The organism is Microcoleus sp. AR_TQ3_B6, from assembly GCF_036702785.1.
In the GTDB taxonomy this organism is placed as follows: Bacteria; Cyanobacteriota; Cyanobacteriia; order Cyanobacteriales; family Microcoleaceae; genus Microcoleus.
On record NZ_JAUBVJ010000016.1, the window covers coordinates 57,672 to 115,342 of the forward strand.

Below are 57,671 nucleotides of genomic sequence, written 5' to 3' on the forward strand. Positions count from 1 at the left end.
CAGCTTCTAGCAGTGGTGCAATCTCTGAGCGCTTCTCCTGATATCGAAACGCGCCGCTAGGTTGTCCCTTGTCTTGATGTTGAGCATCCCACTTTTCTATCTGGATGCGATCGCGGTTGGCAACGCGAATGCGATAGGTGTAGTATGTTTTCGCCATAAGTTTCCGTCTTTGCCTTTGAGCCTACTTTAACACTAAAATTTCTTAGTCATCACCCTTTCGGCAGATTTAGCTCCCATTTTTCAGCATCGCCACGAGAAAAATGGCTAGCTGCGTCATTTTTCTGCTTCAGTAGTTGTTTCAAATTTTCGGACAAATTGGCAAAAACATCTCGAATATCAGCCGTCAGCCAATTAAGATCGGGTTCAGCCCATACTGTGCCCTGCAAAGTAATTGATTCAGTACCTTTGGGAACTTTAAAAACAATTCCGAATTTCACTGTGCCAATTTTCTGTAGTTCTTGATCCTGAATTCGCCAGTAGCAAGTAGAATTTCCTTCACCGTTTGTCAGAATTTCGGAATGACCGAGATTATATTGATAGGCAGGCATGGCTGAAAATGCCTTAAAGTTATTCTTGCTGGTGACATTGGCTTTGATATCTTCTGGTATCAAGTCCAATAGTTCTGCTAACTTGGAGGAATCCACGCCTACATCCCAGTTTAAGTTACCATTTAATCCCACATCCATGCCCAGTCCAAAGTTCATTACTGAGCGCCACTTTTGAGCAGGAAACAAGCTGGTAATAATTGACTCGCTGCTACCTTTGGGACTAAAATCTAATTCACAGGTTAACCGCCAGAATCGAGCGCCACGTTCAGGACTTAGAGCGACTGTCAGGGTCATATAATAGAAGTCAAACTGTTGTTGCATCTGTTGTTTATAGATGCTATCTAGTTCAGTACCGCTATCTGTAAAGATATTCTCGGTCAGCCGGATTAGTCGATCTCTAGGATTGCCAAAGTTGACTTTAGTTTGAAATAAGCTATCAACTTTGTCTGCATTTATCCCTAGTTTTGTCCCGCCAGCTAAAGGTCCCTCCCATTTCTGAACTTCTTTGAGCAAGTCAGATAACAGGGCATCGTTTTCATCGAAGTTTGGTTTGGACATTTCATCAGTCATACATATATCGCTTTTATAACACCAAATTTTATTGTATTCCATTAGATAGAGGATCGCAGATCAGGTTGAGAAGGAGTTCAAAGTGAGATCGCATCCGCGATCTCACTAAAGTGGGGTGTGGCTTTTGGGGTTTACCGCTCTCGCTCGCAATAATGGTAGTCCTTCTACAAAGTTGATAGCTGCTTTCAAACCCGCGATCGCGTACAAAGAAGCTGCATCCGCTCGTTCGGATGGGCTAGCATTAGCTTCTTCTAACAACTTTATTAGATATTCAGGAACCTGTATAAGAGCGCCATCAATACAAGCAAGGGGGACAAATTTAGTATCGGGAGCTAGGATTTTTGGCTTCAAAAATGGCAGTTCGCGTTGGAAAGGTTTTGGAGTACGACGACAGTTTGTTACAGGCGATCGTTTTGGTTTGCGCCTACGCCACCGCTTGGCTCGGTAAAAACTCCCTTTCAATAATGGGGGCTGGCTTACCATCAGTACAGCTTCGTGAAAGGGGAGATTCATCTGTTCTCCTTCCTGAATTTTCACCTCTTCTAAGTTAGATTTTGTCAACCAGTCAGGCGCCAGCGGACAGTGAGGGTAAGACACGACTTTAGAGTGGTAGGTTAAGTCGGAAAGCAATTTGCCCGTTCTGGATAGTCTGGCGTTAAGATAATGCCACTTTAATCCAGGTAGATAGGCTCCTGAATATTTTACTTCAACGGCTCCCATGTAGATCCATTCTGTACGTTCTAAAGTTAGCGAAATGTCCCCTCTTCCTAATTTGATGGTGCTGCGTTTTAAAATTTTATAGTCCGGGTGTCTCTTCAAAAGCTCTGACAGCCACTCTTTTTGTTTCTTGTTCACGGTAAAAAAATCTTTCAATAATTTTGCTTCCTATCCTGTTGACTGCGTTAGCAGGGATAATATCAAGTGCTGGTTGTTTTCTACCGAAAGTTAGAACTGTTGGCTGTAATTGCTCGTTCCCAAGACTGAACTAACACTGAGTAATTTTGATTTAAGCTTACTTGTCTGCAAACACTAAGTTGTAGCTACAACTGAGGTCATAGTTAATTGAGCGATAGACAAAATATTGAATTCAGATAGATACTTATGAATTTTGAGATTAAATTTTTGATAGCACAGGCTAACTCTACTCCAGTTCTCGCTCAAGCCCAGAGGAGAACCCAGCAACCCACACCCCTATCATCAATTGACTTAGGCGGTCTCTTCCAACAATACAATAACCCGGATGGATATCTAACAATAGGAGCGCTGATATTCCTCCTCTTACTGTCTCGGTTTCTGGGAAATGGAAAGGGCAAAATTACTACTGGCAAAGTGTGCGGAACTTCCGAAAAAATGGCAGCCACTCAGCTTGCGTTGAAACAAATTAAGGAGCGCAAGCATAATAAAGTCACGCTCTGGTGTGGCAGTCCTCGCTATTGGTGGAAGGGGAAAAAACTTAGAGGTTTTGTTACCACTATTCAGACAGCTTTTGGTTCTCCTCCCACTGTTTGGCTCCCTCATGCAGAACGGTCAACTTTAGTAATTGGAGCACCTGGCTCGGGTAAAACTTTTTCTACAATTGATAGGGCACTAGAAAGTGCAATGGTGCAAGGATTTCCGATTATTCTCTACGATAAGAAAGGCGATCAGCTCAAACTCCACGCACCTCTGGCAGCGCGGTATGGCTACCAAGTGTCGGTATTTGCACCGGGAGAACCTTATTCAGGCATCATTAATCCCCTCGACTTTATGAAGTCCCCTCAAGATTCGGTCATGGCTGGGGAAATCGGTCAGGTTATTAATAGAAATGCGAGTGCAGGCAATGGAAAAAGTGATGAGTTTTTCTCTAAAGCTGGAGACTTATTGGCTAAAGCACTCCTTCAATTAGTCAAGGGTTCTAGGTATCCAGATATGGCAATGCTCTATGCAATTTTGAGGTTGCCAAATTTGGTAAAGCGGATTGACTATGCGGTTCAATCCCGTCGAATCGATGAGTGGGTTGCCACCAGCTTCAACCAATTTTTGAGTGCCAAAGAAGCAGAAAAAACTATTTCAGGAATTCTGACGACAGCGGCCGGAACGTTCAGCAGTTTTATCCAAGCTGACCTGTTGCGAGCATTTTTGGGAAAGTCGGACATCCCAACGAAAATAGAAGGCCGACAGATGATTATTTTCAAATTAGATGACGAGCGGCGCTCCGTCGTGGGGCCTCTGCTAGCAGCCGCGATTCACCTCCTCGTTGTGTCCAACTTAAGTCGCCCTCGGAAAGACCCACTGGTTATTTCACTCGATGAATTTCCCTCCATTCGATTGGATCGGATGCCGCAGTGGATTAACGAATATCGCTCGAATGGAGCTTGTTTCATTCTAGGAATTCAGAGTTTGGAGCAACTGTACGAAGGGTACGGAGAGAAAATGGGGGCGGCGATCGCCTCTGCTTGCAGCACTCATATTTTATTCAATCCGGGTAACACTGATACTGCAAAAAAATACTCCGAACGCTACGGAGAAAAAGAAGTTTTGCTCAAAAGCAAGTCCACCAGCCGTTCAATGGGCGGCCAATCTCAAAGCAATCAATCTATTAGTTGGAACGAGTCGCTTCAAAAAATGCCGCTATTTTCGGTGGACGAAATTTTGCGGTTCCCCCAGGGCCGGTGTGTAATTACGAACCCCGGCTACAGTTCCGGCGGCGAGGGGTCAATTCCTTACGCGCTGACCATACCCATTCCCAAAGCCGATTTGCAGCGCCAAAGCGAGAGCGAGGCTCTCTGGGATGCAGAGGTCAGGTTCCGGCTGGAGAGTCGGGTGCAACTTGCAAGTCTTGACCAGCTTACAGCCGCTTTGTACGATCGCATTGAGGAAGCAGAACGGATGCTGCCTCTGCCAGACGCCGGAGGTAACGTTCCATCCCAATCGCCGACGCCGCCAGCTTCAGGCAAGAAATTTGGCTCTGACCCGCTAGACTCAGTTGTCAGTAAAACTGGGCGTTCTAGGCGGGTTTTTGCCACTGGCAGCATTGGCAAGCGCTAGCGGGAGTGTGGCAGCCAATGGAAAATTTTCCATTGACCTTGACCTGGAAGTTGGGATCGATTCGGATAGCAAAAGCCGCGATCGGATTCTGAGCGGCTGCGATAATAGTCTAAATCTCTACCTCTGGAATTCCCTCAATGTCGAAATGAGTGAGGGGCGCGCAAGCAGGCGGTGATGTTCTTCGAGCAGCAACAGGCCATCTCGCCTGTCCTGCCAGCGCGGACGCGAGCCAGTCTTTCGCCTGCGCGTGTTGCCGGCTGTCCCAACTGATTTCATGCCTCGTCCCCGGATGGGCGGGGTGCAGTGCTAACACGGTCAGCTTGATATTTTCTGGCGACAGCGAGAGAGATTCGGCTGCTGTCCACAATTTTACTCGGTCAGACCAATTTAATGCAGGATGGCGGATTGCCCATTCAATTAAATGGACGGATTGACGTTCAAGAAAAGCTGCATTGGCGTTGATTTGTACGCATACATCTTTATTAAGCCTAGCGCTAAACTGAGTATCGACTAAGAATGTAGGAGGTTCCCATTCAAATACCTCTGGAAATAGCAAACTAACTTCCATAATCCACTTATCCACTTTGGGATTCGCAAGTAGCAGGGGTTCAGTGGGGAGTTTCAAGAAAGTTTGTTTCATTATTAGTTGAAATTCCTCTTGTTTCAATTCAATGGGAACTGTTAGTTGTGTCGGATTGGCTAAAAAATTTAAATCAGTGAGGGTGATTAATTGCATAGGTGGGTAAGACAGTTACAGCTTACCCAGAGGGCGCGACGCTAGTCGCCTGGATGCTATTTATTGATAATGAACATTTTGGTTATCAAATATTTATAAATAAGAGTTGAGCGACTTCAAGAAAAATGCTCACGGGCGATCGCCACTTGAGAGGGTTTCGAGTACAGGGAACTTCAGTTTAAGGGTGATGTCTCAATGCCTGCGACTACGCCATTGCTGCCCAGGAACATTGTTAATAACCCTCTCAAGCAGTCATCATGCTTGTCGAGGTTAAGGAGCCTCAACGATTGACCTATCAAGGTTTCAGAGGCGTTGTCACCCGCGTCAGACCCGGAAGCGAAAAAACGAGCCAAACAGTTATAGGTTGCACTGCTCGGCTATGGTAGCGACGAGTTAAACTGCGACGCAGCAGCACTCAATGCTGTGCGATCGCACATTCAAACTCATTGGCAAACAGATCATCGGTTAGTTTCAGTAAAAAGGAACCTTACTACAAAGCCTGCTCGATCGCCCGCCGCGCCAATTCCACCTGTTCCACAGCATCCAGATAAGCTAGCGCTGCTGCATCCCAAACCACTTTTCTCTGCATTCTGTTCAAGACGATTTTCCCAAACTCGTACACCGTGCCGAAGCTTTGCAGCCTGAGAATTCGCTCAGCTATTGAGCAAAAACTCGGCGTTGGGTTCAATATCGCCACCACATCTGATTGAAGGAGCGACACCACCTCTGAACCCATATCGACTTTCAAAGTCGCTCCAACCTCCACAATCCGGCCCCAAAATCCATTCCACTTCCTTTCCGCTATTTTTTCAGTAGGAATAAAAGGAATTTTGACCATGACCCATGCCCCCGCGCTGTCTGGACCAAAGCGCGTTTTGACTCCCTCACCCGTAATTGGTTCGCAAGGAGTGCAAGTTTTACATTCTCCACCGCAATCGCTTTCTTGAACCGGCTCGCTACTACTGCTGCCCTCGGTTTCCTTCGAGGCGGAAGATTTTCTCAAAGCAGCCTTAATCAGAGCTTTAGCTTGTTTCGGGGTTTTCGCTGCTCCCGACGAGATCGCAGCCAACGCCACTACTCGCTTGTCCTCCTGCATTTTCGCAAGTTGATACCCTACATCTATGCTGTGGTCATTAATAATGTCCAACCACTTTGCAGCCAATTCGGGGCGGTCTTTCTTGAGCTCGTCGGCAGCTTTGACGGCAATGCGCCCTTTCCTGTAGTTCCTGCCGCACCCCAAGCCGACTATAGCTGCCACAATATTTTCCGTTAGTTCCATTTCTCTTGGAGTCAGACCTAAGTCGATCGGGTTCAATGGAAAATTTTCCATCAGCGGTTGCTGGTTGTCCGACGGCGGCTCTGCTGAGTCAGCAGCTTCGTGGCGAGCTTTCTTGGCAGCATGTCTGTTCCTCAGCTCTCTAGCTATAGGCTCCACAACAATTCCTTCCCGAATTCTCTGTACTGGACTTTGGTGGCGGTGGCGGTTTTCTGCCACCAAGACGAAGAGCTCGTCATCTTCAGTCTGGAAGTGGCGGACAATAACTGGGACAAACTTCCAGCCCAGCGCGGATAGCGCCCTCCACCGCCGATGGCCGCTGACGATCGTGCCATCTGTTTTGACGGTCAGGGGTTGGACGTAGCCTTTGAGTTGGATCAACTCTACCAGGTCAGCAATACGAGCGGTGCACCCGTAAATTTCCTCATTGCGAGGGTGAGGCTTGAGTTGGTCAAGGCCAATATGCTGAATCGCGTCGCTGACTGAGAGCGACACAGTTTCATTTTTATTCATTTGGATAGCCCTGGTTGTTTATTTGGGGATTGGGGCTTTGTACCGAAGGCCTGCTAAACCCAATAAGGTTTCCTAACAGAAAGCTGGGGTTATTCTCTGTCGGGGCGGCGCGGGCTGTATCGGCAGGTCGCCTTCACTGTCAAAAGGTTCGCTGCTTTTACCTTCTTAGAATAGCATATTTCTTGAACTAGCAATGCGCTGCTTAATGCTATAAGAAAAGACTACTTTATTTAAAGCTTTTTAAATTGTTATTGATTATAATGATATCGTTATAGAGCGGCTCATGAAAATGATTTTGTTAATGGCTATCGCCTACAGTTAGGCTGTACTTCAAGGTACTGAAATCTAGAAAAAGCAGGGAAGTAAATATGTTTATTATCGCAAATAACCTAGCACCAAATACCGCAAACAAAGTACATTTCCCGTTTTTTAGATGGATAGCCGTGGGTTAATTATCTCGATCGGTACTCATTAGAAGTCAAAAAATTAATGAATTTAACTCAAAATAAACATCGCTTTTATCAACAGAAAGAAATTAACAGCCAGCCAGGAAAACCAGAATATAGTTTTTAAATAATGTTTTTGGGTAAAAATATCCCCGATTTACAGCGGCTCCTGCTGTTATAAGGTACAAAAGATAAAGAGAAGTAGAGGCGTAAAGAAGTAATTGCAGCCCGACTTGGGCAAGAGGTCTACAGTAATTTTTATTTCAGGCAAGAGCTGACAGCAAAAATTATACTAATGAGGGAAAGAAATCCCCAAACTAAGCAAACAACATCAGTCTCTTTTTCATAAGTTAAACCCATTTTTTCACCTTCTTCAAAGTTTTCAGGGGATATAATAGAAAATATTGTACATCCCATACCAAAAAGAGTAATAAACCAATACCCAGCACCATAATGTGCTAGACATTGATGGCACTTAAAGGTATGTGATAGCCCAAAAAGACACCTCATTTCTTGAGTTGCAAGAGTAGAAAGTAGTCCAAAAATAATCCCAATAATTGTGAGTCTGGTTCCTCTAGACATCATAGGCAATTTTAAATCTGTTTAACTCAACTACTAATACAAATTGCGATCCCCCTCATGCCTAAGAAACTAAAGGGCGATCGCGAATTACAAAATATCCCATTAATGGGATGCACCTACAAATAAAGGAGATGCACTTACTATGATAACAACAGAACAGACAAAAGCTTAGCTTTTAAATCCACTTGCTCGATTGATGACCAAGGAAGCGATCGCGCAATTGCTGAAAGTCTAGCTGGAAAGGATTCGGGAGGTACGCTGCTGGCGCTATGTGATTCACTTTACTTTCTTAGGAGGAAACTGTTGGGCGATCGCCAGAATTGCAGGCAACATGGAATCCCCTTTACGCCCAAGCTTCAGCGAACCCTCTAAGTCAAGCAGCAGGGACACCGCAGACGAAAGGGATGTTAGAGAAGCAGCAGCTACTTCTTTTCTCAGAAAGTACACTCGCTTCGGGTTAGCAATTTGACAAATCCGGGCAATTTCAGCGTCTTGCTTAACTCCTCCAACTATCGCCGCTTTCACCCACAACCAAGTTCTAAATTGAGCAATCAGCGTCGCACAAATCGCCAGCGGGAAAGTTTCTATTGCCAAAAGTTCAAGCAGCAAACAGACTGCTCCCTTAGAGTTATTTTCCCTCAGCGCTTCGGCAAGCTGAAGGCTATTTTTAGTGGTTGAAGGAACCAGCGATCGCACTTGGTTTAAAGTAAGGTTCGCGCCGCTGCTCAGGGTCGCCAGTTTGTGCAGTTCTGATTCGGCGCGAGCAGGATTGTTCCCGATCGCAATCGCCAAGTAATCAATAGCATTTGAGTTCAGCGACAGCCCTATTGCCAAAGCTTGAGTTCGGATCGATCGGGCAATGAGATCCGTTCGCCAGGGGGGAATAAGGTCAAACTCGAACAGCTTAGCTTGAGAAAGCAAGAATTTTGCCACCTTCAGGCGTTTGTCAATGGAAGGCGCTACAAAAACCAGGTGCGTCTTTTCCGGCACCTGCGGGAGCAACTGGAGAACCTCCAGCGCCTCTTCAGTAAACTGTTTGAAATTACACCCTTCTATCACCACTAATTTCGCTTTTTCCGTTCCCAAAGCAGGAGTTAAGGCGCAGTCAACCGCCTCGTCCAATGCTGAAGCATCAAAGCGATGATAATTGAAGCCAATCCAAGCGGGGTCGAGGTTCTTTTTAAAGGCAGAAAGCTTTTTGTGAATCGCGTGGAGGTCATCCCCTATCAGCAAGCTAATCATGGATTTTTCTCCTCAAACGACACTTGATAGCGGACGCCCGTTGCAGCCAGAAATATTTTCTGCACCTTAGCTGCGTTCCGGTTGAACTTGTCCAGGTATTGGGCGGGCACGGCCAGCACCGCTTTCTTTTCGGTCAGTGCTACCAGGGAAGCGGCACAGAGTAAAGCGCGGTTCTTTTCAGAAGTTTCTGAGAGTACCTTTTCCCAAATGGCTCGCTCTTTGGAACGAGGTGATCGCAACTTGGAGGTACTGGGCAGCTTCTGGGTGCGATCGGGCTGCCAAGAGTTGCCACTCGCGTTCTCTGCGGCGTGGGGTTTTAATTGTGGCACCCTTGCCAATCCCAGCAAGCAGAGTTCCAGCCACAGCGTTGGGTGAGCGCTCTTGCTGAGCTGCCATTCCGAAGCCTGCAACTGTTCGAGGCCAGCAGCGATCGCATTGCAGTCCCAAGCAGAGGCAATTTCCATCAGGGCCGAGTGCGAAATGCCGCTAACTAGCATCAGCGAACAGTCCGGCACGCTCGTTGCAAGCAACAAGTCCCGGTAGCAGGCTAGCAGCGACGCCAGCAGCATTTTAGGGCTTTTCCCGCTGTCAATGAGTTCGCGGGACAGTTGCAGCAGCTTCAGCGCGTCACCGGTGCGGGCCGATTTCAAAATTGCAACTAAATCCGACTCCGGTATCCGCCCCGACAGTTCCAATACGTGAGAGTTAGTAATTTCCTCTCCTAATAAGCTCAACTGGTCGAGCAACTGCAAGGCGTCCCTCATCCCGCCATTCGCGGCGCGGGCGATCGCAATTTTAGCTTCTTCGGCAATTGCAACTGACTCTTTCTCAGCTATCATTGTTAGCTGTTTGACAATGGCTGGGATTGGCAGCGATCGAAACAGGAACGTTTGGCAGCGGCTGTTAATTGTTGGCAGCACTTTGTGTTGCTCTGTTGTACACAAGATGAACACTACATGATGCGGAGGTTCTTCCAAACATTTTAGAAGAGCGTTAAAAGCTTGGGAACTCAGGCAGTGAACTTCATCTAAAATAAACACTCGGTAGCGGCTGATAACTGGTGCGAAGTGCGATCGCTCGATCAGGCCGCGAGCGTCATCCACGCCGTTGTGGGAAGCCGCGTCAATTTCAGCAACGTCTAAGCTGCTGCCTTTTTCAATCGAGCGGCAGGACTGGCACTTGCCGCACGGCTTTACTGTGGGTTTGTCTGCACTGGTGCAGTTGAGAGATTTAGCTAAAATGCGGGCCGTTGAAGTTTTGCCCGTTCCCCGTTCGCCGGCGAACAAGTAAGCCGGAGCAATTTTATTAGTTTTGACCGCATTGGAAAGTGTCCTTTGGATGTACTCCTGTCCGGCCAGTTCAGACAAGCTACGAGGGCGGTATTTTTGAGGCAATGCTGCGTACATGATTGAATCGTTAGGTAATTGTTTGCTGAGAATTAGAGTCATATTTGCGGAGTTTGCACCCAGAATAGAGAAGTAAAAAACTAAATATTTTTACTTCTGCCAAGCGAGCCTTTTCTGCAAAAGACATCATTCTTTGAAAATCGGCATTAACAAGTATTTGGCATCCATTAGGATGTTGGGCTTGGAGCGGTTGCCAGCAGGAACTAAGATGGCGGGGCCGTCGCGCTGAGTGAGGTGCATTTGGAGTTGGGAACTAGCGATCGCTTTTGCACCTTCCAACAGGTATTTTATGTTGAATGAAATTGAAAAATTGCCGTCTGAGTTAACGTGCGCAGCCATCTGTTCCAAGCCGTTTCCAAATTCTCTGAAAAGCGACAGTGACACTTGCTGTGCTTCGCTATTAATGCGGATGCTGAGCGTTTTTTCTTTCTTGTCTGCCAGCACAGCAATTCTCTCTATAGCTTTGATGAAAGGTGCTTTTTCCAGCGTTACCTGATGTTGGAAATCCTGCTGCAATAAATCGGGATAAGCTGGGTATGTGCCTTCTAAACAGCGCGTTACTAAGCGCTGCGCTCCCCACCGGAATTCTATCAAAGCGTCGAGAGTGCTGTAAGAAAGCTCTACTGGGTCAGCGGATGTCCTGCTCGATAAAATTCGCTCCAGTTCAGCGAGCGATTTAGCTGGGACTGTAAGCTCTAGAGGCTGTGCAATTTCCGCTTGTTTCTTCTTAGAAAAACCTTGAATTGAAGTATTGAGGACAACCAAACGGTGGCCGTCTGTGGCAGCAAATTCGAGGCTATCTTGGCAGATTTTGAAGTAAACACCTGTCAGGATGTGCTTGCCTTCATCGGTAGCGGTGGCAAACAGTGACCCTTTCAGCCCTTCTTTCAACGTTTCAGCGGGGATGCAAATTGTTTGCGCTGTTTTTACTTCAGGAATAGCAGGGAATTCTTCACTCGAAAGCCCTCGAACTTGATAGCGACCGCAAGCAGCAATTAGGGTAGCAACTGGACTGTTGCTAACAGCCTCTGGCAAGGTAGCGCTATTCCCGCTATCTTCGCTATCTTCACCTTCGCGATTCAAGGCTTCGCGACTGACCAAAGTGATATCTCCGGGCGAGAATTTCCCGACAATATCGCTAAGTAGCCCGACAGGAATGGTCATGTCGCCGGGAGATATCACTTTGGCATCAAAGGATGTTTGAATGGCCAAGCTCATGTCGAAAACGCTGAGTTGGACTCGCTGCGTTTTTTTGCAAGCGACTAAGAGGACATTTCCTAACACGGGGTGGGTGGGTTTTGCTGGGACAGCTTTGCTGACAAGTTCGAGATGGTTGGCTAAATTGTCTTGCGTGCAGACGAGCTTAATTTCTGCTGGCAAAAGCTGGGGAGAATCGCCTGCGCTATTGGAGGAATTGCGAGCGGATTTTTCTTCAAGTTTTGGTTCATCTTCGACCAAAGGTTCGGTTTGTTCTAAGGGAACACTTGCCTTGCGTTTGATTTTGGAAAATCCGCTTTCTTTTTTTCGGCTTTTAGCTGTCGCGGTGTGGGATTTGGTTTGCATCTTTGTGCGTTAAAATAGCTGCTAAGCGGGGGCAGCGCTAGCTGCCCAGAGAATAGCTTGCATTAGCAGCTTGTCACTCAACTTTAGATATAAGATTTGAGTACGATTTTTAGATAAAATCTGAATTCAAATGCAATCTCTAAATATTGCAAATGTTTCCCGCCATAGTAAAAAAAGTAGGGTGAGTCAGATAATCAACCAGAAATTTCAACCCCTTACCGTTCAATCTGACGCACCCTACAAGTTAGACTAAAATCTCGCTAAAAAAATGACTCAAACCATCTCACTCACAGAAAACATCTCCCTGAAGCTGCAAATGTCACCTGCCATAGACATGACAGACGAGCAATTTTTTGCCTTCTGCCAGCAAAACCGGGATTATCGAATTGAACGCAACGCCACCGGAGAAATTACCATTATGCCACCCACAGGTTCCGAAACAGGAAATCGCAACTTTGATTTAATTGTACAACTGGGAATCTGGACAAGGCAAAACGGAACAGGAATCGGTTTTGATTCTTCTGCGGGTTTCACCCTCCCCAACGGCGCGATGAAATCCTCTGATGCTGCTTGGATAAAACTGGAAAAATGGCACACTCTCACTCCCGAACAGCAGCAAAAATTCGCTCCTATTTGTCCTGATTTTATCATCGAGTTGCGTTCTCCCAGCGACAACCTGCAACCCTTGAAAGACAAACTGCAAGAATATATCGATAACGGTGTTTCTCTCGGTTGGTTAATTGACCGGAAAAACCGTAAAGTTTACATTTATCGTCCTAACTCAGAAGTAGAATGTTTAGATAACCCCGCTACTCTCAGCGGCGAATCTATTTTACCCGAATTTGTGCTACAATTATCAACTCTTTGGTAAATAATATGGCAATTAAAAGCAATTAAAAGCGATAAATTTACAGGTCAATATCTAAATACCTGTTTTAATTCTACGCCAAAACGCCGTACAAGTCAACCCCCCAGCCGGGGATGGGCGATCGCGCTTGCGCTGACTCGATGGCGGAGGCGTAGCCAGCCACAGGCATCGCCCTTAAACTCTAAAAGTGCCATTCACCCAATATAAAATGGGTTTACTTACTAACAAAAACCCGGTGCTTCGCACGACTACAACTCACGTACATAAGCTGATTGTGCGCTCGAATACTGTCGCGGTATTCTTTGACAAATTGAGTTTTTTGACTAGGGAAAACTTGAGCAAGATACAGCAATTTACTAGCGACTTTCCTGCCGATGTCACTGCTATCAATTCCCACCTCCGTGAAAGTAGAGCCTTGAGAATTGTGTACAGTAATTGCCCAACAATTTCTCATATCTGCAAAGATTTCACAATGGTCGTACCATGCCTTCCATAAGCTCGGATTGCTTTTAGCATTTTGCAGCAACCTAGCATTGTCCTGTTGGAATCGGCAAGCGTCACTTTCGTGGAGGATGTAAATTTGGCGTTGGTCGCCTGCATCGGTTTTAACCTGGAGATTCCAGGCTTTATAGCCAGAGTACCTATCCTCTTGAAATTCGGCAATTTCCACTTCTGCTGATGTGGGCAGGATGACGGTTTTGCCGTCGGGAGCAATAACGGGAGCTTTAGCAATCAACCTCTCTCCAATAATAAATCTGGGAGCATTTTTTCCGTAGATTTTGGCTCTGATTTTGCTATTCCAGTAGGCGACGCGCTCGTTAGTGTAGCAGAGGATGCGAAAGCAATCAGGGTCTTGAGGGAAAGTAGAAGAGAACTTTTTTAAGGCGTATTTCAGCAGCGTTTTTTCTCTGACTAAGAAGGCTCCGTTTTTTTTATCAAGGCTGAATTTGGAGAAGGGTTTGAACGCCTTTTTGCTCTTGACAGCCGTGCGGCAAGCTGTTACGAATTCTAGCAGGGGGCTGCCCGCACCTTGCCTGACGACCTCTGTTAAAACGGCTTTTTCAGGCACGCTGAAGGATTGAGATTTTTTCTCTTCTATTTCGCCATTATTAACAGGAGGCAATTGTGCGGGGTCGCCCATAACAATAAGCTGCCGATTGCTGCCGATGAGTAAAGCGCTAGCAATTCTTTCTTGAATAATATTCCACAGTTCTGCTGTAACCATACTGCACTCATCGAGAAAAATGGTGTCGTACAGGTGAAGGAAAGAAGGAGAAACTTGTTTGAGGATTTTATTTTGCCCCTGTTTGACTGGAGCTAATCCCAATAGCTGGTGGATGGTCATAAAGTCTACTCCTCTCAGTCCTTTTTCAGCAGCCATCCGTCGCAATACGCCTACAGCTTTATTGGTGGGAGCGGTGAAAGCGACTCTCTTTCCGGCCCTGACTAATTGTTCTGCTACCAGGTTGACAAGGGTTGATTTTCCCGTACCTGCATATCCAAATAGCCCGAATACCCGTTTAGAACTTGCTACAAATTGTTCGAGGAGTTGGAGGGCGTTGTTTTGTTGAGAAGTTAATTGAAAATTCGGTTTTACCAGTGTTTGAATCATAGGGTTGGTTTCTTCCACTATCTTTCAAACACTAATCAGCGCTAGCTGAAGTTTACACAATCATTAATTGATGGAGACGATAATAATAACTCTAACAGGAATTACGCATAACCTCTATATGTAGGGTGAGCCATAAGCACCTTACCGCTACCAATAGTGTATTTAAACACTTGGGGCGTAAGTCTTGTATAATTTGTTCTGTTGATTTGACTGCTACTCAAATTTTCCATAGTTAGGACTTATGCACCCATCAAAAACTCTCCCAGTTATCAGTTGGATTGATAACTAGGAGAAATTGTGGAGAAGCGGAGTTATTAATCTAATGCAGGTACTTTGACTAATTCGATTTCAAAATAAGCTTGGCCCATCAATCTTGAGGCAAAACTGGCTGTTCTTGACTATCAAAAATAATCACAAATGTGCGATGTTTAACCAACCGGTGCAAAACCCGCAGATGCTCATCTGCATCGTTTCTCTTGCGAAATCGCGCCACAACAATACGCTGGCAATTAGGAAGTAAGCGAATTAAGCACCACGGGTGCAACTTCTCAAAATAGGTCATTTTAACCTCCTGATAACAGTAACAAATTGTGTTTGTGTTTGATTACCTGCCATTACCTTAATTGAAACAATATTGTCAAAGACAGGTCACGGTGATATTGACAATTGACTATATTTGTGCTGAAACCAGCTCAAATTATTTTTTGATGCTGAAAAGGCTTGATGTATATAAAATCAAAAACAATAGTGGCGCGTCTATTTGGAAATGAGGCATTAGAAATCTCCTCAGAAACTCGCAGGGGAGAAGGGGAGAAGGGGAGAAGGGGAGAGGGGGAGAAAGAGTTTCTTTGATTCATAACGGGTGATCCGCCTCCGTGAAACGCTTTGAAGTTTATCAATTTGAGAAAACACGGGCAATTGTTCAATGCACTAATTTCAAGCAGACGCGCCACTACTAATGCACGCTATTATCTTCAGAAAGCCGACATAGCAAGGTTGCCAGTGCCTCTGGAATTTCCTCAAAATGTTCCAGCAGAAAGTCCATTACTGCCAGATGACGCAAATCGACAGGAGTAGGAAATCTTCGATTTTTTCCCTTTTTAAACCAACCCCGCACTGTAGAATTAGAACGGGAACAAATAAAAGCGATTTCCTCGTAACTCACCGCCCACTTGCCATAAAACTGCTTCGGCGTCATTCCCAATTGGCATTGGCTGTAAGCTGCAATTAAATTGCGCTCTCTATCTGTCAAAGTCTGCGGCTTTTTCATCCTCAAACCCCTCCAAATCTTCCTCCCGCGCCGTATCAAATTGACACCAATCTGCGCTCTTGGAATTAGCAGCCAGCCAAATTATGTAGCACCACATCCAGCAGCAACGGCGCGGTTCGCAGTTGTAAAATTTGCCAATAACTATCCCCCAATCAGCTTCTTCGCCAACACCCGTCCAGCGCACCATGTCGCCGCACTCAAAGCGCGACGTGTGAATTTTGGCAAAATTAGCAGGCAATTCGATTGAAGGTGGCATCCCCTTCAAATCTCTTAGCAACAGCGCCGAAATCAAATCTCGACTTCCTTTTAAGATTGACATAAGTTCATAGCTGTGAATCGATTGCACCTGACTTTTTTTGACAGGTTTTCAGGCAAATTTCTTGATAAAGAAATTGCAGCGCGATATTCCCCTAAATCAATCAACTGAAATGAAGCTGTGTAAATTCCTTTCTCCGGCATAATTGCCCTGTTTTGAAGTTAAATGCTAACCCGTGACCCGGGCAGGTTCCTAAATTAGGGTGCTTGGTATTTGGCAAAAGTTTATAACCTTTGTGGGGGCAAATATTACCAGGCAGCAAGGAGCAATTCGAGTAAGCTTCCTCCAAGCGTGGCAAGAAGTTGTAGTCGGCTGAAAGGATTGGTATATTGCGGTAGCACAAGCGCACCACTTGTTTTATTTCGATAACTTCACAAGCTAATTGAACTCGTGCTTGCCAATCTTCAGCAGTTTCCCCGTCTGTGAAGAATAAGTTGATAAGTCGGTCATGCCAAAAGCGAAAGTCAAAGTGATAGTGGAGCGGTTCAAACTTGAGAATTTCTGCATCAGAGTGCGGTCGCTCAGGAAGTATAGGAATCCAGAAAGGGATGATTTTCCCTGGAAATCTTGATTCCCAACTGGGAGGACACCAGCTTTTTACGCATTGTACAAGCGCTCTTTCTCCAATGGCTACTACTTGATTCTGTGTTTTATTTTTGTTACGGAAATAGGCAGAGTTTTTGGCCATTAATTAGTGTTGCTAGGAATTGGCACTAATACCAATCTCTCTCATAGTTACAAGGAAAGATTGCGTTCGCTTAATGGTAATGATTCTGTTGTCAAAAATTTTTATGGATGCGTTGCAAAAATCTTGGCAGTACAGAAATCGCTGTCCAATTACCTTTATTAGCAGCTTCGAGATATCGCCGGAGCAAATCTTCAGTTACTTGTTGGTCAAGCCAATGCCCCAATTCCACTAGCTCCTGCTTTTGTTGTTGATTGTGCCCTGCCAAGAACTCAAACATCCCCAACTTCTGGAAAGTGGAAATGTCAAAGTTTGCCAGTTCTTCCTCAATCCAATGCCTGAGCTGTTCAACTTCTTCTGGTGACAGAGTGGGCAGCGGCGGGTGCTGGATGTTGAGAAATTTCTCTACTTCTGGGTAATTTCCGACGTACATCTTTCCTTCCAAGCGATCGCACACAATTGCATGGGTGGGAAATTCATCATCGGAACCGAGGTGGTATGGTTCCAGATCGAGGGCGAGAGCGGGATGTTCAGTAAGTGGCTCGTACACGGCATAATAACTGAAGGTCCCTAACCCTCTACCATCAGTCCAAGTAGCTTTGCTGCCCATATAAAACATGGCGAAGTATCGGGAATCACCAACGATACCCACCATTTCTGGCAGCATGGGCGGTAGTGGTACTGGCAGTAAATTCAAGTTGTTTCCGTTCAAGGCGAGATAGCCTCCCTCTTTGAATTTTGTGTGGTTAATTGAAAGGGAGCCAGTTAACTGAAATAGAAGTCAATCCTAATTCTTAACAGCTAACTGGCTTTTTTGAGGGCGATCGCCCGTGATGAAGGCTTTCCTAGGTGAATGCGTTCGCTATTGTTAAGAATGGATGAAACTTAAATGAGCAGGTCACTCCCAATAGCGGCGATAGCCGCTCTTTGACCAGCCCAGTAGGAGCGTGCGATCCTCTTCGAGAGCTGCGCTAACGACGTATTTACGTCATCCTAGGTGTTCGCGATCGATTAGAAACAAGATTTATTGTCGTGAGCCGTTGAAAAAAATCAGAGCGAGCGCTCCTCTTCTGGGGCTGCGCTAACGTCGTCAACAACCAAATGGAAGGTGTTTGAGAGCCTTCTTCACGCGCGCGTGACAGGGCTGCCGCTCTTTGACAAGGCCAAACCTGTCTTGTACTGATAAATTTGTCAGTTCAATCTTCTGACTATCAATGAATATCCCTAGATTTTTACAAGGGCTTTTCGCCCGAAAATAGCTTAATTATTTGAGCTTTTTTTAGTGATATAGTAGTCGCTACCAACCAAAATTACCCCAAATATCTAACTTTTAAGGGGTAAATATTTGGCAGTTTTTGGGTGTAATGACAATCAGGATTCCGGTGTATTTACTGCTGGTGTCGCACTGATAAGTACCTTCGGTTTGTTGATTGGTGGAGTCATTTTTAATGATTTGGGCATTTCCTAGCATTTGCAGCAGTAAGTATATATCTATCTGCCCTTTGACTGGTTCCGTAAGATAGTTTTTATGGAGTTATGGGGATTACGTCAATTACAACTCAAGAGTCAGGAAAGCTTATTCACACCTCACTCTTGAGCAGGCGGCTCAAACCAGTCAGGATTGTCGCGGATAGCAGTTGCCTTTGTTTTAGCTAAAATACATCCGGCAAGAAATGGGTAGCCATCGCGAGCCTTGCGTCCAAATATCGCCTCAATTCAAAGAAGACTTACGGGAGAGCCCTTCAACTGTTGAAACAATCTGGCGAACCAAAGTCGCGATAGCTTCACTTCAGAATCCCGAGCGCCTTGACAAGCTGTTCCGGCTGCACTTCTAAATAGCGCTGGAGGCTCGACAAATTTTTGTGACCTGATATCTCCATAATTACCCGCAGTGGCACCCCAGCATTGCTCAAGTTCGTCAGTGCTGTCCGCCTCATCGAATGTGTGGAAGCTCCCTTAATTCTTACCCGTTTGCAAGCTTCTTTAAAAATCAAGTCGGCCTGAGAGCGTGTCAAAGGCTTCGTACCCTCTCGCCCAGGAAACAAAAAACCCGCATCTGGATTGTAAGCCAATAAAAACTTAGCCAACATGGGATGTAGCGGCAGCGTTCGCGTTGCTGACTTGCCCTTAGTTGTCGCTTTCCGCAGCGTCACCACACCGCCAACAATGTCCTGAGTTGTTAAAGCTAACGCCTCTGAAATACGACAGGCACAATAAAAAGTCACAGCAAACAAAAGCCTATCCCTTGCTGTAACAAAACCCCGGTCGAACAGCCTAGATATTTCGGCGGGCGTCAAAATCTTAGCACGCCCGTTGCCTTGAACCTTCACGGCGCAGCCCTCCAAAATGGAAGCTCCCTTATTATTGGACGAAAGTGCGGTTTCGTCAAGTCTGCCGAAAAGCTTTTATCGCTTGATGGGCCACTTGCGGGGCGCTGCGCCGAGGATGCCTTCGCCCGCGCCCTTTATTGCAGTTAAATTGGCTTTTATTGCTACTCAACTGACTTAAATTCTCAGGCAAATTGATAATTGGCAAGGTGGCGATCGCATCTATGAGGTCTCGGAAGGTAACAGGTTTAATTGCCGCCATAACAGTACGCTCAAATAGAAGTGGCGCTTGTAATAATTTGATTATACTATTTTTTGATTCACTTTGCAAGTTGTTTTGCTAGTTTTGTTCCCCTTTAATAAAAAATTAGGATTTTATTGAAAAATCGCTTATTCTGGTCAAAAGAACTGCCCAAGCCTTACGAAGGCTTGGGCATTGTTATAAGTTTCGGAGGGTAAACGAGTACGCTGGTTGGTTGAGAAACTTTTCGTTCGCTGCTAGGACACTGAACGCGCACTTTCACCTAGTTCGGAAGTAGCAGATGCTAGGGTATTTGCAATCACCGCTTTGGGAGCAAGCTTGAGGATGATAGGCATCACAATTAGGGGAGAATTTTCCAGCCGATTTTTGATTTGAGCCTGCAACCATTCAATAGAGGAATCAGAGCCGTTAACTTTTTGCTTGAACCCCAGTTCTGGCGCAGCAGCTTTGATGGCGCTAGCAATTTTGCGAGCTTGCCTAAGTGAAATCAGCGAAGTATTAACGGCAGGAAGTGAGGTTGTGCTTGCGCCTGAATGTGCGGCAAAATCAATTGGTTTTGCTGGTTTGTTTGGTGTTTTTTTGCCTGTGGTCTGATGGCGAGTGTGATGGGAGCTGGCTGGTTTCTCAATTTCAATTGTTGCTCCATTTACCTCGCTGTTGGCACTGTCAGATTGCGCTGCGGCTGTTGCCATATTTACTTCAGTTCGATTGTTTGTGAGTTCTTCCGATTGGACTGCTTCAGGCTCGTGCAGGAATGCTGAGGCTAAGCAAAAAAGGGTGGTAAAAAGGAAAGGCGGAAATAGTACATCGTTAATAGTTTCGATAGTCATCTGAACAAAAAACTCCAAATCAAATTTTTCGCGGTAAGCATTGCTAACCTTTTTTAGATTGCAACAGTTGACAACATGGTGCAGCATGGCTACACGGGCTGAAGAACCGGAGAATTAACTTCATCCTTTTGGATGATTAACTGAGGAGAAATCCACCTAATCTGATAATTTATTCAACGGTCCCGGCCTGCTATACAAGGATCTAAGCGGTTTCAGGAAAGCGAAAAGTTGTGTTTTCTTTCTTTGCGATCGCCCACACGGACGGGCGCCAATGCGAGGGGACAGTGGCGGGTGAGCATTCAGTCGTCACAATTAGCACTCTCTGCGGAGAGTGGTTTCAGTAGCTGACTTTTTTAGCTGCTCCGCGACGGTAGGCGCGGAGGTTAATCAAAAATTAATCGGACATTACCGATTTTACGGAGTGGTGCGTCCGTGAGAAAGGCAATGGAAAATTTTCCATCATCGACAAGCTGACAGGAGGCGCGCGATCGCGCGGCCTTCCATCCCACAGAAATGGAGTTCAACTTGGACAGTCACGTTGTCTAACACGATCCGCAAATTGCCTGTAGGCGTCATTATTCCGTTTTTCGGCTTTAGTCGTTACGGGGAACTCGCCTCACTTTCGCCCAGGGTTGGGCGTTCGGTCAGTTCAACAGTGGGGCAAGGTTGGTCAACAGGTGTTGTGGAAGTCTGCGGCTCGGTGGGTAGAATAGCGGGATTGGGCAGAAGATGGGGGCGAGAGCGAGCTGTGGCAGCCTCCTCGTCACTATTGCCTCGGACGCTAGACGCGCCTGGAGGTGCTAGTTCCGTAGTGCCAATGCGGTCGGGCGGTGCAGTCGGTTTTGGCACGCGCTCGCCGTATAGCGGGTCGCTATCCAAGTCTGAATCGTCACCTGGATCTAACTCACCCTTCCATTCGCTGTTGGTATCGTCACTTGGCTCTAACTCACCCTTCCATTCACTATTGGCATCGTCTCCTTCACCGCCTAACTCGTCGGAAATTCCGACTTCGTTCCGACCATTTTCCGACAGATTTTCATCGCCTATAATTGGCTCTGGCTCAACCTCTGAAACCTCATCAATGTCAGAATTCCGACAATTCCGACACATTTGAGCAGGCGGCGAATCCTCTTCTATTTCTGATTCGCTCACCGTCGGCGCTGCGGTAGCAGGTGGCGAATCCTCTTCTATTTCTGATTCGCTCGCTGCCGACGCTGCGGTAACAAGTGGCGAATCCTCTTCTATTTTCAATTCGTTCACTGTCGGCATCGCAGTAGCAGCTTCCGATACCGAGGCGCACATGGATGATGCCGGACTCACCCATTCATCTTGTAAATTGCCGGAGCGCCGCGCTGGAGTGTCGGAATTGCCGGAATAGCGGGGAAAAGGGGGTTCAACGTTAACCCTGGCAAGCGCTTGGGCCATTTCTGGGATGCCGGAACTTTTGCCGGAATCTGTCGGAATTCCGACGCGGGTTTTAGATAATGGAAGCGCTCGAATGCGGAGGTCTTTTCCCTTGCCAGAGAGAAGTGCATACCCGTTTTCTGTGAGAACGGCGAAGTTGGAGCGAATTTCAGCTAATGTGGGTTTGCGCTTGCACCGCTTGAAGACGCTGTTCTGGATTTGAGCGGCTGAAACCTCCTCCCCCTTCCGCAGGGCATAGGTGTAAATTAAGGAGAGATGGGCTCCGGCCGAATCGGAGGCGTGGTTATTCGTTTGCAAGATGCGGAATTGCCCGATGCTGAACTTAGCCGCCGCGATCGCCCGCTCTAAGGTATCGAGGCCGACGCGCAGCGGGTCTGGCTTTTCTTCGTACTTCAATTCCATGCAGTGCAGCAAGAGGGCTAACCTCAAGGTTTGAGACAGCATTTTGCCCAAATAGGCATAAAATGCTGGGTCTTCAAATTCCACTGCTTCTTGGTTGCGCCTGACTTCTTCCCACCACCGCTTCCACCGCAGATGAGCCTCGGCCGTAAACGATAGCAGGACGGGGGGCAATTCTCCATCTTCACTTTCGGCAGACAACCCCGCTAGCCGTCGGAGATCGCCGTGGAGCGATCGCAGGTGGTCGTACAATTCTTGCAATTCCCCGGAGATTGCAACTTGCGAGTCTGACCAAACTGCAAAGTTATCAGGAGTTGACGGCACCGCTATTAAAAAGCGGCTGATTAGCCCGTCGCCGTCATCGGGGTCGCTAAACAATTGTTGGACTTTGGATAATTGAGTAGCCCCTGTTAAATTCAAGCACAAATCTTTAAGTTCAAAGGCATCTTTATCGTCAGCCCGTTCAAATTCAATATCTGCGGGCGAGTTCCACATTTGTAGCAGGATTTGCCGAGTATCTCCCCCCTTGTCTTTATACTGATCCAGCTTCAACAACCGCACCAATTCGTCGAAAACCCAAGCGCTACCAGTCCTGGTAGAGAGTTCGCTCATCCGCCGCAGAACACCTTCGGGACTTCCTGCTTCAATAAGTTGCTTGGGCACGGGGGGAGGCATTGAAGCTTTAAAGACTGCGGGATTTGACGGGCTATTTTTGAGTTTTTCTTTCTCTTGAGTAGATTTTTGTGGCCACGCTTCTTCTAGCTTTTTTAAGTTTTCTTTGAGCCGATTGTATGCGGATTTGGCTCGCTTGTAACGCTGTTTGATACTGCCAAAAACGGCTCGCATTGTCTGGCTTTTGCCAGCCGAAGCTAAAGCAACTACCATTGTCCAGAAGATAGGATACTCTATCCAACTGTCGGCTATTGTTGCTGCTTCTTTGCCAATCATTCCAATATGCCCCCCCATTTGGCTACCGCAAGCGGAGAGGAGGTATTGGTAAATGTAAATGGGGTCGATGCGGTCAGAAGTGGCTTTAGTCAAAATTGCTTGGGCTAGAGGAGCGGGCAGAATTTGAGCGATGTCTAGTTGCTGTTGGCGGTAATTGAGGATTTTTTTGAGTTTTTGAACTTCTTGTGCGTGAGTTGCTCCGTAACTAATATGAGTTTCTACTTCGGTGGCTAAATCTTTGACTCCTTTCAAAGGAAACCTTTCACGGGCGGATAGTTCAATTAAAGCGGCTGTCTGTTGGGGCGGGTTGATTTCACTGTTAATAATGGCAGTGACGCGATTGTACAAGTAGTGATCGCTGTTGGAGCTGTTGACACCGGAGCCGTTAGAAGGTGAACCAGAATTAGGTTCGCTGCCGCCCGTGCGATCGCCCTTTTCAGAGTTTTGGTTAGTAGAATTTAGTTCGCTAGCATTGCTAATGTCCTGGAAGTTTTGAGTTGCTTTCTGCTGTCCATTTTTTTGACTTTCGGCTGCACTGTGTCCCTTAAATGGTGAAGTCCACCCATCCTGTTGAGCCCAGTAAGCTAGCGTGCCGATGCCCACCCCACTGCTTTTGAAACTCCTCCATTTTTTGTCGCATTCTCCCGGCTTGTATTTGGGGGATTGGCGGCTCCACTTGTCCCATTCATAGAGGAGAGAATCATCGATGGAGTTGAGAACCATTCCCACGCCGCACCATTCGTCGTAGTTATCGGCGCGGCCGGGAGACAGAGCAGCTAGGTAGGATAGCGCCCAATCGATATCAGTCCACTCCGGTTCTGGGCGGTGAGTGCGGTGTAGGTGTGGCCGGCGGGGGGCGGGAGCGGTAGAATTGGCAAGAGCTTCTTCTAGAGCTTTTTCTAGAGGGAGGAGTTCAGAATTTTCTGATTCCCCCAGCGGTTCGGTCAGCATTTGTTCAACGATCCACTGCGGGGCTAATGCCACGCTCGTTTCATCGGGAGCGCAGCCTTTGAGCCAGACGTACTCGCCAGTAGTCGGGTGGACGCTGGGAGGCAGGCAAGATTGCAACCCCGCCCAGCGGAGTTCGAGCTGTTCGCCTTTGCCGTCGTCTCCGATAGCGTCTGTGGGGAATTTTTTGGTGCGGATAGCTCCGGCGTATTGTTCTGGGACTAGGAATAGGTATTGGCAGCGCCCAGGACGACCGGAGGTAAAGGCGACCGTTTTGGGTAATTCTTCTGGGCCTGAGAGTTCGAGAATTTTTTCTCTGGCAGAAGCTCCATCCTGGTCTAGCGCCATTAAGTAATAGGTATCGCCATCGATGGTAACTGGCGTACCCGTTATCAGTCCGTAGCCTTTGGGGTAGCAGCGGTATTGAGTGCGATCTGCTTTGTCTACCGTCCAGCCGTTGGTTGTAGCTTCTTTCATTTGGGCGGGACTGAGCGGTTTTTGCTGCCAGCCTATGCCCTGTGGGACTTTTTTGCCGTCTAGCAGGCAGAGCTGCCAGTCAGAAGGAATCCGAGATAAGCCTTGAAAAAGACGAATATTTAGGTCGCTAGAGGATGAGTTGTTAGACATGGAAAGCTCCTACATAAAGGGTTTGCGGGAGCCGGAGTTTCAAACAAAAAGGTCTTAGATGTTAGAGTTACCAGAACATATCTGTTGATTCAGAGCTTCTGATTTGGTATTATTGGAAAACTAACACTAAAATTTTTGGTTCCCAAAGGGGCTAAAAATTTCGGCAGGGACTAACTCTAAAATTTTTTGCTCCCAAAAGGGCTAAATATTCCGGCTCCCAAAAGGGTTAAAAGCTTCAACTCCCAAAAGGGTTAAAAGCTCCGGCTCTGAGAAGGGTTAAAAGCTCCGGCTCCCAAAAGGGCTGAAAGCTCCGGCTCTGAGAAGGGTTAAGAACTCCGGGTATGACTGTGATTAGGATCGGTGGTCATAACTGTCAAAAGACCCCGGTTATTTGATTTGTAAGAAGCGTTCTGGTTAAAGAAAAACGTTCAGAATGGGGATTCTAAGGTTGTTTTTCTGACTAACTGTTCGCTTTGAGTCATCCAACAGCCTCACTTGCGACTCGGCTAGAGTTTAGAGTGAGGCAATATTTTTATCAGAAAGGGTATACTCTCAGAAAAGCCAATTATTGGCTTGTATTAGAGTGATGGTCATAAGGTTGACCATAAACTATCCTATAGCCGACCATAAATTTGATCAAGTAAAGATTTGTTAAAGTCAGGTTGAGGCCTCACCCTCAGTTACTTCTACACCCAGGGCAATCGCATCTAATTGAGGCTTGACGAAATACCTTAAATGTGTAGTTACTTCAAACGAGGGATTTGCGACGGCCGTTAGATAAGTTATCCTGGTATAATGTAGGCCGTCTAATCACCTCTGTCGTTACTCCTTGGCTAGTGGGAAACTGGAATGTCAGCAAAAGTAGAAGAAAATGTAGTAGCAGATAGTCAAATCCACAAACGTCTCGGTCAGTTAATAACGGCGTTGGTGGAAGATGAGCGCGTGGGTAGCTCTAGGGAGTTAGGGAGACTGACTGGAATTGCATTCAACACGCTAGCTAACTGGTGCGATGGAAAAGCCGATCCAAGGCTGCAAAAGTTAATGCAGTTTACCTATGCAATAGGTTGGTCGATGACAGAGTTGATGCAGTTTGTAGAAGGAGATGAAGACCCCCACGAGGCGATCGCTCGTAAAAAAAAAGCACAACAGCAGAAGTACCGTCAAGCGTCTTAACAACAGAAAAAGATCCATTTATTCAATATTTCAATGCCACGCTAACTGCCGAACAAATTCAAAAGCGCAACTTATTTTTACAGCGTATTAAAGCTGATTTATTACCGGATATAACATCCCGCAAAAGGCTTTATGTCTTGTTAATAGACAGCATGGCAGTTAAGGGTATTTCAGAATTAGATATCTTTGAAAGAATTTCCATTTCAGAGAAATTACTGTCAAAGATTCGGAATCTCGACATGGAATTTCAGTTCGGTCGTTCCTACTTAGAACAGTTAGCGCCCTATCTTTTTCAAGTGGAGGATTGGGAAGAGTTAAGACCTGTTTTTAAGGTGCCATATATCTCTTATCAGGGGTGGGTTGACAATCTTATTGAAGACTTGCAATACAATCGATCGATATGCAGATCTACCTCTAGCTTACGAAATCTTTAATAAACCAGAAGTTATACAGCACAGTTTCGATGTTGAAAGACGAATGCCAATGGACAATGCTAAAGAGGGTGCATTGATCGTGCGTACATTACTAAGGTTTACGTGGATTTGAGTTTAAAAGATTCGAGTTGGAGGGAAGAGAAGGAGAAGGTGTTTGTGGTGTTCCAAACAATAATTCACGACTAATTCCTAGCTGTCCTAGTGAAATAACAACAGACATTGATAGATTAGTTTTCTCAGCAGCTTTAGCAATAGCTGTGCCATTTCGAGCTAGAGCGATGAACTCTCGAACTTTGAAAACAACGGGATCATTGGGAGGTGTGTAACCTCTTCGGATGGCAATGTCTAATCCCCCTTCGATGTCCCTGAGCGTCGCCGTTCGATTGTCTGCTAAAGTTACGCTTGGTTCCTGCCCGGGTACTACCGTAGAGATGGCAATGCCATTATTAGTAGGTTGCCCGTCCCGGTGAACGACATTGAAAGTATAAAGGCGTTCAATTCCTTCAGGAGAGCGAGTTTTAACAAACAGGTTAGTAATGTTGGCTGTTGTAGCGCCAGGGAATTGTAAGGGTTGAATCGGTTGGACAAATATGGTTCTAGCTTGGTTAGTTTTTAATTCAGCATCAGTGTTAAAGACAGCCCTGGACGGATCTGCCAACCGGATGTACATAATGACTTCACCAGTCTGGCTAAAGTCAATAACGCTGGAACGGCCAGACCATACTTGAAGGTTGGTAGTTGCATTTGTTGCTGCATCTCTTCCTACAATTTTTAGCGCCGATGTTTGAGCTTGCCCAATATTGACATTGCTGAATGCAGTGGCAATTAGTAAGGCAGGAGAAAATAAAGCCAGATGAATTTTCCGAGTGAGTTTTTTCATGGTTATATTACCTCCAAGATTTTTGTATAAAGCCCGGTCTGAGTAAGCCGAGTCATGGAAAGAGGAAGTCCAAGAAGTGATTCTTAGAATCTCCGTTCTTTTAGGGCGGGGAAGATGTCAACTCCGTTATCTCTGCACTGTGACAAAGGCATTGACGAATACTGAAACTTGAGTTCCTTCTGGTACGATCGCCACGTTGCCTCGCTTCAAAAGTTCTTGCGCGTTGCGATCCGCTCTTTCTCGCAGCCGTTGGGCAGTAGGTGTAAAGAATCCCTCTAAAGCGGCTGCTAAGATGTTGGGTTCACGCGAGGTTGTTGTTTTAACAGCCGAACTTCCAAAAAAGCCGCTCTGCTGGCTGAAAGTCTCTTGGGCTGGTCGATTAATTATTTCTCCTACCCGCCCCAAGCTGCCGAGAATTCCCACTAAAATATCAGCCTTGGCTATTTCAGAACCTCTGTCAAATAAACTGTCGGCAATGAGAGGTTGGTTATCGGTTCCGCGAACGATTAAGTATCCGGGAGGAATGGGTACTTGTTGGATGCGGCCAGCAGAATCGGGGTAAACAAGCGCCACCACGCTTTGAGAAACCAGTCGATTTCCGCGCGTGACATTTTCTACTTGAGTAATTAAGACGGTGCCGGACGGTAAGGCGATCGCCCCATCAGTTGCCATTATGTCCTCGGTCAATTGGACGGCAAACCTTCCGGCTGTCGGGCTTTGACCTGCTTCGTCCCAAATCATCGGCACGATTACCTTGGCTTGAGCAGATGACCCGATGGCTATCTCTCTCATTGCTGTGCTGCCTTCAGTGTTTTCGCCGGCGGTCGTGCGGTTGAGGATTCCAGCTTCTCCAGGGCTCATGGCCTTGGCGTTTACAGCCGAGCCAGCAGCTCCAATTGCGATCGCGGGTATCTCTTGCATTGGTGCAGCCGATTGTGGGCTTTTTGGCGAACTGACTAGCACTGGCTGCGGGTTTTGAGAAATCGGCGGCACCGGCTGCTGTTGGGACAATGGTACCGGTGCTGCTACTGGCGCAATTGCTACTGCACTGGGCGGCGGTGCCGGTACTGGCATTGCTGGCGGCACGGCAGGGTAGCTTGCGGCTGTCATCCCCGGCGCGATTGCGCTAGGAAAAGTTGCGGAACTGGCAGAAATACCTTCAGCATTTAGCTCTTTAACTGCTTGACCTCTGCTTTGCCCCAGAGAAGCTAATTGCGCCCAGCGCTCGTAAGGGTCTACTTTTTCTGGTGAAGGCGACCGGGGTGGTGGCGCAGGTCGAAGTGCCAGCAGTGCGGGTGGCGGCACAGGGCGCGGTAATGGCGTCGGACGAGGGCGAGGCGGGGGCGGTGCAGGCTGCTGTGCAGGGCGCGGTAATGGTGGCTGTGGAGGAGGAATGGTCTGTAGCGTCCTTGGCGGTGGCGGATTAAAGTTTTGAACCGGCCTCGGGGTTTGAGACATTCTAGCGGCTGGTGCAGGTTTTGGTGCAGGCGTCGGTTTGGAAGCAGGGGTCGATCGATTTTTAGGTTCAGGAGGCTGAACTTCCAGCGCCCGCTGCTGATCTTGAAATGCCAGTCGGCTTTTTAGTTCTCCTGACTCGTCTTCAGAAACTTGAGTTGGTTTAGGGTTCGCCGTCTTTGCCTGTTGGCGGACGGGTTTAGGAGCAAAAAACACAAACCAAAAGAATCCCAAGATGCCGAGAACTGCGCCAGTACCCATTAATACTGAAAACGTCCGAACTTCGGGCTTCTCAGAAACAGAGCGGGTTTCTGCTTCTTCGCTGTCCTGTTTAATTCTGTGCTCGGAGGCCAATAATTCATCGGCGTCTCCGTCATGCCCGGCCAATTCTCTTTCCTCCTCACGGCTCAACTTTTTGCCATTGCGGATAGCGCCATTAGGAGCGTTAGCTGCCTGAAAACCGTTAGAACTGTTGGAAAAGTTATTGGCTCCATTAGAGGAGTTGTTGCCATTAAAACTGTTGGAAAAGTTATTGGCTCCATTAGAGGAGTTGTTGCCATTAAAAGGGTGGCTAGTTGTGCTGCTAGGCGGCGTACTGTAGGAACTTTCTTCAATTTCATCGGGTTCGCCATCAAATTCGCGCCCATTTTGAAGTTCTTTTTCGTTCATGTTTTTACCTGCTATTACTTGGGTTTAAATTCGGTAATTTTGGTGATTTCTAAGCCCGCCGAGCGAAGCTCATAAACTTTTTGTTCAAAAGCTGAGGCTTGGCTACCTAGCGGCGGGGTTTGGATTTCTACAGCTTTGATTCGGAAAGTGCGATTGAAAGGAATTCTTTCATCAATTCCTGACGTGCGATCGACGAGCAACCGGGTAGCAATCATGTCAATTTCCCATTCGCCCGGACGGACTTCTCTGGGTTCGGATAAAAAAGAAATGATGACTGTTGCTCGCAATTGACCCGTAAAAACTTTATTGGGTACGAGTTCAGCTATGTCAGGGAGAGAAGCTTTGCCAAAATTGGGTTCTAGGAGTAACGAAGCAAAATAACTGCTGGTAGGAACTCGTTTGGAATTGACTTTAATTCCTGAATCTGTATCGTTAGTTCCTGGTATTTTATTGTCCCAGTTGAAGGTTAACTCGGCCCAAGTTTTGACAAAATTTTGGATAACTGAGGGATACCGAAAAAACCTATCTCGTTCCGCTACATAGTAAGTTTGACCGTTGATTAGCTGGACTTGCGTTGTCTTCATAGCAGCTACCGAGTTGATTCGGTACGCAACGAAGAGGTGCAGAATTAGGGAGAGGATATTCACTCCAGTTAAGATGAGGAAGCACAATGCCAGTAGATTTTTAGCTTCTGGCAACAATGCAGACTGTGAAAATCTTTGTAGTTTCATAAAATCTTTCGGTAATTAGTGACATTACTTAAATCCTTTGTTTATCGCCAAATTAGCGGCTGCTCCTATAGCGTTGCTCAAAACATCGATGAGTTGTTTGGCATTGCTAGCGATGCCGCTGTACAGGGCAATTCCTCCTCCGCCGGCGATTAATAGAGCTAATCCGGGTGCGAAAATGCTGATTAAAAAGAGAAAGGCAACATCGCTAGCTAATTCGGCTCCAGAATTGACTAGCACGGTGGCTGCTAATCCGACGACAATGTTGTATCCAAGTTGGACGCCAAATAAACTCAGAAATCCAGTTGCCCAAGCCCAAATCGGTCGGCCCTGCAAGGGAAGTAGCGACAGCCCCATCGCGATCGGCGAAAAGAGTGCTGTTAGTAAGAGCGCTGCTTCAAGGATGTTGACAAACGCCCACTGGATGCTATATAGAATGAATCGGATGATTGGCACTGCTTTTTCTCTAAACACTGAACCGGGGTCAGTTATAAAAGTCGCGGCATCTTGAGCAGCGCCGGGCAAGCTATTATTCCAGAGGATTTCAGCAAAAGCCCGCAGCGCTTGCAGAGGGGCTGAGCCGGCGGCTTGCCTTTCAGCTTCGCTAACAATTTTCTGAGCAGCTTCTTGCTTGGAATTCCAGCAAGTAACCAGCTCTTCTCCTACTTTATTTCGGCATTCGCCGTAGAGATTTTCGAGTTGTTGCCGGCCGATGTTGCTGATAGTGACGTTGGCGATCGCGTCCCTAAATGTCATTTCTCCTAGTTGCGCTTCGAGGACACCTTGGACTTGCCTGTAAGCAAAGCTCCTGGTAAAAATGACGGTATTTGCTAGCAATTTGCCATTAGCGCCGAGGAACAGCATGATGACGAGCGGCCAGACGAACAGTGCTGCCAGTTCTGACCACGACTGCTTTTCGATAATGTCTTTCCCGCTGCTTAGAGTTAAGAACAGGATGCTGACGGCTGCTAGGGTGATGCCGAGCGATACTAGACCGACCCACAGCCCAGAAGCGATCGGGTCAATCGTGCTAATCCAAACTTTGTCCCAAGATTCTGAGGTAGTCTTAGCTAGGTTAATTGACTCGCTAACAATGTCCAAGGATGACCCTTCTGCGCCACTCGTCGGTGGTGTAATTTGTGCTAGAAATTCTCTCATTTTTTTCTAGGGAAAAACTTCAACTTTGTATTCAATAACACGGTCAGTTTGCACGCAAACTAGGCAATAGTCATCGGTGATGCCTGCTTGCTCCCCAACTTTGCATTCAAGCCAGCCGTGTTATACCAAATCCGGGTTAAAAACCCCTTTATTGCTGGAGAGGGGGAGAGGGGGAAAAATTAGCTCGCGAGTTCAAAAAGGGGGTGACTAACCCGGATTTAGTATTAGAAGCGCTTGACAAACTTTTTAAGAGCGATGCTTGACAAACTTTTTAAGAGCGATGCTTGACAAACTTTTTAAGAGCGATACAGTCAACAGCTACGCTCAATTTGTGCGGTCAAAATCTTTGCTAAGCCAAGAGATTATCGCCGATTCAATTTAACTGCTCGGAGCATTAATCGGGAGCGGCGAACCTGTTAGTTGAAATCGGGGTTGTGCTGCTGCCACTCGGTTTTCCCAAGTAGCCGCCGCCGGGGAGCATCAGCATTCCCGCCTGATAGCTGGCTTGGTTTCCAGACGCAGTGCTGCCTCGGCGATCGCCCGTGTTGATCGCGGATATTTCCTTAGCAGCTTGCGACAGCAGCACGTTATTAATGGCCCGATCTGTGCGAGCTTGCTGAGCTTCCTGTAAATTTCGCATCTGGACTTGTGCGCCCAATGCGGTCTGCTGCGAGAGGTTTTGGAGAATTTGTTGAGTAACGTCGAGGCTCTGCGATTCTTCGCCCAATTGGACGTTTTGTTCGGTATCTTGTCGAGTTGCTTCTAACACTTGGAAGCTGTTGTTTTGAGCTTCTTTGCTGAGGGTTGCTCCGTCAGCTATGCCGATAGCGGCGCTGCGCTGAGCTTGAGCGTCTAAGTCAGACATGATGGTATATGAACCTTTGCCGTCTAATTTGCTCGACTTAGTTTCGAGTAAATCTGACAGTTTTGTTCCTTCTGTCTGAGATGTTGGAGCTTTAATAATTTGGCTGCTGACTTGGCTCAGATCTGGAATTTGGATAGCTCCGAGAGAAGAGGAAAGGAGTTCGTTTAAAGAGCCAAATAGCTCGTTTTGCACGAAGCCTTGGATGTCGCCGATAAAATCGTTGACTTGTTTGAAAACATCTTCAATGGGAGCTAAGAAACTTCCCGCAGTTGGGGCTGGATATCTCACGGCCGATTCTTGTGTACTTGGGATGAAAGCGTTTGGGGTTGGAGATTTCACAGCCGCTTCTTGTGTACCGGGCACGAAAACGCTTGGGGTTGGAGATTTCACCGCGACTCCTTGTGTACCGGGTACGAAAGGAGGAGTTGTTTGAGCTAAACTTGGCCTGACTTGAACGATTAATTCCCAACTGGCTAACAGGGAAACTGCTGCGAGTTTTGTAGCAGGTTGCTGCATTAATTGAAGTCGATATTTCATGGGAGTTATTTTGGGACTTTTGCAAAAAATTGAGAATTGTTGCTGTGAAAGTTGGATGCCATTTTTTGCTGAGCATTGGCAGCTATGGTAGTAATTTCTAAATTTTGACCGATGTGGTCGAAGCCTTTTCCTTCTTTCACTGCTGCAATGTATTCTTGGGTGAAATGCTTTAGCCCTTGAAGCTGCCCTTTGAGGGTAGGAGGATATTGAGCCATGATGCGATCTCGGGCTTCTTTTTCATTTTGATTGTTAGCAACTGATGCCAACATCATCTCTCCGGGGTAGAATCGCGATCGCCAAAATCTTCCTCCTTTCTCAATCAGCCAGCACGAGTAGAGGTCAGCAGCTCTTGGCAGAAAAGATTCCGTTGCATTTGAACTGATAATTTGCGGGTCGTACCCCAAATATTTGTGAGCGGCTGCCACCCCAGAATTGGTTATTCTTCCGGTAATTCGGTAGACCATATTTTGCAGAATTTGTGCTCCTGCGGAACATTCGCAGATAGCATCAAAATCTTGGCTCAATAGCAAGACAGCTATGCCATCTTTTCTACCAGTGGCGCAGAGTTCGCCGACAACTGATGCAAAACCATCTTTTTTGAGTAGGACGCTCAATTCGTCTCCAATAAATAAGCTTTTGGGGTGAGAAAGAGCGTTGCGGATGCAAGCAGCATGGGCGTTAATTGCCATTAAATAGGCATCTTGTTCGTTAGACAGTCCCGATAGGGCAAAGAACTTAACAGCAGGTTCCGGCGAAAACGTGCTGGGCTGACCGATCGCTTTTCCCAAGCGGGATGTTAGCAAAGCATTTCCTTGGCTGAGGATTTGATTGATGGCTAGCCTATCCAGTTCTTCAAACGATTTGAGGTTGAGCCTTTCTTTGCTGCAAAACCTCAGCAAATCTTGGAGAGTTGGCATTTGCTGCCATTCGGGAGATTGCCACCCTCTTTCAAATGCCTTGTTGTAGCGAGCGATGATTTCTGGATCTCTAAGGTACATATCGAGCATTCGCAGGATAATTGAATCTACCCGCTGGGCTAAGTGGGGATGGTGAATTTTGCCCATTGCGATCGCCACCAGAGCTTTGCGGATAAATTCTTTCCAAGATTCCATCCGCCGCTCTCTTTCAGCTTTGTCGAACTTGCGGAGGTCTGGCGGTTCTACTAAATTGCTAGACCCTTGGCTGATGTCGTAATAAGCACCTTGGTCGCCCAAAAGTTCGATCGCGGTTTTGAAGGTACTGTTACCCCCGCTGCTGATGTCCATCCCGACAACAGGGATATTATTCGCCAGAGCTTCAGCGGTAAAACGCCACCCCAAAACGCTCTTGCCTGAACCAGATTCGCCAGTAATTAAAGCGCGGCTAATTTGGTTGTAGAACAAGTCAATAAAAATTGGCTTTCCGCCTCGATGGGTAATAAATTCAACTCCTTTTTTATCCAAATCGCGGGGAACTGTTAGTGGCAGAATTCCAGCAGCAGTTTCAGTGTCGAGAGTGAGGCGGCGTTCGCTCAAAAATGAACCGCTATGCAGCAACCATTTCCAAGTAATGGGCAGGCATTGCAGCCAAATATCCCAGGCAACGTTTCGCTCGCGGATGACTTTCGCAGTTCCAAAACTATTAGAGAGTACGTTACAGGCTTGGCTTAATTCTTCCGCAGTATTTCTGTACACTAAAAAGGCAACGGCTGCATTGAGGGGTACGGCTCCTTGGTAAAGTCGGCGCTGGGCGTCGAAAGATTCCTCCTGTTTAATTTCAGCGCCAATATCGCGCCCTTGCCCTTTAGTTATAGCTCTGCTGCTAGCGGCTTTGGCTCCTTTCGCTTGTCGGGCCAAGTTATCATTAATTACAAGGGAATTTCCGGCGCTAATTTCTACAATCGCTTCTGTATCGCGGACGTAGCTTGAGGACATCACCTCCCAAATCCATTTCAATTGCTGGCGTGTATTAATCCAGCCTGCGGGCGCGTCATACATTGTCAGAACAGCGCATTCTTTTCCCTTTCCCGTCAGATAGACGCGGTTGTTGCTCTTGCGGTGTTCGGGGCAGGAGGATACGCCATTCGTTCCTTCAATCAAAACTGTAGAAATGTGTTTTTCAGTAGTCTTAGTTTCGCTGAGTTGATAGCCAGAAGGCGTTTCTTCAAGTTTGACAATTTGAGGGATTTGCGGTGGTTTACTGCTGTTAAATCGCTGCCACAGCCACTCCCAAAGTTCAGATGAATTCATGGGACTGATTTCGAGGCCCATTTTGGTATTCAGGAGAATTTCCCAGCGGAGGAATCCTTGTTCAAAAGAGTTGAGTAGCAGTTTCGTGTAAAATTGCTCTCTGTAAATTCGCGTGTTGCCCGCAATGGTTTCCACAATCGAATCGCACAATTTTTTGACCCCATCAATGGCTTTGCCAATGAAATCTCTGGAGATGGTTTCGCCTTCGTTATCGGCCGTCCAAGTACAGAAAGCAATTTGCTCCCATACCTGTCTGGTACCTTGATGAGTTTGTTGGCGGAGGCGGTACTGTTCATTTCGGAGGAGTACAGATACGGGTTGGAGTTCAGCGGTGTCAGCCAATTGCTCTAACTCTTTTTGCCTCGCAGCATCGCTACTGTAACAACCGGTGCAGAAAGTGATTTTTTCACTAGGTGGAATGTCTTTCATTCCTTCTTCAAGAGAAGCTGCAAATGCCGATACTTCGTTCCTAAACAGTAGGTTGTGAAGCCCTCGGAGGCGGAATCCAAATACCAGTTGGTAGTTAGTCCCGTTATTGAGGAGCATCCCAGACACTTGCCTGCCATCTTTTTCAATTTCCACCAAACAGCAGAGGTTAATTTCATTTTGGAAAGGCATAAATTTGCTCCTTCCACCATATTGATTGGGTACAATTTTGGGCTTCAATTTGATTCGGATTTGCGAATCGTAAGGCTTGCCTTGGATGCTAGGAGGGCGCAGGGAAGAGATGGGAGAAATATAGAAGCTGTCGCCGCTGCACCACTCATCTCCGGGAGGTTTGCGGAATTTGTCAGTAAAGAGGTGGGGTTGATTTCCTGTTAGGAGCCACCAGCTTACAATCAGCCAAAGCGAGACAGTGAAGAACCAACCCAGTCCCAGGCTAAATAGACCCATCGTTAAGATGTATGCAATGACGGTCAAGAAGCACCAAGGTAGAATTTGATTGGCGGGAATAAACCCGATACTTGCTTGTTTGCCCAGGATTTTATTGACTCTGATAAAGTCTTTTTCGGGATCTCGCAAAGCCATTGGTGACTCCTTTTTCTTAGTTCCAAGAGGTCAAACTTGTAATCACTCCCAGCGGAGGAAGGTTGGGAACCAAGCCGGCTGTAGTACCGCTGCCGTCGCCGACGAACAAGAACGTTACTACGTCTATGGCAATCACAATGCCGAAGGCGAGGGCAATTTGGGTGACAATTGGACGCCAATCGTTGCCTTGCTGCGCTTGGTTGTAAGCGAATAAAGCTGCGGCGGCTACTAGCAAGAGAAATACGCCTCGAATGGCATTGAAAATTAAAACGATCGTTGATTCGTCAATAGCTGTTCCTCCTCCTGCTGCTCCAGCTTCGCTTGCTAGATTGGTCATAAACGCTTGGAGACCGCTTAGAAAGATGGCTTGTGCTGGGGTCTGAAAGTTATTCAGGAACATTGTTACTGTGATGACAGCGACAGCTAAATGCCAGAAGCGAATTTTGCTGCCCAGCAGTTTTTCGAGGATGGGAACGCTGCGGGCAATTTGCCACAGTCCGAAGAACACCAGAGATGCACAGCTAAATACGCTGACAAATAAGGGCTGGACAAGAGTTAGATAAATGGCTGCAATTAGGCAAATTGCAATGAAGGCTAAATCGGCGTTATTGAGCTTGAATTTACGCATGATTTTGCTAAAATGGCTGCGGCGTTTGTGGGTAATGCTTTGGTTAGCAACGCTGGTGCGATCGCCATGAGAGCGGTAGTTGTTGTTTAAGTAATCGTTTTGCATTGGGTTTCTCCTCAAAGTAGTTTAAGCTTGCAATTCGTCGCGGTCTTCTCGCGACTGTTCTTTGCGTTCTGGCGAGGTATAGTTGTAGTTTTTAGATGCTTGAGAATCTCTAAATTGAGTTTTTTGTGGCTCTGGGGAGCCGACTACAGCTTCCATTTCTTCAACAGCAATGTGGCACTGCCGAACGTCTGGCGGCTTTCCTTTGACCAGAACGGCATCGAACACTTGTGCGTCACCTTGGCGGGGGTCAGTTCCTATCAGTTGTTTTGACCCGTCCGGCAGATCCAGAATTTCAAATTCGTATTTGACTGCCCCGGTCGTGCCATCTTCGCGACGCGATTCTTTCCAAGGAAACACTGGATCTTTTTCCCCGCTAAAGCGTTTGGGGAAGGTGTCCTGAAACTTTTCAACTAAAGCCTGGGCAGTTGCTAGCTTGTTGTATTCTTCTTCCGACTGAGGCAATTTGAAAATGGCTTCTCTTTCTTCAGGAGTTAGTTTGTCCCGAGCCGGCTCAAATTTCCAGCGCTCGCCATTCTTGGTTCCCGAAAAAATTTCGGTATTATCGCTGCCTTTGACGACAACTTTAACTTGGTTGTTTTCAGCAGTTACATTCAAGCTGCCGCCACCATCAAAAGCAATACCCGATTGGGGAGACTGCCCCGTAGCAAAAGCATAATTGACTAAGCAATCTGCTATAGTTTCTCGCTGCTGCTGTACTTTTGTTTGAGCTACCATTTTGCTAAGAAGATCCTCTGGTTCGTTTTCCTCCTTGTCGATACTGTTAGGTGCAGTAACGGTTGGCTGAACTTTTTGACGAGTTTCTGGCACTTGTGAATTAGGATTAAATTCTGATTCAACAGGCATCTGAACGGTCATTTTATGTTCCAGTTTGTCAACGATACTTTCAAGGCGATCCAACCTCTTTGAGAGGTTGCCTAAATAGTCTTGAATTTGGTCTAACTGTTCGCTGATGCTGGTATCTTTATCGAGCTGTAGAGGTCTAGATTTCTGGGAGTTTGGGTTGAGCTTGCTCTCTAGCTCGCCAATTTTTTCGCCAATTTGAGCTGCCTTGGCTTCGGGATTGTTGATTTTAACTTTCTCGGTGGCCTTGGCTTCAATGTCGCGATCGCTTCTCTGAGGCTGACTCGTTTCCAATTCCTCTGGTTCAGTTGCAGCAGGCGGTTCTAATACCTGCTTAGCCCGTTCAGCAAGTTTTTCAGTGCGGATATCTATTGCCTCTATGCTGGAAATGACATCAGCGTGTTTAGCACGAGTCGCAACTCGGTCGGCGCGATCGTTTAATGAGTCAATTTGTTCGAGAATTTTTTCGAGTTTGTCTGCCTGTTCCTTTTCCCTCGCTCGTTCAATGTAATCAATTAGATCCCCAATACTCTTGGCTCCAAGTAGACCCATTAAAGAGACAGTTTGGACGGTTAAGCCACTTACGGTTAATCCGTTAATTTCGCTTCCCATAGAAGCGACACTTGCTCCTTGGCGATCGGTTTCTTTTAGAACAGTTTCAAGGGTGTCGAGGAAGGGATATTTTGTGTCGGGGTGTTCAGCAACTTTTTGCTTGATTTGTCCGTTATCATTCTGATTGAGAACGCGGCGATTTTTAGCTATATTGCCCAATACACCATTGGAAATAGGAGTATCTTCCTCATCAGAAAGTAGTTCTTCAATATTATCTTCTTCCTCCTTTTTTTGCGTTTTGCTGGCATTTTTTTGAGAAGCTACTGACTTTCCTAGCTGGCGTTTGGACTGCGATGACTTGCGAGGAGTTGGCGTATGGTGGCTGGGAAAGTCTGCATCTTCTTCTAAATCGCTTAAGTCATCTTCCAATTCATCATCTAGTTCTAAATCGCTTAAGTCATCTTCCAATTCATCATCTAGTTCTTCATCAAATTCTTCGCAAATGCCGTCCTCCTCTAATTCATCACTGGCATCCAGCCCGATTAAGTCCATAATTTGGGATGGAGTATAGTAATTGTTATTGTCTTTCGTTTCGACGCCAGCCTGTTTCAAATTTTTAACTAAATAGACACCGCTGGTTCTCTGGCTGGGGTCTTTTGTTAAATAGAAAACAAAGCCAGATACTTCGCCTCCTTTTCCTTCAGTAACTAAATCCATGCTGACACTAGCTTTCTGATTGCCAGAATCATTGATTCTGTCGGGTCGTTTGTTGAAGGATTCAACGAAGTTTTTGAAATCTTCCCAGTCCTCAATGCCACCTTCTTCTTGGATTGTTTCTATGGCAGCATCGAGGGTTTCCTGAATGTGTTCCAGTTTTTTGACGTGTTTGGTATCTGTGGCTGTTAGGACAGACCAAGTACGTTTTGGGGCCGAAAATTGTCTTTTGGAGTTGGGCTTAGTTGAGAGTTTTGCCGCCATTTTTTCTCACCTCCTACGAAGAAAATCGGGGTTATCATTAGGTTTGAGCTTGAACTTTCAGCAGCGCTTGAGATTGTCAAATAGGACTATTGGCTAGTTGAGCGATCGCTTCATTAGTAATCCACAAGCGGGGGTCTTTGTTCGCAGGTTTCGCTCAAAAGTTCTCTCCTGACTTTGCCTCTTAGTTCTTGGTGATATTCGCCTAGCATTCTGCTGAGTTTTTGCAGAAGTTCTAGACTTTGTTTAGGTAACTTTCCTGCTTTTACGGCTGTTTCTACACCCCGGGTCATTTGGCAAATGTGCGTGCTCATTATTCGCAGTTGGGCACAAGTTCCTTCATTGATAGCGGGAACTGTGCGGTCAAGGCTAAAAGCGCGTTTACGCAAGTAGTCAGACAGGCTTTTTTCACCTGATTCTGCGGCACGTTTCACTAAATCTGCCTTTTCAAAGGTGGTTAGGCGCACTCGGACTACTTCAGTCTTTCCGTTGGGTTTGGAAAGTTTGTTTTTGGGGAAAGTTGCAGTTGTAAGCACATCAATTTTCTAGGGCTAACTAATGGTTTATCAAGGCTAAGTTGAACAGCAAGGGATTAGGTCAGAGCGATTGTTGGCATCACAAGTTAACTTAATGCTGAGCAACCGATGTTCGCTACAATTTTTTGAACCTTGATGGCAAGGTTTGAGCGGTGATTCATCCATTGCTTTTATTGATTCAATTTTCAGCAATACTGTTGGAGATGAGGCTGTTTCTTTCGGTTTATGTTTTGTTCGGTCACAAGTCGCATTAGTGAGAAGTGACCGGAGCAGTTTTTATCATCCATATGGCTGATTCGAGGGTGGATACTGCTGCCTGGATTGCTTGTAGCCAATGAAATTGTCAAAGTCGGACATTGTTGTATGGAAGCCTGCAAATTACATCATTGTTGAGCATGGTTTGCAGCCCATCTTGCTTATTTGTTGAGGACGGCTCTTAGTTTGCGATCGCCGTCGCTCAACAAAGTCTTAATATTTTTTGCGGGAAGTTTAAGCAAGCCTGAGTTGATATTCCCAGAAGAATCGCTCTGTGTTATCCCGGCTGCGACACAGGTATTTCCAAATGTCCAAGTCTGTGTCCATTACTAGGCCCATGACGATATAAGATTCGTCGTTGGTTTTCACCGTATCCCCAAATTTGAAATCCGGTTGCACCCAATGGTCGGGCAGGGCGATCGTATTCGCTTCAGGGCCGATTGCATGGGTTGGATGCGCCATTTCAGGGGGCGCGTAGTGTTTTTGTGGCATTCGGTCAATTTTAAAAGCAAGTGAGCGCCCCAATACTGGCGGTAGCCAGAGGAAAGGTATTCGTCAGCTACTTGTGCTGAAGCGAAGATATGTCGTTGCCCTTTGCACAAATTCTGATAAGTGGGCGATTTACTCGTTTTTACCCTTTTACCCTTGTTGTACGTACATTTGACATGGCTTGCTATGCGACTAGCACACTAACTAGGAGGATTTAAGAGGTGTCGGAGTACAAAAAATCTATTAAAAAGCAGCGAAAGTTAATTTAATTTAATTAATATTTGTGAAATTTGGAGGAAAATTTAGGAAATATTAGGGAGAAGTAGGAGAAATTAGGGAATATTAGGAAATATTAGGAAACAGAAGGGTTAAAATATAAAGCTTTTTGTGGCTTTCAGTAACAATCGTGAGCTGTTCTTTCTCACAAAAAGTTGCACCCTCTGTGTGGAGGATGCAACTCGCGCTTATTGCTGGTGGGTATTACTTCTTAGAAGAACCTGACCTTTGTCGTAGCTGTAACATCAGTGGGGTTAGTACCTGAACCAGTGAGGCAACAGAGCGGATTAAGATAGCGATCGCTAAAATCAGTCCCGTTTCAGTACCCCAATATTGTGGCGGTATAGTTGGTTGGATGTCGGTTGGTATCGTGATCGTTGGTTCACCTGTGCGGATAGGCGGCACTTCGGGTAGAGTTACTGTTCCAGATAGGTCAGTGTGGGTAACTTGGGGTTGAGACATTGATTAACTCGTCCTTCAAAGCTTTACACTCTCATCTTCCGAAAGTGCTGACTGAGCGTATGTTTGAGCATGACCGACCTGATGACTGACTTTTGACTGATTTCTAACGGTTAGTATAGAAACAGTTATATGAGTAGTTTTACTGAAGTAAGCTATGTTGCGATCGCTCAGAGTTTCTGTAAGCAAGATCCAAAGAGTCAAAGAGGCTCTTAAGCGGAATGGGCTACGCCAGACAGACTTAGGTAGAGAGGTAGGGGTTTACAGTCGCTCCACAGTTGTCAACTTCGTCAATGGCAAACCTGTTAGTTATGATAATTTTTTAGAATTTTGTAACAGGTTAGGGCTGGACTGGCAAGAAATTGCTGAGTTAAACACTCCAAGCCAAGATGATCTGGATTCTGCTCCGCCACAAGGTTTTTATGCCTATGATGATGCTTGGGTAGGTCGAGAGCAGCTTGTAGCCGAACTGGGTCAGAAGCTTCGCGGGCCATGTCGCCTGTTACTCATCTTGGGACTTACCGGAATTGGGAAAACCGCTTTGGCTGAAAAATTAGCGGTGGAGTTGCAAGACTGGTTTGGTGGAGACTGGAAAAACAGGTTGCGGCGAGCGAACTTTGATAATGAGGACAAAGCTACAGATTTTGCTAGTGTTGCGGCTAGATGGCTGGAGGAGTGGGGAGAAAAACTTTTACCAGAGGAGAAAAAACCAGAACTATTATTGTATAGGTTAGCGAAATACCTGCGGGAGAATCAGGTGTTAATACTAATTGATTCGCTCGAAAGACTGCTGACAGGAAATGAAGCAGAAGGCTGGGGTGATTTTGTTGATAATTGGTGGGATAAATTCTTTTTAAACTTATTGTCAGCAGAATCTTGCAACAGTCGTTTAATCATCACTTCACAAGATTTGCCAGTTAAGTTGGTAGATTCCCGTTACCGAAATTTCTGGCATCGCCAAATCTTATATGGATTAACTGACTCAGAACAGGTTGCCTTATTCGAGACAACGGGGTTAGATGTGAGTGAGGATTCACCCGATAGACCCCTGTTATTGCGAATTGGAAAAGCTTACAAAGGACATCCTCTAGTGTTACGGGTAATTATTGGGGAGATTTTGAGTGAGCCGTTCAATGGGGATGTGCAGGCATACTGGAATGATGAGCGCGAAAATACAAGCCAAAAGATAGAAGAAGTAGAAAAAGCTTTAGCGGAAGCAGAGCAAGGAAAAAATATGGGAGAAAAAGATGAATGGGAGTTACATAAGCTAACTCGGCAAGTGCGAGACCAAGTAAATAAACAAAAATTGCAAAAAGCATTTAATCGCTTGGCAAGAGATGTGAAGGATGCTTACATTTTAATTTGTGCAGCTTCGGTGTATCGCGCTCCAGAAAAAGAAGAGTATTGGCTGAAGCATTTAGTTCATTGGCTGAAGCGTTTAGAACAACAGGAGTGTAGTAAGGAACGGTTAATTAGAGCTATAGAGGAACTCGATAATCGCTTTTTGGTTGAGGTATCGTTAAACCACAATAAGAAGCGGGTTTTAGGACAGCACAATTTGATTCGTAGTGTGGGGATCGAACATCGTAACCAATTATTGCAAAGTTTCAATACGGGAGAGCAAGCAAAATGACCAATAGTTTGAAAGAACCTGGTAAATTGCTGTATGCTAGTTGGAGCTTCAACTTAGATGAAGTAGCAACTGAGCAACTTGACCATTACATAGCAGTAGAAAATTTTCTTACTGATGAAGATGAACTACCGCTTGATGTAGAGAATTTAGAAAAGGTGAGTCACTATCTGGAAGCATTTCACCATCTTTGTGAAGTGGAAGATTGGGAAAAAGCCAGTGAAATAATTTCTTTCCCTCTTGATACATCCACTCAGGAAGATTTAGACAATCAACTACGAAGTTGGGGATACTCGAGTAAACCACTTGAACTTTACAGCAAACTTTTAGGTAAGTTAACTCCCAGATGGAATGCTATTTGCTTGAATGGCTTAGGCATTGTCAATCATGATTTAGGTAACTATCATCAAGCTATTGATTACTTTCACCAATGTTTATCAATAGCACGAGAAATCGACGATCTTGCGGGAGAAAGAAAAACTTTGGGTAATCTAGGCAATGTCTACGATTCATTAGGGGATTATCAACAAGCAATTGATTACCATCAAAAGAGTTTGACCATTGCAAGAGAACTTAACGATCGTGGTGGTGAAGGAACAGCACTAAGCAATTTGGGTAATGCCTACTTCTCATTAGGAAATTGCACCCGTGCCATTGAATACCATCAGCAGGATTTAACTATAGCTAGGGAAATGGGTGATATTCAGGGAGAAGCAATGGCACTGAGTAATCTTGGTAATGCATATCACACTTTAGGTAACTACCGCCAAGCAATTGATTACTACCAAGAAAGCTTAATTATTGCCAGACAAATTGACTATCTTGCAGGCGTTGAAATAGCATTGGGTGGATTGGGCAATAGCTACGATTTCCTTGGTGAATATGACCAAGCAATTGAGTATCATCAACAGAGTTTAACTATTGCTAAACAAATTGGTACTTGCGAAGGAGAAGCAATGGCATTGGGTAATCTTGGTAATGCATATCAATCTCTTGGAGAATACCAATTAGCTATTGAATATCATCAAAAGGGTTTGAAAATAGCACAACAAATTGGCGATCGCTCAACTATTGCTATGGCGCTAGGCAATATCGGCATTGCCTACTGTTCTATAGGTGACTATTGTCAATCAATAGAGTCTCACAAAAAATGTTTGAAGATTGCCAGAGAGATAGGAGATCCTTTAACAGAAGGTAGCGCATTAGGTGGTTTAGGTAATGCCTATTCTTCATTAAACAAAAAGCAAAAAGCAATGAGTTGCTATCTTAAATGGTTAAATATTTCAAGAAATACTAACGATCGCTTTGGGGAAGGAGGAGCACTATGTAATTTGGGTAGTACGCAAATTGCATTAGAAAAATATTCAGAAGCAATGGAAAACTTGAAGGAAGCACTAAATATTTTTAGAGAAATTGGCGCTCGTTACGATGAGATTGTAGCTCTTAATAATTTAGTAGATGTTTGTCAAATACAAGGTCTTGATGAATTAGCTTATCACTTTCGTATGGAGGCATTAAAGTTATCAACAATTAAGGTTTAATTTAATTAGATATTTTATTAATAAAATCCCAAATAATGACTAACTCAAATACGCCCAGTCAATTGCTAGTTTCTAGATTGGAAATTAATTTAGATGAAGTACCAATTGAGCAACTCGACCATTATATAGCTGTAGAAAATTTCCTCAATGATGAGGAAGAACTACCTCGTGATGCTGACAATTTAAAGAAGGTACAGAAATATTTGGAAGCATTTCACCATATTTGCGAAGTAGAAGACTGGAAACGAGCCATCGCAATCAGCTCGATTCGCATTTTTTTTAATGAAGAATTACACAATCAACTATTTAGCTGGGGATACTATCCAGAACTAGCTGAACTTTACAACAAGCTGTTAAACACTCCTAGTCCAGAATTAAATACTACTTTCTTATATGGTTTGGGCAATTTACATTATGCTAAAGGGGACTATCGACAAGCGATTGACTTTTATGATAAGTGTTTGAAGGAATCTCAAGGAATTAAAGACTTTCAAACAGTGGGTGCTGCTTTGAACAGTCAGGGGCTTTCTCACTTCCGGCTGGGAGGCTATGATAAAGCCATAAATTGCTTTCAGCAGCGTTTGGTTATTGCATGGGAAAACAACGATTATCAGGGAGAAGGTGCTGCTCTGAATAACTTAGGACTTCTTTATTCTACACAAGGTAAGTACCGCAAAGCAATTAAGTATCAAAACCGTAGTCGGGAAATACTACACATAATCGGATACCGCTCAGGTGAAGGTAATGCACTGGGAAGTCTGGGAACTTCTTACGCTGGATTAGAAGGTTATGAGAAAGCAATTGAGTGCCAGAAGAAATATTTAGCCATTATGCAAGAAATAGAAGATTGTCTGGGTGAGGGAGATGCTTTGGGGAATTTAGGAACTACACTAGCCAAGCTTAACCGAAATTCTGAAGCTTTAGAATATTGGCAGGCAGCCTTAGCGATTTATAAAAAAATTGGTTCTCGTTCCAGTGAGGCTTTAATCCTCACGAACTTAGCCACTCTATATCAAATATTGGGTGATACTAAACTGGCGTATGAGTGTTGTGTTCAAGCTCTAGCAATAGCCACCGAGTTAGACATCCCGCTAGCGAATGAGTGCCAGGAGTTGAAAAAGATATTAGAGCTAATTTATAAAGTAAATCATAAATACCCAAATGTCTTACATGAGATGCAGCAAGGAACAGCAAACTAGAGTGATTGAGAAACTGAGTAATCACTTTTTAGTTGAGGAATCATTGAGTCATAATAAAAAGCGTCTTTTAGGTCAGTACAATTTAAAGTAGTGCTGGATGTGCATAAAATTATTCCAACAATAAGAATTATTCGCAATAAGGTTTACCAAATCTGCTCGAAAGTAGCAATAAATAGGAAACAACAGGAATAAATAGGAAATACTAGGAAAAAGCAGGTAAAAAATGCACAAAATTACCTACTTTTTTAACCCACTTTTTTCGGCTTCGCGTCGGTACAAGCAGTCGGTTGGCACGAGCGTGCAGGCAAATGTGTGACAAACGGGTGACAAGACTCAATGGAAAATTTTCCATTGGGCCTTGCGCGATCGCCCTCAAATCCCCAACCCCCTCCACTTAACTAAACCATTTCCAACTCCCTCGGTTTTGATTCAGGCGCAGGCGCGAGAGTAGGCCGAGACTGGGACAAAGCTTTTTCCCGTTCCACCATCATCTCTTGGAAACGAGCCGCAGCTTGCTCTGTCAGAAGAATTTGAACCTCCCCGGTGTTAACGTTGGCTTTAAACACGGTGCGCTTGGACTCGTTTCTGACAAAGCAATCCCCATTCGGCTGTACGTAAGCCGTCCATTGGTTGTCGCCAAACTTGAAGTGTTGGGTACTCTCGGAAGGAAGGTGCGATCGCCGTTGCTTGTATGTTTCCGACACGACGCTAAAGAGCGTGTCTTGCAGAGAAAGCCGCCAGTTGTCAGCTTTAGCGTTAGTGGTGTCGCCCTTTCCGTTATTAACTGCCGTTTCTGGTTTTGAAGCAGGTTCTTGTTGGAATTTTGGCGGTTGGTACGTGCTACTGTTTTGAGCGATTCCGTTTGGGCGGATCGCTGAGCGAATCGCGTTTCCCGCAGGCTTCGCCAACTCAGAACTCTGAGATACTTCAAGTGAATCGATCGCGGGCAATTGAATATCAGGCAACCGAATCGATTCGCGGTCAACTTTCAGCATAACTGACCTGCCGCCTTTGTCGGGGGAAAGCGTCGCCTCAAAAGTGGTTCCAGGGGGCAACTTAGGACTTTCGGGGGAAAATGTACCCAAGTTTTTCCCGTCCAACTGGATAATGGGAGTGCCTTGAAATCGGTAATATTTCTCGTGAGTGGGAGGTAAGTCTATCGTTCCCACTTGCAGAGTTACTTTCCGATCCTTCCATTTTGACTTGGAGAAATCTTCCTTTGAGTAATCGTTATCGGGATGTTTGACATTGACTACTTCTATTTGATTTACCCGATAATTTGACAAAGCATGGGAGATTTCATCCATGAATAATTTGTAGACAAGTGCGCCTCTACCTGCTTTATCTTGAGACTCAATCCACCGACAATCGACGGGAGGGACGATGAGGAGTCTGGTTTCATTACCGGAGTAGTTGGTTACTTTCAAAGAGTCGGTGTCGATATGGTCGTTGGAATTATCTCCATATTTGGCATCTAGTTTCGCCACCATGCTCTGGGGTAAGTTTTTGAAGGCGAATTCAACTAACGGCAATTCGGGATGAGCAGTAGCTTCATATTCAATCCCTTTGCTATCGAGTGCGTCTTTCCATTGGTTAGGAAGGTCAATGGTTCGGCCGTCTTTAGTTTTCACTTTCTGGAAAGGAACTTGCAGAACGTAGACATCTCGCGGCAAGGCTTCGTGCAGCAATTCGTAGTCTTCTTGGAGGGAAAAGGTAATTTCCAATTTCTCTGCCACCTTCTGGCAGATTGTCCGGTGTTTGCTCAGGTTATCGGAAGTATGGGTAGCTTGGAATAAGGCATGAGCAGCCCTGGTTTTTCTTTCAAGAGTATCCCAAATTTCGTCAATCTCCGCTCGATAACTGTCATAAAGTTTGCCCATTTCCTCTTTGCGAGTTTTGATATCGCTGCCAGTGCGATCGTAGATAATGCTTTTGTCCTCTTGAAAGCGCTGCACCAGGTCTTTCGCCCATTGTAATTCGTTTTCTTCCCAATGCAGGTCATTTTCTTTGCTGTGTCGGTACTCGATTCCTCTCTCTACTAAGGCATTTTTGTACTCATAGAAAACGTGCAATTCCTTCCCTTCTTTTTCATACTCAATGCCTGCTGCATCCAGTTGCTGGCGATTGTCTTTCGACACGATTAAATGAGCCGGAATTGGGGGAAGAATGTGCTGAAATTCATCTCGGTTGCGGTGGATGAGCCGCGTCTGTTCCCAATAAGGGTTAACGGCTTCTTTGGCTAGGACGTAAACAGGATTGGGAAAGTCGGCAGGCATGGGAAATTGTTTGTACAATCGATCGTCTCCTTTGTACTGGAAAAAGTAAATGCAGCTTTTGTGTTTCTCGCACCATTCATCTACTTTTTCTAGTAAAGTATCGGGATTTAAACCTGTTTTCTCTTTCACTTCTTTGGCATCTTTACCCCGCAGCGAGTTTTTCTGGTAGTCAACTTCGTACTGTTCCATGATGCTGAGAGCAGCGATAAATCGCTTTTGCTGCTTGAGAAATAGCTTTTCATCTTCGCCGGGGTTGGGGAGTGCTGCTGCTACTTTGCCAATGGCTAAGGCGACGATTCCGACTTCATTTTGAGAGCTGGCAACTCCAATTTGTTCTAGGGTGGTAAATTTGCGTTGACCTGCTTTAACTTTACCTTCTCTGACTTCGGGGTCGTCTTCTCGATACCGAGCTTTAGTATAGGGAACTTTCTCCGCTTGTACCACTTCTCCGAAGTCAAATAATCCGTCTTGTGCTGGTAAGATTTGTTGGGCAATGTGAGGGATTTTTCGAGTTTCGATGCCAAACGGTTCGTCACCGTCAAAGTCTCCTTGATGGAACTTTTCTAAGTCTTTGGGATTGAACCAAATTACCCCTTTGATTTTCGACATAACAGCACGGGTTTCCTCTGGAATATTTTCCAGGTTTTTTGCGTGTACATTTTGATATATCCTCAGACCATCTTTGTTGAGAATTGGGAATCGACCTTGAACGCATTCTCCTTCTTCTAAATGGTTAGCGCAAACCGTGCCTTTGGGTAAATCTTCGCAGGGGAGAGCCATTGCCGAAGTCATTGATAAAGCTCCCCTGGTTGCCAGATTTCGCCATTTGGATGCCAGCCACCTTTCTGCCATATTGGTGAATTCGGGACTGCCTATCATCAGTCCGAATTTATCGGCTTTGAGCATCTGGATGTCCTGTCTTTCCCGCTTTTTATCCTCGGTACCTTCCTCGCTGTCACCGTTAATTTCGTCGTCACTTGTAGTTGATAATTTTTCCTGCTGTTCTTTAAGTCTTCTTTCGTTCAAACGCGCTAAAAATGCTTCACGCTTGTCATAATCTTCAATCATCGCTTGGCGCAATTTCATGGGGTCGCGTTGCAGTGCTGCCAGTCTTTTGGCTTCGGCTTTAGTTGTTGGTACTAAGTCTTGCCTTTGGGCTTCTTCGTCGAACCAAACTCCAGTAGACTGCCAGCTTGTTTGGGTGATGCCGATTTGACTGTTTTTGCGGTTTCCAAGGATGGCTTTGGGTAATTCATAATCGCCACAAAGAATGAGTTCTTTTAGTTGTTTTTTATTGATCCCTTTGATGCTGGAACGGTCTAAAATAAGTTGAGGTTTGTTCCCTTCAGAGTCGGCTAATGAGCCGAGTAAATTGTCATCGGGACGGAGGGTTCCTTTAGCCAAAAAGCTGACTTGGGGTGTGGATTCTGTATTTTCTGTATTCCAACTGCGTAGCCAAGCGAAACGAAATTGACTGGCTCGATTTTTCTCGCCGCCGATGCTTTTGAGTAATTCGGAACTGATTGCACCGTGACAGTCTCCGGTTCGATATTTAGCATATTGCGGGTCGGTGAAATCAACAATTTTTACTCGCAGGTGGTCGCATTCTGATACGCCGGACATACAAGTGCTGACTAGAAGGGAACCGTAGCGACAGGCAGTGTCTTTTTCGGTTACGAATAAGTCTCCTATCTTTTTGGCTAGGGTTTCGTCACCAAAATAATAGCTGTTTCCAGATTGAAATATCATGCGTCGCTTGATGCCGTCTACTGGGTCATGGATGCTGGCGCGTAATTGGCTAGGATCTGGATTGGATTTGTCAAGTTTGACAATCATTAATGTCTTCAGTTCCTCTGGTTGAAATATTGCTTGCAAAATCGAGTGGCGCAGGATTTCTGGGTTGTTGAAAAATTTTCCTACATTTCGACCTTTGGCATCAGTGTAAGCGGCATCGAAAACGGGAATCTTGAGTCCTTGTTCGGTAACAACTGTGGCGACCATGAGTTGATTTCTCCCTAGAATTGAGGTGTTAGAATAGGAATTGTTGAAACAGTTGGTAAGGCAGGTAAGAAAAGTCTATCTAAGCCTTAACAGGTTGAAACTCGGTCAAGTGTTGACCGTTGGAAGTGTTTTTGAGGTGATTGAAATGGAACTAAAGGTTGATACAATTGTTAATCCGGCTCTGTTTGAAGATGAAGATACTGAGCTGGTGGAATTGACGATCGCTCCTGAAGATGAGGATAAATACCCATTCGTGCGTCCCAGCAGTGCTCCTGCGGATTTGATGGACAGACCGGGGAGGGTTATTGAAGAATGGGAGAATATGGACTTCGACGAGCGAATTCAGGCTGACCCTACATATATCGATAGGGTCTAGGCGTAGGGGGACACATAGCAGAGGCATGGGGTGTTTGGTTCGATGGGGCGGCGGTAGCCGCCCTGATATGGCCTCTTGGTTTGGCTATGCCCAATGGAAAATTTTCCATTGAATAAGCAGTTGCGGTGGGACAGTTTGCGACCAAACGTTCTTTGGAGAGTTTTCATGCAGGTTTGATTGTTTAGGTTCCTGCTCATCGTGAATTTTTACAACAAATTCGCTTGTAGGCATAGGAAATATGAAGCAGTTCGATTAGGTATTGGCTTAATAGGGTAGGAGTTTTTACTTTCCTAATTGCAGCACTATTTCCTTAATTAGAAATTCATTGCCGATTCAAAGACTGGGCGGAGACAATTGTGCAGTAGCTCAACTGACAAAGGGTGTGTGGGTAGTGCTTCTAACCCGTCATCATATTGCACATAATCCCCAGGGTATAAGATAGCTGCATATTGAACTACTCGCACCCCACCAACTCCACGAATGGCATCTCGATAGCTGTGCATCTTGTCAATGTCCTGTTTGAGAGGAACTTTACAACCTTCTCGCCACTCCACCTTGTACTTTGGATCGAATAGATAGATGCTAGGAACCTGACTAGATGGATGCTTTACTTCGACGACAATATCTGGGCGCTGCTTAAAGCTAATGCTGTAGGTAGCTGCACTTCGGTCGGTTTCAAAGGTACGCTCTGGGGTAAGCGTCACCGATACTCCAGTCTGTGGATGAACCAGTTCTACTGCTATTTCTCCGTTTGGTAGCACCACCACCAACTCGTTGTCAATCGGGCGCGTCAACCGATTGTGCTTTAACCGATATCCTTGCTCTGCTGCAACTTTCAGCAATACTTTGATTACTTGAAGTGTTCCCCATAGTTGATACAGGTATGGTAGATTCTGCAACGGCACATCCAGCGCCGATTGATCCAATCGGACTTCGATCTGTCTGCAAAACTCCAAAAAGCCCTCTAGGACTGCCCGGTAAGCAGGACGCTTTAGCAAGACCATTGTCAACTGGTTGGTCAAAGACTGCGGTAAGCTGACTTCCGAGAGAAACTGTGCTTGTCTCTTAGCCTTTTTTAGGCTATTTACCAAATTCTGTAGCTCTGGGATACAGTCGCTGTAATCATCGCCGGATGTCAGCAACTTTTCTAGTCGCAGCAATCGCCGCTCAACTTGATGCACGTACAACTTCACCAGACGGTTTTCATACACATCCAACGTATGCTCTACCCGACAGTCGAGGACACGCACTGGTTTACCAAATTTGTCCAGATTGTGGCCCCCCATTGCCTGCGGTAATCCACTGATGGAAAGCCGTCGTGCCTGAGCCTGCGGAACCCATACCTCCTGCGATCGCAGAACTTGATGGGGGTCAAGTGCTAATTTTGGTAAAAGACTTTGCAATCCGGGTCGTTCCTCTGTACCCAAAATCGTTCTTCGTAGGCGGTTAAGTTCCTCTGCTACTGTCGTTTCCTGTGGCGTTCGGAACACTAAATTGCCAAATGCTCCAACCTGCTGTAGTGCCACTGCCACTGCTGCTGGTAATCCCATTGATAAATCGCTTAGCAGTTGAGTAAAGGCATCCAGTGTAATCTTCTCCGGTAGAACCGTGACGATCCGCTTTTCAACTGTACTTCCACACTCTAAGCGCAACTGATAATAGCCAGGGTCTGACCGTTCCCACTCTGCAACTATGCAATCCTGCTTTTGGATAGTGCGCAGTTGCACATCTAGCTGACGATCTTGCCGAAACAACTTTACCTGTGACCGCTGGTCAGGTGGCAACCGCACTTCGATCAGCGCTGGTTGCCACTCTTTCGGCACCTCCAAACTCTTGCCCTCGAAGTCGCGAAACCCTAACTTACTGGAAGTATGAAGTGAATCCATGTGCTTTAAATTTATTCAGCATATCTTCGGCTTTCATACGGCTCAGTTCCAAGCTATTGCTCTTTGCAATCTCTAAAAACTTTTCTAATGCTTCTCCAACACGGCTATCTACTCCTTTAAACTTAGGCAATACCTTCTGGAGCAACTGTTCATCCAAGGCATCCGTCCACGGCCCACTCTCTTCTTCAGCTTGTTTCACGTAAGTCACTATCTCACCTACGACCCGGAATGCAAACGGCGCAACAGAGTGAACAGCATCCCAGACCTGCATCAGTACGTCAGCACAGCCCTTATCACAAGCTTTTTCTTTTAGATAATCCACCAACTGCTTCTGATCAACAGTCAACTCAATTAGTTGGGCGCGGTCGTAAACCTTATCAGCAAATCCATGAGTTGTCTCATCCACATTGACTGTACCAATAAAATAAAGGTTTGGTGTCAATAATAGCTCGCGCTTCCCTATTTCTTGATTTGACCCTAGCTCAATCGGTGCGGTTGTCTCTCGCATTCGCACTTCCATTGCAGACAGAAACTTTGCAAAGTAGTACTCTACCCTCGCTAAATTCATTTCATCTAAAACTAAGTGATAAGGCTTTGGTAGTCGCCCTTCCTCTTGTGCCTGTTTGTATTCCGTCTCCGCTGCTGTCAAAAAGTGGCTGAAATCCGTATCATGGTACTTCTGATTAATCGGGTTGAAATATCCTAACAAGTCTTCATTAGTTGTCCAGTTGGGAGCCACTGGGACTAATTGGTACTTTGCATTTATCGCTTCTGCATACGCCTTAGTCAACCAGGTTTTTCCTGTCCCGCTAACCCCGGACAAAATGACGAAATTTCGAGTGTTTAGTGCCAAATGATAACGTCGTAGCAAACGATCGTCTATCCGAAATCCCTGTGCAGCAATTCGTTGTTTGATGTCCTCGAAATCCTCTAAAGATGTAGTCAGATTCCCATTCTCAGTCCATCCTGGCAACCCTTTATATAATAGCAGCTCGTCTCGTTTGTTCGAGTCAAATACTGCTTCAGCAATCACTTGGTGAGAAAAACTATGTTTGATAGAAGATTCATTTTCCTTTAGATCCTTGTAGATATTTAACGCTTTATCAGATGCTTCCTTTGTGCCTCTGTCCCAGGGGGTCTTCATCAGGTACTGATCTGATACTCGGTAATAGGAGTTCTTTAGTTCCTGCGGGACGCCATCATGCTCTGATGCTTTAATTTCAGTTATTTTTCGATCTCCAACAAACGGAAAACACAGCTTCGATGGAGACGACTTTGAAAAAGCACATACCCGCCAGCCTTTGAAGTCAAGGGTCAATAACCACTTGCTGCAATACAAAGGATTCTCTTCTGAAACCTGCATAATCTTTATATAGCGCGAATCTTCAACGCTATTCACACCTGCTGGTTTGAGCGCCTCCAGAAGATGGCTGGGGTCAATGTGGGGACCACGTTCGATGCTCAAACAGAACTGTGAGTCGTCTGCCTTATTAACACCTAAGAATTCTAGAGTGTGTTTTAAGAATTCAAATGCTTTCTCTGCCTCTTCCCTAGTTGAGAAAATTTCTGAAAACGGCTTTACCAACATAAATAAATCATAAATAGGAACTAGCTGTAGTATTCCCTCTGTCTTTTCCAAAGTCTTGATATCAAGCTTTAGATTTCAATGCCACAGTGACCGACTGCTGGGTAATATAGACCGATCGCGCCGTCCCACTCTCCAAATCAAAATAGGTCGCAAACCGCTTGAGATTGCCCGCAGCCATCCGGTACAAATAATCCGCCGCCTCAGCCGCCACTCGAACATTCACGCTTTCGCTCTGCACATTCAGCACTGCCATCTCAGCACAAGATAGATTATTTGTCAACTCTTCAGGTTTCGGTTTCAAAAGGTCAGGAGCCAGGAGCATCGGAGATGGCAGCCTAGCACATCCCAGCCCCCCAAAATTATAGAACTCCGAGTCAGTTTCCAAAGAACTGCCCAGCAAAATTTGTCCGGCTGCTGCATGATTTCCGCAATCCAGATACCACACGCGGGGAATTTCAGAACGGCTGTAAAATTGGTTTAACTCCAGAGCCTGATTAATTGCCGCTCTCCCGGCTGCCGTGTCCACGCACCCCACCAGGATGGTCAGTTTGTCGTAGGCGTAGCGGATTAGCTTGGGGTCAAATACCTGCACGAAAGCCGTCGTGTCAACTCCCCAAGCGATAGAGTATCTCAACGCTAGAGCCTGCGCCTTGGGCAGTCCAATTTCCTTATCGCAGAAAGCTTGCCTGCTGATGTTGGCTTCTTCAACTCGATCGGGATCTGCGATCGCAAATTGCACCTTTTTCCCCGACTTACCCAAACTCCGTGCCAGTCGCGCAATATGGTAAGACAGCCAAGAACCCGTTCCTCCCGCCCCAATTAGCCAAAAATCAATCGAATCAGCTTGTCTGACAATCAAAGGCGAAGCTTCCAAATAATCATAATTAAACATGGGGTAAATCTCCAAATCTTGTTTACAATTCGATTGGGTCATCTAACAAAGATGGCGCAACAGAACTGGAGTAGAATTTATCAATCAAATCGTCTTTTTCTCCACCAACTGTGACATCTACAATGAAACTCGGTAATTCAAATATCCAGTCAGCCGGAACGTGCCAGAACTGTCGATAAACTCCCACGCGGCAAATAATTTCAGCGCTCGATTCAGTCACTCTCCCTAAAACTACGAAAATGCGGAAACCCCCTTCATCTGCATCATCTGCACCTGAGAAGAAAGCTGCCATCCGATTGTGCGAATGTACCTCTACAGTGGCGTTAATGTACGAAGAATCTAAACCGTATTCAATTGCTCTACATTTAGCAGAACTTTGCGTTTGCTCTGGAATTACGAGCCGCCATTGTCCTTGTTCCTGATGAATGTGGAAAGTGATTTCTAACGGTGGTTCTGCAAGCGCGGCGATACAACTCTCTTTCCACATTTGCATGAGTATCTGCTGAGGGATTCGTCCGGGAGTTAATCGGACTAAAGGCTCAATCGGTTCTAATCCTCTGATTGACGCGGTAAAATTTTCCACCGGAATTATCACTTCTAACCCCCGTCTAACCGCTCTAACAAAGATGCCATTGCTGCCAATCAGATACTCGAACATACTGCTAGAGTGAAACGGCAGATTGTCTCCGAGTTTGACAACCTTATAATCGACAATTTCTAAGTTGTAGTGATTCAGTTTAGGTGGTTCAATCATCAGTTATTGCTGAAACTAATTTGGCAATTGTTTGGTTCGTGCTGACTAAATCTTTAACTGGGTAAGATGAACGTTTAACTGCTTTTTCGAGCTGCAAGCGCACGTCACTGGGTTGCGCCCTAGATTTGCCGTCACTCAAATGTCCGTTGAAGGGACTAGAGATGAACAATTCCCAAGCTTTTTTAATAGTATTGGGCGAAGCTACAGGGGGTTTATTATCTCCCCAGCAGATGCGTCCACAGGGTTGATAGGAATGCAAATAGACGTTGGGCAGCGGAACGTGAAAAGCATCTGCTTCCGGGTCAAATTTAGAGCCTTTAATTGCCCAAACCCAGTAATCAAATTTCAACCCCAAGAACACCAATGCTGGTAAAGCAACCAAGTGCTTTGATTCCAACAAATTTATTTCGTGTTTCTGAGGTAGCACGAATCTGATTGTCCATTCCCCGGCGCTGCCAGTTCCCCAGCGTACTATCCCCGATTCAGGGTTTATCCAACCCGAATCAATGGGTGTATTGGCAAAAGCTGCTCGCAGAGTTGCTGGAGACAGGCATTTGTACTTGGAACTGTCCCCCGATTGATAGTGAAAAATGTAAGTACCGCCCTCAATAAAGAGAAGTTCGGCTTGAATAGTGGACAATTTTCGGGGGGCAACCTCCAGTAACTCTCGAATTATTTCAGATGTAATGTCAGATTCCATAATGCTAAGAGTTGCGAGAAATTGGTGTTAGGGTCGGATTCAATCCAGTCAATTAATTCGTCAGCCTTATCTAGTAACTGAGTGGCTTTCTTCCATTCACTTGTTAGGAAGTGAATCTCTTCAATCTTCCAAGGTCTTGATTCAAAATTACGATTCCAATAACTTTCGCAGCAAACACTTTGGTCTAGCCAAATATTGCCCGTTTCTAAGTCAAGGAGTGCTAAGGCTATAGGCAAATCGCTGATAGGAGGTGCAACGCGACGGGCTAATCTCTTGAGAAGTTTGAAGTTAGTTTTTTCGGGATGTGCAATGTCTTTCAAGCTGTATCCAAACGTACATTCGTACCAGGATTCTCCTTCATCGCCTGCTACCGATTCCAACCACCACCGACCTGACTGCGAAAGCGGCAGTAATATCTGCCATCCGCTTCGCAATGCGTCAATTCCTTCTTCATGCTCTTGCCAGTCTACTCCTTTGGGTGAGACAGGAATTTGATAGAGGCGCTCTTCATAAGCGCCCTCTAAAATTATGTCGTCAATCGGAAATAAATGTTCGTTAACTAGCGAAATAAACTCCAATTCCTTCGGACTGTGATTTTCATCTTCCGAGTAGAGTTCTGATTGGCTTTTTTCCCATTCCAAAGGAAACAATTGTTGATAAAGACTGAGTAGTTGATAGGTGTTCAGTTTATCTAACAAATAATCGGTTGCTGATTTAAAGTCGATGATTGGTTGGCACTGCTGTAATATTTGCAGAGCGGATTTAGCATTCCAAATTGCAGCCATATTAAAACCCCATTGGAACTGCACCAGCTACAGAGCGACTATTTAACAGTCGTTTCTTGGTTTGCTCAACTGCTCTCACGTCGTCTGTCCCTTTTGAAATAGCTAACTCAATAGCTTTTACCATTTCTTTCATAGTCGCGCTATCGAGTTCGCCAGAAAGCTCTAACCGTTGTAGTTTCCGGCACATAGATAGTGCTGGATTGACTTCCTCTGGTGCATTGATGAGGAATTCTAAAGGAGTCATTTTCATGGTTATTTTACTCCTTTAGAGCCGTTGCGTTTGGCTATTGTAATTAATTCTCCAGGTTTTCTAATGATGTCGGCGTTGGCGCAATCTGGGTAATAAGTTGTGAGCAATTTGCGGAGTTCGTTATCATCATTTGCTATTTCCTCATCAACAGGATGCTGTTGTCCCTCGAAGGAAATTAGCACTTTCTTTTTTGAAGTCATTTTTTTATCCCAAAAGTAGGTATGTCGTTCAAATCCCAAATAAGGTCAGTTGCGTTCCAGTAGTTTTAGACTCTGTAGAAGTTGTAGACGTAGTGGTGCTACTTGCTTCGCTTCCAGGTTTATTTGGGTTAGCGCTTCTTTTCTTTTGGTTGCGAGCATTAGCAATCTGTCGCCGCACTTGGCAATTAGGAAAATCTGCTACAAGTTCCTTCAGCAGTTCTTTGAGAGGTGGCGGTAATTCTCCCAATGATGACTCTCTTATCTTTTCGCTAACTGGAAAGTCCCTGTGACTACTTGCGGAAATAATTACAATTCGTCCGTCTGGATGGCCGTCATCTGGTTTAAATGTCAGGTGCAGTTCGACGGTACATTTCTCTAAGATATAAGGTTCTTCTTGATGTTCGGATTGTAAATTGTGGGATTCTTCAGTTTCAGAGACAGCATTTTCTTCATCTTCCTCTGCCCAATTATCATCATCTATTGATTCTGAATCGCTTGCAGAGGTTGATGATTCAGTAGCGACTGGTTTTTTAACTTTAGCTGGCGAGAGGAGACCTAGATAATGTTTTTTGGCTTGCCAGCGATCGCGGTCAAATAGCAGTCCAATTTTTTGGAATTTTTCCTCTATTGTTTCTTCATCTTCGGCTTGAATTGTATACTCAAGTAACTCTTCGCTCGTTACCGATAAATTAGCAGCCGCGACGGCCTCTTCTGGTGTCAACCATTTCATTTTGGCTATGCTATTTAATAGCTTGTCATACTACTTATGGGCGTTAGCCCCCTTATTCGTATTAATTAAACTTATTCAAAGATCCACTTAATAATAGTAGCGGCTCATCTCTGTAGGCTTCTACTTCCAAGTAATCGGTCATTGC

The 57,671-nt window shown here is 45.7% G+C and carries 48 protein-coding genes (2 of these 48 cut by a window edge); 8 read left to right on the plus strand and 40 right to left on the minus strand.

Annotated elements, in window-relative coordinates:
• The 3 genes from QUB56_RS10745 to QUB56_RS10755 all read right to left on the minus strand — a co-directional run.
• Positions 1–157, minus strand: the beginning of a protein-coding gene (locus tag QUB56_RS10745; protein ID WP_332955134.1) for a CHAT domain-containing protein. It extends 1,241 nt beyond the left edge of the window; 157 of the gene's 1,398 nt are visible here — the first part of the coding sequence; its start codon is at positions 155–157; its stop codon lies off the left edge, out of view.
• 52 nt (positions 158–209) lie between these two features.
• Entirely contained in the window at positions 210–1,118 is a 909-nt protein-coding gene (locus QUB56_RS10750) for a hypothetical protein (RefSeq protein WP_332955135.1), read from the minus strand.
• Positions 1,119–1,223: 105 nt separating this feature from the next.
• A complete protein-coding gene (locus QUB56_RS10755; RefSeq protein WP_332955136.1) occupies positions 1,224–1,973 on the minus strand; it encodes a hypothetical protein in 750 nt (249 codons plus the stop codon).
• Positions 1,974–2,219: 246 nt separating this feature from the next.
• On the opposite strand from QUB56_RS10755, the gene QUB56_RS10760 reads away from it, so the two are divergent.
• Entirely contained in the window at positions 2,220–4,145 is a 1,926-nt protein-coding gene (locus QUB56_RS10760; RefSeq protein ID WP_332955137.1) for a type IV secretion system DNA-binding domain-containing protein, read from the plus strand.
• Positions 4,146–4,254: 109 nt separating this feature from the next.
• On the opposite strand, the gene QUB56_RS10765 is transcribed toward QUB56_RS10760, so the two are convergent.
• The 6 genes from QUB56_RS10765 to dnaN form a co-directional block, all read right to left on the minus strand.
• Positions 4,255–4,881, minus strand: a complete 627-nt coding sequence (locus QUB56_RS10765) for a hypothetical protein (protein ID WP_332955138.1) — start codon at positions 4,879–4,881, stop codon at positions 4,255–4,257.
• Between the two features lie 490 nt (positions 4,882–5,371).
• Entirely contained in the window at positions 5,372–6,670 is a 1,299-nt protein-coding gene (locus QUB56_RS10770; protein ID WP_332955139.1) for a ParB N-terminal domain-containing protein, read from the minus strand.
• Positions 6,671–7,374: 704 nt separating this feature from the next.
• The gene (locus tag QUB56_RS10775) at positions 7,375–7,707 is read right to left on the minus strand and encodes a hypothetical protein (protein ID WP_332955140.1); all 333 of its coding nucleotides are present in this window, start codon (positions 7,705–7,707) and stop codon (positions 7,375–7,377) included.
• Positions 7,708–7,974: 267 nt separating this feature from the next.
• On the minus strand, positions 7,975–8,940 hold the full coding sequence (holA, locus tag QUB56_RS10780; RefSeq protein ID WP_332955141.1) for a DNA polymerase III subunit delta: 966 nt from the start codon (positions 8,938–8,940) through the stop codon (positions 7,975–7,977).
• Positions 8,937–10,388: a DNA polymerase III subunit gamma/tau gene (gene dnaX / locus QUB56_RS10785; protein ID WP_332955142.1), complete on the minus strand. Its 1,452-nt coding sequence runs from the start codon at positions 10,386–10,388 to the stop codon at positions 8,937–8,939. Before dnaX ends, holA begins: the two co-directional genes overlap by 4 nt.
• A gap of 84 nt (positions 10,389–10,472) precedes the next feature.
• A complete protein-coding gene (gene dnaN, locus QUB56_RS10790) occupies positions 10,473–11,909 on the minus strand; it encodes a DNA polymerase III subunit beta (protein ID WP_332955143.1) in 1,437 nt (478 codons plus the stop codon).
• 268 nt (positions 11,910–12,177) lie between these two features.
• Between dnaN and QUB56_RS10795 the strand changes: the two genes are divergently transcribed.
• On the plus strand, positions 12,178–12,780 hold the full coding sequence (locus QUB56_RS10795) for a Uma2 family endonuclease (protein WP_332955144.1): 603 nt from the start codon (positions 12,178–12,180) through the stop codon (positions 12,778–12,780).
• A gap of 211 nt (positions 12,781–12,991) precedes the next feature.
• Here QUB56_RS10795 and QUB56_RS10800 read toward each other — a convergent pair whose 3' ends face one another.
• The 7 genes from QUB56_RS10800 to QUB56_RS10830 form a co-directional block, all read right to left on the minus strand.
• The gene (locus QUB56_RS10800; protein ID WP_332955145.1) at positions 12,992–14,389 is read right to left on the minus strand and encodes an AAA family ATPase; all 1,398 of its coding nucleotides are present in this window, start codon (positions 14,387–14,389) and stop codon (positions 12,992–12,994) included.
• Between the two features lie 367 nt (positions 14,390–14,756).
• Complete coding sequence (locus QUB56_RS10805; protein ID WP_332955146.1) at positions 14,757–14,951, minus strand: hypothetical protein; 195 nt, start codon at positions 14,949–14,951, stop codon at positions 14,757–14,759.
• A gap of 393 nt (positions 14,952–15,344) precedes the next feature.
• Entirely contained in the window at positions 15,345–15,659 is a 315-nt protein-coding gene (locus QUB56_RS10810) for a hypothetical protein (protein ID WP_015211720.1), read from the minus strand.
• The gene (locus QUB56_RS10815; protein ID WP_332955147.1) at positions 15,631–15,978 is read right to left on the minus strand and encodes a hypothetical protein; all 348 of its coding nucleotides are present in this window, start codon (positions 15,976–15,978) and stop codon (positions 15,631–15,633) included. Before QUB56_RS10815 ends, QUB56_RS10810 begins: the two co-directional genes overlap by 29 nt.
• Positions 15,979–16,078: 100 nt before the next feature.
• Positions 16,079–16,663, minus strand: coding sequence for a hypothetical protein (locus QUB56_RS10820; protein ID WP_332955148.1), 585 nt, complete (start codon positions 16,661–16,663; stop codon positions 16,079–16,081).
• A gap of 91 nt (positions 16,664–16,754) precedes the next feature.
• The gene (locus QUB56_RS10825; protein ID WP_332955149.1) at positions 16,755–17,372 is read right to left on the minus strand and encodes a hypothetical protein; all 618 of its coding nucleotides are present in this window, start codon (positions 17,370–17,372) and stop codon (positions 16,755–16,757) included.
• Positions 17,373–18,444: 1,072 nt separating this feature from the next.
• The gene (locus QUB56_RS10830) at positions 18,445–18,990 is read right to left on the minus strand and encodes a tyrosine-type recombinase/integrase (RefSeq protein ID WP_015211723.1); all 546 of its coding nucleotides are present in this window, start codon (positions 18,988–18,990) and stop codon (positions 18,445–18,447) included.
• A gap of 16 nt (positions 18,991–19,006) precedes the next feature.
• On the opposite strand from QUB56_RS10830, the gene QUB56_RS10835 reads away from it, so the two are divergent.
• Positions 19,007–19,168 carry a hypothetical protein gene (locus tag QUB56_RS10835; protein ID WP_332955150.1) on the plus strand — a complete coding sequence of 54 codons (162 nt, stop codon included), beginning with the start codon at positions 19,007–19,009 and terminating at the stop codon, positions 19,166–19,168.
• A 317-nt stretch (positions 19,169–19,485) separates the two neighbouring features.
• Here QUB56_RS10835 and QUB56_RS10840 read toward each other — a convergent pair whose 3' ends face one another.
• Both QUB56_RS10840 and QUB56_RS10845 read right to left on the minus strand, forming a co-directional pair.
• Positions 19,486–20,079, minus strand: coding sequence for a hypothetical protein (locus tag QUB56_RS10840; RefSeq protein WP_332955151.1), 594 nt, complete (start codon positions 20,077–20,079; stop codon positions 19,486–19,488).
• A 600-nt stretch (positions 20,080–20,679) separates the two neighbouring features.
• Positions 20,680–24,426 carry a DUF3987 domain-containing protein gene (locus tag QUB56_RS10845; RefSeq protein WP_332955152.1) on the minus strand — a complete coding sequence of 1,249 codons (3,747 nt, stop codon included), beginning with the start codon at positions 24,424–24,426 and terminating at the stop codon, positions 20,680–20,682.
• An 849-nt stretch (positions 24,427–25,275) separates the two neighbouring features.
• Between QUB56_RS10845 and QUB56_RS10850 the strand changes: the two genes are divergently transcribed.
• A complete protein-coding gene (locus tag QUB56_RS10850; protein ID WP_332955153.1) occupies positions 25,276–25,599 on the plus strand; it encodes a helix-turn-helix domain-containing protein in 324 nt (107 codons plus the stop codon).
• 525 nt (positions 25,600–26,124) lie between these two features.
• On the opposite strand, the gene QUB56_RS10855 is transcribed toward QUB56_RS10850, so the two are convergent.
• The 11 genes from QUB56_RS10855 to QUB56_RS10905 all read right to left on the minus strand — a co-directional run bounded on the left by QUB56_RS10855 (position 26,125) and on the right by QUB56_RS10905 (position 40,721).
• Positions 26,125–26,913, minus strand: a complete 789-nt coding sequence (locus tag QUB56_RS10855) for a hypothetical protein (RefSeq protein ID WP_332955154.1) — start codon at positions 26,911–26,913, stop codon at positions 26,125–26,127.
• Between the two features lie 126 nt (positions 26,914–27,039).
• Positions 27,040–29,037 carry a hypothetical protein gene (locus QUB56_RS10860; protein ID WP_332955155.1) on the minus strand — a complete coding sequence of 666 codons (1,998 nt, stop codon included), beginning with the start codon at positions 29,035–29,037 and terminating at the stop codon, positions 27,040–27,042.
• A 14-nt stretch (positions 29,038–29,051) separates the two neighbouring features.
• Positions 29,052–29,768 (minus strand): hypothetical protein, encoded by a 717-nt coding sequence (locus QUB56_RS10865; RefSeq protein WP_332955156.1) that lies wholly within the window; start codon positions 29,766–29,768, stop codon positions 29,052–29,054.
• 24 nt (positions 29,769–29,792) lie between these two features.
• Positions 29,793–30,923, minus strand: a complete 1,131-nt coding sequence (locus tag QUB56_RS10870; protein WP_332955157.1) for a hypothetical protein — start codon at positions 30,921–30,923, stop codon at positions 29,793–29,795.
• Between the two features lie 394 nt (positions 30,924–31,317).
• Complete coding sequence (locus QUB56_RS10875) at positions 31,318–32,325, minus strand: hypothetical protein (RefSeq protein WP_332955158.1); 1,008 nt, start codon at positions 32,323–32,325, stop codon at positions 31,318–31,320.
• A gap of 5 nt (positions 32,326–32,330) precedes the next feature.
• Positions 32,331–35,582 carry a hypothetical protein gene (locus QUB56_RS10880; protein WP_332955159.1) on the minus strand — a complete coding sequence of 1,084 codons (3,252 nt, stop codon included), beginning with the start codon at positions 35,580–35,582 and terminating at the stop codon, positions 32,331–32,333.
• A gap of 16 nt (positions 35,583–35,598) precedes the next feature.
• Entirely contained in the window at positions 35,599–36,315 is a 717-nt protein-coding gene (locus QUB56_RS10885; protein ID WP_332955160.1) for a hypothetical protein, read from the minus strand.
• 21 nt (positions 36,316–36,336) lie between these two features.
• Positions 36,337–38,706: a hypothetical protein gene (locus tag QUB56_RS10890; RefSeq protein WP_332955161.1), complete on the minus strand. Its 2,370-nt coding sequence runs from the start codon at positions 38,704–38,706 to the stop codon at positions 36,337–36,339.
• A 113-nt stretch (positions 38,707–38,819) separates the two neighbouring features.
• Entirely contained in the window at positions 38,820–39,239 is a 420-nt protein-coding gene (locus QUB56_RS10895) for a plasmid mobilization protein (RefSeq protein WP_332955162.1), read from the minus strand.
• 489 nt (positions 39,240–39,728) lie between these two features.
• Positions 39,729–39,986 carry a hypothetical protein gene (locus QUB56_RS10900; RefSeq protein WP_332955163.1) on the minus strand — a complete coding sequence of 86 codons (258 nt, stop codon included), beginning with the start codon at positions 39,984–39,986 and terminating at the stop codon, positions 39,729–39,731.
• 477 nt (positions 39,987–40,463) lie between these two features.
• Positions 40,464–40,721, minus strand: coding sequence for a hypothetical protein (locus tag QUB56_RS10905; protein ID WP_332955164.1), 258 nt, complete (start codon positions 40,719–40,721; stop codon positions 40,464–40,466).
• A gap of 154 nt (positions 40,722–40,875) precedes the next feature.
• Here QUB56_RS10905 and QUB56_RS10910 point away from each other — a divergent pair, with 154 nt between their 5' ends.
• The 3 genes from QUB56_RS10910 to QUB56_RS10920 are packed head-to-tail and all read left to right on the plus strand — an operon-like array spanning position 40,876 to position 45,088.
• Positions 40,876–42,351, plus strand: a complete 1,476-nt coding sequence (locus QUB56_RS10910) for a helix-turn-helix transcriptional regulator (RefSeq protein ID WP_332955165.1) — start codon at positions 40,876–40,878, stop codon at positions 42,349–42,351.
• A complete protein-coding gene (locus QUB56_RS10915) occupies positions 42,348–43,889 on the plus strand; it encodes a tetratricopeptide repeat protein (protein WP_332955166.1) in 1,542 nt (513 codons plus the stop codon). The genes QUB56_RS10910 and QUB56_RS10915 overlap by 4 nt, the downstream gene beginning before the upstream one ends.
• A gap of 35 nt (positions 43,890–43,924) precedes the next feature.
• Positions 43,925–45,088, plus strand: coding sequence for a tetratricopeptide repeat protein (locus tag QUB56_RS10920; protein WP_332955167.1), 1,164 nt, complete (start codon positions 43,925–43,927; stop codon positions 45,086–45,088).
• 398 nt (positions 45,089–45,486) lie between these two features.
• Here QUB56_RS10920 and QUB56_RS10925 read toward each other — a convergent pair whose 3' ends face one another.
• Complete coding sequence (locus QUB56_RS10925) at positions 45,487–49,365, minus strand: hypothetical protein (protein WP_332955168.1); 3,879 nt, start codon at positions 49,363–49,365, stop codon at positions 45,487–45,489.
• A 145-nt stretch (positions 49,366–49,510) separates the two neighbouring features.
• Between QUB56_RS10925 and QUB56_RS10930 the strand changes: the two genes are divergently transcribed.
• Complete coding sequence (locus QUB56_RS10930) at positions 49,511–49,741, plus strand: hypothetical protein (RefSeq protein ID WP_015211745.1); 231 nt, start codon at positions 49,511–49,513, stop codon at positions 49,739–49,741.
• A 314-nt stretch (positions 49,742–50,055) separates the two neighbouring features.
• Here the strand turns inward: QUB56_RS10930 and QUB56_RS10935 are convergent, their stop codons facing one another.
• The 10 genes from QUB56_RS10935 to QUB56_RS10980 all read right to left on the minus strand — a co-directional run.
• Entirely contained in the window at positions 50,056–51,627 is a 1,572-nt protein-coding gene (locus tag QUB56_RS10935) for a DUF2357 domain-containing protein (protein WP_332955169.1), read from the minus strand.
• Entirely contained in the window at positions 51,602–53,266 is a 1,665-nt protein-coding gene (locus QUB56_RS10940; RefSeq protein ID WP_332955170.1) for an AAA family ATPase, read from the minus strand. Before QUB56_RS10940 ends, QUB56_RS10935 begins: the two co-directional genes overlap by 26 nt.
• A 10-nt stretch (positions 53,267–53,276) precedes the next feature.
• Positions 53,277–54,107 carry a ThiF family adenylyltransferase gene (locus tag QUB56_RS10945; RefSeq protein WP_332955171.1) on the minus strand — a complete coding sequence of 277 codons (831 nt, stop codon included), beginning with the start codon at positions 54,105–54,107 and terminating at the stop codon, positions 53,277–53,279.
• A gap of 22 nt (positions 54,108–54,129) precedes the next feature.
• A complete protein-coding gene (locus QUB56_RS10950) occupies positions 54,130–54,861 on the minus strand; it encodes a hypothetical protein (protein WP_332955172.1) in 732 nt (243 codons plus the stop codon).
• Entirely contained in the window at positions 54,854–55,561 is a 708-nt protein-coding gene (locus QUB56_RS10955; protein WP_332955173.1) for a hypothetical protein, read from the minus strand. Before QUB56_RS10955 ends, QUB56_RS10950 begins: the two co-directional genes overlap by 8 nt.
• The gene (locus tag QUB56_RS10960; RefSeq protein ID WP_332955174.1) at positions 55,534–56,346 is read right to left on the minus strand and encodes a hypothetical protein; all 813 of its coding nucleotides are present in this window, start codon (positions 56,344–56,346) and stop codon (positions 55,534–55,536) included. The genes QUB56_RS10955 and QUB56_RS10960 overlap by 28 nt, the downstream gene beginning before the upstream one ends.
• Position 56,347: 1 nt before the next feature.
• Positions 56,348–56,596: a hypothetical protein gene (locus QUB56_RS10965; protein WP_332955175.1), complete on the minus strand. Its 249-nt coding sequence runs from the start codon at positions 56,594–56,596 to the stop codon at positions 56,348–56,350.
• Between the two features lie 2 nt (positions 56,597–56,598).
• Positions 56,599–56,796, minus strand: coding sequence for a hypothetical protein (locus QUB56_RS10970; protein WP_332955176.1), 198 nt, complete (start codon positions 56,794–56,796; stop codon positions 56,599–56,601).
• Between the two features lie 28 nt (positions 56,797–56,824).
• Positions 56,825–57,526 carry a hypothetical protein gene (locus QUB56_RS10975; RefSeq protein WP_332955177.1) on the minus strand — a complete coding sequence of 234 codons (702 nt, stop codon included), beginning with the start codon at positions 57,524–57,526 and terminating at the stop codon, positions 56,825–56,827.
• Between the two features lie 61 nt (positions 57,527–57,587).
• On the minus strand, positions 57,588–57,671 hold the 3' end of the coding sequence (locus QUB56_RS10980; RefSeq protein WP_332955178.1) for a hypothetical protein. 183 nt of this gene lie beyond the right edge of the window; the window shows 84 of its 267 coding nt (coding positions 184–267); the start codon falls outside the window, past its right edge; it ends in the stop codon at positions 57,588–57,590.

Excerpts from the sequence above, each read along its gene's own strand:
- QUB56_RS10750 (WP_332955135.1), bottom strand. The coding sequence starts at position 1,118 with ATGACTGATGAAATGTCCAAACCAAACTTCGATGAAAACGATGCCCTG.
- QUB56_RS10760 (WP_332955137.1), top strand. The coding sequence starts at position 2,220 with ATGAATTTTGAGATTAAATTTTTGATAGCACAGGCTAACTCTACTCCA.
- QUB56_RS10765 (WP_332955138.1), bottom strand. The coding sequence starts at position 4,881 with ATGCAATTAATCACCCTCACTGATTTAAATTTTTTAGCCAATCCGACA.
- QUB56_RS10770 (WP_332955139.1), bottom strand. The coding sequence starts at position 6,670 with ATGAATAAAAATGAAACTGTGTCGCTCTCAGTCAGCGACGCGATTCAG.
- holA (WP_332955141.1), bottom strand. The coding sequence starts at position 8,940 with ATGATTAGCTTGCTGATAGGGGATGACCTCCACGCGATTCACAAAAAG.
- dnaX (WP_332955142.1), bottom strand. The coding sequence starts at position 10,388 with ATGACTCTAATTCTCAGCAAACAATTACCTAACGATTCAATCATGTAC.
- dnaN (WP_332955143.1), bottom strand. The coding sequence starts at position 11,909 with ATGCAAACCAAATCCCACACCGCGACAGCTAAAAGCCGAAAAAAAGAA.
- QUB56_RS10795 (WP_332955144.1), top strand. The coding sequence starts at position 12,178 with ATGACTCAAACCATCTCACTCACAGAAAACATCTCCCTGAAGCTGCAA.
- QUB56_RS10800 (WP_332955145.1), bottom strand. The coding sequence starts at position 14,389 with ATGATTCAAACACTGGTAAAACCGAATTTTCAATTAACTTCTCAACAA.
- QUB56_RS10805 (WP_332955146.1), bottom strand. The coding sequence starts at position 14,951 with ATGACCTATTTTGAGAAGTTGCACCCGTGGTGCTTAATTCGCTTACTT.
- QUB56_RS10810 (WP_015211720.1), bottom strand. The coding sequence starts at position 15,659 with ATGAAAAAGCCGCAGACTTTGACAGATAGAGAGCGCAATTTAATTGCA.
- QUB56_RS10815 (WP_332955147.1), bottom strand. The coding sequence starts at position 15,978 with ATGTCAATCTTAAAAGGAAGTCGAGATTTGATTTCGGCGCTGTTGCTA.
- QUB56_RS10820 (WP_332955148.1), bottom strand. The coding sequence starts at position 16,663 with ATGGCCAAAAACTCTGCCTATTTCCGTAACAAAAATAAAACACAGAAT.
- QUB56_RS10835 (WP_332955150.1), top strand. The coding sequence starts at position 19,007 with ATGGAAGCTCCCTTATTATTGGACGAAAGTGCGGTTTCGTCAAGTCTG.
- QUB56_RS10840 (WP_332955151.1), bottom strand. The coding sequence starts at position 20,079 with ATGACTATCGAAACTATTAACGATGTACTATTTCCGCCTTTCCTTTTT.
- QUB56_RS10845 (WP_332955152.1), bottom strand. The coding sequence starts at position 24,426 with ATGTCTAACAACTCATCCTCTAGCGACCTAAATATTCGTCTTTTTCAA.
- QUB56_RS10850 (WP_332955153.1), top strand. The coding sequence starts at position 25,276 with ATGTCAGCAAAAGTAGAAGAAAATGTAGTAGCAGATAGTCAAATCCAC.
- QUB56_RS10855 (WP_332955154.1), bottom strand. The coding sequence starts at position 26,913 with ATGAAAAAACTCACTCGGAAAATTCATCTGGCTTTATTTTCTCCTGCC.
- QUB56_RS10860 (WP_332955155.1), bottom strand. The coding sequence starts at position 29,037 with ATGAACGAAAAAGAACTTCAAAATGGGCGCGAATTTGATGGCGAACCC.
- QUB56_RS10865 (WP_332955156.1), bottom strand. The coding sequence starts at position 29,768 with ATGAAACTACAAAGATTTTCACAGTCTGCATTGTTGCCAGAAGCTAAA.
- QUB56_RS10870 (WP_332955157.1), bottom strand. The coding sequence starts at position 30,923 with ATGAGAGAATTTCTAGCACAAATTACACCACCGACGAGTGGCGCAGAA.
- QUB56_RS10875 (WP_332955158.1), bottom strand. The coding sequence starts at position 32,325 with ATGAAATATCGACTTCAATTAATGCAGCAACCTGCTACAAAACTCGCA.
- QUB56_RS10880 (WP_332955159.1), bottom strand. The coding sequence starts at position 35,582 with ATGGCTTTGCGAGATCCCGAAAAAGACTTTATCAGAGTCAATAAAATC.
- QUB56_RS10885 (WP_332955160.1), bottom strand. The coding sequence starts at position 36,315 with ATGCAAAACGATTACTTAAACAACAACTACCGCTCTCATGGCGATCGC.
- QUB56_RS10890 (WP_332955161.1), bottom strand. The coding sequence starts at position 38,706 with ATGGCGGCAAAACTCTCAACTAAGCCCAACTCCAAAAGACAATTTTCG.
- QUB56_RS10900 (WP_332955163.1), bottom strand. The coding sequence starts at position 39,986 with ATGCCACAAAAACACTACGCGCCCCCTGAAATGGCGCATCCAACCCAT.
- QUB56_RS10905 (WP_332955164.1), bottom strand. The coding sequence starts at position 40,721 with ATGTCTCAACCCCAAGTTACCCACACTGACCTATCTGGAACAGTAACT.
- QUB56_RS10910 (WP_332955165.1), top strand. The coding sequence starts at position 40,876 with ATGTTGCGATCGCTCAGAGTTTCTGTAAGCAAGATCCAAAGAGTCAAA.
- QUB56_RS10915 (WP_332955166.1), top strand. The coding sequence starts at position 42,348 with ATGACCAATAGTTTGAAAGAACCTGGTAAATTGCTGTATGCTAGTTGG.
- QUB56_RS10920 (WP_332955167.1), top strand. The coding sequence starts at position 43,925 with ATGACTAACTCAAATACGCCCAGTCAATTGCTAGTTTCTAGATTGGAA.
- QUB56_RS10925 (WP_332955168.1), bottom strand. The coding sequence starts at position 49,365 with ATGGTCGCCACAGTTGTTACCGAACAAGGACTCAAGATTCCCGTTTTC.
- QUB56_RS10930 (WP_015211745.1), top strand. The coding sequence starts at position 49,511 with ATGGAACTAAAGGTTGATACAATTGTTAATCCGGCTCTGTTTGAAGAT.
- QUB56_RS10935 (WP_332955169.1), bottom strand. The coding sequence starts at position 51,627 with ATGGATTCACTTCATACTTCCAGTAAGTTAGGGTTTCGCGACTTCGAG.
- QUB56_RS10945 (WP_332955171.1), bottom strand. The coding sequence starts at position 54,107 with ATGTTTAATTATGATTATTTGGAAGCTTCGCCTTTGATTGTCAGACAA.
- QUB56_RS10950 (WP_332955172.1), bottom strand. The coding sequence starts at position 54,861 with ATGATTGAACCACCTAAACTGAATCACTACAACTTAGAAATTGTCGAT.
- QUB56_RS10955 (WP_332955173.1), bottom strand. The coding sequence starts at position 55,561 with ATGGAATCTGACATTACATCTGAAATAATTCGAGAGTTACTGGAGGTT.
- QUB56_RS10960 (WP_332955174.1), bottom strand. The coding sequence starts at position 56,346 with ATGGCTGCAATTTGGAATGCTAAATCCGCTCTGCAAATATTACAGCAG.
- QUB56_RS10965 (WP_332955175.1), bottom strand. The coding sequence starts at position 56,596 with ATGAAAATGACTCCTTTAGAATTCCTCATCAATGCACCAGAGGAAGTC.
- QUB56_RS10970 (WP_332955176.1), bottom strand. The coding sequence starts at position 56,796 with ATGACTTCAAAAAAGAAAGTGCTAATTTCCTTCGAGGGACAACAGCAT.
- QUB56_RS10975 (WP_332955177.1), bottom strand. The coding sequence starts at position 57,526 with ATGAAATGGTTGACACCAGAAGAGGCCGTCGCGGCTGCTAATTTATCG.